The sequence below is a fragment of the uncultured Azohydromonas sp. genome (assembly GCF_937926365.1).
Taxonomy (GTDB): Bacteria; Pseudomonadota; Gammaproteobacteria; order Burkholderiales; family Burkholderiaceae_C; genus Azohydromonas.
In genome coordinates this window covers 112205-169875 of record NZ_CALAOH010000255.1, presented here as the reverse complement: position 1 = coordinate 169875, position 57671 = coordinate 112205, and the positions used below count along the sequence as shown (strand labels likewise).

The following is a 57671-nucleotide window of genomic DNA, read 5'->3' as shown; positions in this document are numbered from 1 at the left end:
GTACGCGAGGTCCATGCCCATCTGCACCTGGGCTTTGCCGTCCCGTCCCGCGAGCAGCCGGGCGCGACAAGCTGGCGCGACGATCGGACCGAGTCCGGTGGTGGAACCTTGCTCGACTCGACTCCGGTTACCACATGGTGGATCTGCTGCACGATCTGGTCGGTCCGTTTGAACTGGTGGCGGCCACGCTGCTGCGCGACAACCGGCTATGCCGCCTTGACGAAGTGGAGGACCGGGTCTGGCTCCGCGGGCGTATCGCCGACACCTGGGTCATGCTCGATTCATGGCTGCACGGCGAACCAAACCCCGACAGTGCCAGCGGCTGCAGCAAGTCCGAAGGGCTGGTGGTGTGTACCCGAACACGCCGCTGGCGAGCGGATCGAAGCGAAGTCTCGCGTTCGGACCAAGCCGAGCCGCTCTATCGCACTCAGAAGGACTGGAAGCGTGCGAAGGCCAGGCAGTTGGACGACTTCGCGCAGCGAATCCGCAGCGGCGGCTGGCACGATGCATCGCTGTGGGACCAATTGCCGGCGATGCGCATCATCGACCACGCCTACCAGCAGGCACTGCGTATCTGATGCCGAAGCCCAAACCAGGGGGCTGCAGTCCTTTCACGACCCATGCAGTCCCTGCGTGCATGCAGCCCCAGGTCAACTTGGCAAGCTTCGAGGAAACTGCGACGCAACGTCCTCAATACCCACGCCCATGATTTCGGGGAGACATCTTGATGACAATTGGAAAAACGGTCCAAGTTGTGCAGATTGCACAGGACCTTCTCGTGGCTGGCAAGTGGTATGTCGGCCGCGGAAGGAACGGAAACGTCGGGCTATGGGACGGCGAGTGCTTTCTGGTGATCGGCGAGAAACTTGGCGAGCACGTGATCAAGCGTGAGCCTTACTACATGGAAAACCAAGGGTGCTTTCAGCCATTCCTTCAGATTGATGAAGGCTGCATGAGCGAGCCCTTCGGAAAGGCGGGTTGGGATGCCCACTACGGCCGAACAATGGAGTTCCAGGGTGGGTGCAACGCGCGATAAAGCGGATATTTCAACATTCCGGCACTGCCGCAGAGCCAAGTACAAAGCCGCGCAGCATCTAAAGATGCGCGCATTCTGAATTTTCACCTCAGCAGAGCCTTTGCCGGCGTCGCAATTGCAGCATCCACTGCAACGACATGCAATGAAAATTTAACATCCATGGCATCCAAAAAATACGCCATTACCACCAAGCATACATCATCGTTCCGTTGCTCTTGTCCGCAGGCAATTGGATGCATCATGACGATGGTCACTTTTTACGCACCGCTGTTGACCAGCTTCAGTACCGACTGAAGTCATTTCGCTCTTTTCTCAATCGCTTCACCACTCCAACGCAAAGATGTCAGAATCCTGGGCAAATCGCCAAAGAAACACCAATCATCTCGTCCGACTCGTGGCCCCCTTCGTTCTGGATTCCAAGAAAGTAGAGCCGCGCCAGTTATACGGCCTGTGTAAACTGACCTGGGTCACAAGGAACCCCAAGTCCGAGGACGCTTCTTACATAGAAAGCACGAAGATCCCGGCTTTAAGTGACATCTTTAGAGAAGACTTCTCTGGATGCTGCTTGGAGCAGGTCGCCGAAAGAATATCAAAAATATTGGGCGACCCAAACGCCATCGGTGCCATTGAAAGGCATACAGGCTTCACCAACTTCTATTCCGCCTACAGGAACTCGGCAAGGAATTGGGTGGAATTGAACTCGAGTCGACTCAAAAGACTTTTCAAGAGCGCATACGCGCTTTCCAGCGATGACGACGGACTGAGACTGATCGAGACCGTGGAAAGCCTCAAAGGAATAGGCAAGCCCAACGAAACGGACTCCAAGATACCGGCGAGTAATTTGCTGACACCTGTGTTTTTCTCGCTAGACCAACGGCTCCGCTTTCCCCTGATCAACGGCAATGAAGGCGTGCAACACGTGTTGAGAACGATGAAGGAGTCCACCTCTTCGTTGAAGGTTCAGTACACAAGGATGATGGAAATGTATGGGAAAGGCGGAATCCGGGATGCTGCCGACCTCGATCAACTCGGAAAGGCAGGTGCAATCCTTCTCGATGTTGTAGGCATACCGGCCACACCAGGCAGACCGGCCACTACAACAAGCATTCAGCTCCTCACCGCTCAACCCACCGACGGCGAGTGCCTGCCGCTCAAAGACGACCGAGATTTCGTGGCGCTCAGAGCCGCACAGACCATCGTCGGTCGAAGGATTCACAATCGTCTGACGAACCAACTCAGGACGTGCCTTTCCGATTTTCTGTTACTTGAAGGCAGGAGCAAACTGACCATGTTTGATGTGCTGGTCAAGTCGTATGACAAAAAATCCGGAAAGGACTTGATTGTGGAAGTCAAAAGTTCCACGGACATCGGTGACATCCGCATGGCAGTGGGACAGTTGTATTCTTATTCGTATTTCTTGAAGAGCAAAATGGAACCGGACTTGTCAGTCCTTCTGCCAGAAAAACCAACTGCTGACATCGTTGCATGGCTGGGCTCCCGCAACATCGGCTTGCTTTGGCTTGACCAGGAAAACCTGTACACCTCCAGCAAATGGCTGGAAGAAATTGCCACGTATGCGGCTTGAGGTTCACGGCTGCGAACGAGTTCCCGTGATGCTCCTGTCTGGTCGCAAGCCGGAAGCCTGTAGCAGAGCGCAGCTTTAGGCCACAGGTGCAGTGAGCGGCTGAAGTCTGCCGCAAGTGCTCTGCGACCAGTGATGCCGAGGATGTGGTTTGTCGGATCGTTTGTAAAAATCGGGCTCCGGCTGTTGGATTTTCACTGGCTAAAAGCATTTGTACAATTTGTACGGCGACCATCAAGGCGACCAAACAGGCTACCAAATCGAGTGATTCGCGGAAATTACGACGAACCCATGTTGGCTGCTTCAGTATATCTGCCAGAACCAGGAATACGTCGATTATTTCCGCGATTCTCTGGCTGCCTCCGCCTTGCCATCACACAGCGGCGGCCGTACAAAATTAATTTATCATCGGGGATACTAGGGTGGACGCGTATCCCTTCGATATCAGATCACACTCTAGACTTGGCACTTGAAACGACCGTCCGAAGCGCATATCTCAGCCCCTTCAATATCAGGGCACAGTTCGGCTTCGGTAGATCTGGATTCGGATCACGGACAAGTTCCAGCCCATTGAGATAGCAGGGGGCGGCATTGGACGACAATGCCGCTGACCACTTGAACGCTATTTGTGTTAATCCCTTCGATATCAGCGCACGGTCCGGACATGGACGACAGCGTGAACCGCATGTACCCGGAGTCTCAATCCCTTCGATATCAGGGCACGGTCCGGACCACTAACGTGCCGATAGTGGCCAACGATACCTGTCTCAATCCCTTCGATATCAGGGCACGGTCCGGACAAAGAAATGAGCACCAACGACAATTCCAAGCTGTCTCAATCCCTTCGATATCAGGGCACGGTCCGGACTCTTTCCCCGGCTGTAGTCATCACGTTTACACGTCTCAATCCCTTCGATATCAGGGCACGGTCCGGACCTCTTACTCTGCGCGCCACGACGTTGCACTGGAGTCTCAATCCCTTCGATATCAGGGCACGGTCCGGACGAGTTTTACTGCTTGCACAACGGGAGGTACTTGTCTCAATCCCTTCGATATCAGGGCACGGTCCGGACATCAAGCGCATCGACCAAGGCGACATCTACAAGTCTCAATCCCTTCGATATCAGGGCACGGTCCGGACCTGCCGGTGGACTTCAGCCTCTCGTTCTTCATGTCTCAATCCCTTCGATATCAGGGCACGGTCCGGACCTTTGCGGAGGTGTATCGGGCTGACTACGACTGTCTCAATCCCTTCGATATCAGGGCACGGTCCGGACGACACGTCCAGCAAGCACATCCGCATCGCCAAGTCTCAATCCCTTCGATATCAGGGCACGGTCCGGACCATGCAAGTCGCTTCCACCGTGTTGCAACAACTGTCTCAATCCCTTCGATATCAGGGCACGGTCCGGACTAGCCTGTACTACAAGCTGGTGGCGATTTCCAGTCTCAATCCCTTCGATATCAGGGCACGGTCCGGACGTGGTCGCCGCTGAAGAGTACGTTGCCGCTTGTGTCTCAATCCCTTCGATATCAGGGCACGGTCCGGACCAGGAGCGCGTGCGCAAGCTCTCCACGGTCGGGTCTCAATCCCTTCGATATCAGGGCACGGTCCGGACAACGAAGATGTGAGCTACGCCGTCATCCCCCGGTCTCAATCCCTTCGATATCAGGGCACGGTCCGGACTACCTCGCGAGCGCGTTTTCCCTCAACATGCTGTCTCAATCCCTTCGATATCAGGGCACGGTCCGGACCCAGACGCGGTGAACATCTCCGGCGCCCCGGTCGTCTCAATCCCTTCGATATCAGGGCACGGTCCGGACTTGGCCTGGTCGTAAGCAGACAAACCGTCGACGTCTCAATCCCTTCGATATCAGGGCACGGTCCGGACTGTAGTGTTGGGCATAAAGAGCCTTCCTTCCGGTCTCAATCCCTTCGATATCAGGGCACGGTCCGGACATTAACCACGGGGCGAATCGTGCGATAAAGCCGTCTCAATCCCTTCGATATCAGGGCACGGTCCGGACGGCTCGCGCCGAAAATGATAGCAGCGGCAAGGGCTTGGCGGGCCCCTTCACAACTTTCCGGTCGGTCGCGGGAGCTGTCTCCCGCAAGGACTCGTCGCTGCGGCGGCATGGCGGACTTTCACGGCACGAAGAGGCCATTGTCCCATCAAGGACCGAGGGCTGCTCAGGTCGGCAGGTGAGGGTGGGAGAGCCATGAAATCATGGCTGCCTGCGTCCGCTGGAGTCTCGGCACAGAAAACCAGACCATGACCGAGCCCGGCGCTTGCACGAAATTCCGGCCTGTCCTGCGTCTGCTGCTCCTGTGACTGCCTACGATCCGACCCGCTGTTCGGGACTTCTTGTCCGGGCCGAGCCGCCGCTGGCCATGTCCAGGTGCTTGCGGCGCAGCGGCTGCTTGAAGCAGGCGGTGCTGCACGCGGAGATGCTGGTCAAGCAGGGGGCATGCCGCTTTCGGGAGTGTTCATAGGAAAGACAGGCAGGGCCCGGCATCAAGCATCCTTGGCACCGTCGAAGCTTTCTCCATGTCCTCAAGGGTCAAAGCCAGACAGGCCCTGCTGCGACTGGCTCCAGGCCCGTCCAGTAGCCAGGAGCGCACCTCGGCGATGGTGAGCCAGCGGTGCACAACCTCGGAGCCGATCTTGCCCGGGTCTCTTTTCTTCCCGGGTAATCCGTTACCCCAAAGCTCCGGCAGGGGCAGGGAGCACGACCGCGCGGCGGCTGCTTGCAGCGTACCGAGACCTGGCGGTCGGCCCCCCGTGGCAAGGGCTTCAGGCGGTCATACCGAACGCTTGGCGCAGCAGGGGCTCCAGGCGATGCATGCCTGCCAGATCCAGGAGTTCCGGGTCGGTACTGAGGCGGTAGGGACCGGTCTTGTCGGCAGCTGTGCCCGGACTCGATTTCGGGCCGGCGAGTTCGATGCGGTAGTGCCGTGCTGCGGGTCCCAAGACGGAATTGAAGGCCCCATGGATGTTGGCATGCAGCGGTTTCAATGCCGCGAGGCTCGGAGGCTGCGCGCTATCCTTGGCGCTCTCCAGCACGGCATGCATCCGCTGCCAGATCTCGATCGGGATGTCCGTGAGGTTGACTGCGCCGGACTCGGGCAGGTCGTCCGCATGGAGCCGTGCCCACGCGTAGACCACCAGCGCCAGGAACTGCTGAGGTTTGAGCTTGACGTTGCGCCCGCACACCTGCACATGCTGGCGGCCCGCAGCCGCTTCCAGCGTAATCTTCACCGGCGCTGGCACGAGCACCGACTGCGCCAGCCGTACGGCGTCATCCAGGCTGTCGCAGCTGTCGATGGGGAAGCCGTTCAGGATCGGCCCGAGGTTGAGCACGCTCAGCTCGGCGAGCTGGATGCGGGCCTCGCTGGTGCAGTTGCTGTGAGGATTGCCCGCCTTGTCCGTCCACTTCACTGTCACCGCATCCTTCGCTTCCTTGGGCGGGAAGTAGAACTTCAGGGCGGGCAGTTCAAAGGGCGGGTTCACCAGCACGTGCGACAGCTTGTCGCCGGGCTCGCTCAACAGCGAGAAGGCATGGCCCATGTAGAAGCTCATGCTCTTGCGCCCGCCGGCCACGGAGGCGTGCAGGCGTGTCGGGCGCTCGCTCTTGAGCCGGCGCATGACTTGAAAGATCGTGTCTGCCGCGGCGCGGTTGTCCTCGTCGGTGACGATATCCGGCAGCTCGACACGGCCAGGCCGCGCAGCGGGCGCGCCACCGAGACCGTCCCAGATGCCGGCCTTCACCGGCGCCTCGGCCTTGCTTTCGTGGCCAATGACGTGGATCTGCTCCTCGCCGAACAGGATCCGCCGCTGCGGCAGCCACTGTTTCATGAAGGCATGGAACTGGCCCGTGCCAGGCTCGAGCAACTGCTCCATCAGCGCCTGCTTGCCGTCGCCCGTGGTCACGACGTGGATCTCGTCGGGCACGAAATCGTGCTCGGGCTGGATCAGCGCGTAGAGCGTCTCGGTCACCACGGCTGGTGACATGCCGGAGACGCAGATCAGCACACGGCGCGGCTCGGACGGGGTGGACGGGTTGTTCATTGCTGGGCTCCTCCTTGATCAGCGGTTGGGTATGTGATGTCTCGACGCCATGATGCGTCGTCCTATGGCGCAGCCCGGTGCGGCGGCAACGTTGCGGCGACTTCACCGCGGCGGCAGGCAGTGGCAGCATCCGCGCCTCTCCAGCGCCGGGCAGCATCGAAGGCTGCGCCACGGCCGCGTTCCTCAAGGCCATGGCACGCTGCTTCTCCGAGGCGTTCGGCGGTACCGGACGCAACCGTTGTCCACTGCGCGATCCCGTGACCGTGCTGGCGGCCAGGCGAGGCCGCCGGGACACAGCTTGCCCGCTCGGCACCGGGCCTGTGCTTCTACCTTGCGGCAGCAGTACCCGTCTTGCGCAGGCTCAGCGGCGGCTCGATCCAGTCAGCGGCTGGAGGCCGGGGCCAGTCAAGCGCTTGGGCCAGCCGCTGCGGCAGGTTGCGCAGCTTCGGACCGTCGACCACCTCCAGCTGCGCTGTGCGCGCGCGCTCCAGGATGTGGGCGTGGTATTGCTCGTCGACCTTGGCCGTGGTCAGGACCCACGCATGTCCGTAGTTGCCGCCGACCTGGCTCTTGAGCAGTCCGAGCTTGTTAAGGATGTCCTGCGACTTGCCCGGATCCAGCAACTGGCGCCCGGCCTTGCATTCCAGGATCAGCAGCCGGTTGCGCCAGGTGATGGCGATGTCGAGCTCGTTGAAGTCGCGCCCGTCCCGCTCCCTGTGCCGCTCCAGCAGGTCCATGTGCACGCCACGCGCCGCCGCGCCGGGCGGCAGGCCCAGCGCGTGCACGGCCAGATGCACGTACTCTTCGAGATACCCCCCGGCGAGGTAGGCGGCGGCATTGTGGTCCGAGAAGGTCAACACGATGTCGTTGCCCTCACGTGTCCAGGTCTGAAGCACCCCGCAGGAAGTGGCTTCGTCGAGAAGCACGGCCCACCAGTCCGATTCGCCGGGCAGGGCCAGCGGCTGCCGGGCAGGGAAGGGCATCGCGCGAGTCTGGTGCGTCGCCTCGCATGCGGCTACCGCCGCGCCGTGCAGCGCACCCAGTACCGAACGCGGCGAACCCTTGGGAAACGTTGATGGCACATCGGGGAATTGCCTGCGCAGCTCACCCACCTTGTGCACCAGCGTGGACGTCAGGCGTGCACGCCGGCGCACATCCTCCAGAGCCCGCGCATCGTCCAGCGGGACGCAGCCCTTGATCACGTAGCCTTGCACGCTCAAGTAGGCATACAGGTCCAGCAGGGCGGCGGGCAGGGCTTGGTCCGGCCCCAGCGGCTCGATCTGCTCGATGCAGTCGCGCTCGGTCTGGCAATAGAAGATGTCCGCGCGGCCCCGCAGCGCCTGCGCGAATGCCAGCGTCATCGTCTTCTGCCCACCCGTGGCGTTGAAGGACAGGCGGTGCCGCGGGTACACGCCGCTCAGCCGCTCGACCTCCTGCGCGGCGAAGGTGGCAAGGGACCGGTAGGAGCGGTCCTCGGGAAGCGCCACGATCTCGCAGCAATCGCTGGCCGGATGCCCCCGCATCCTTCGCATGACCCCGGCCACCAGTTCCAGCCGCTGGGCCGCTGCGCGCATGTCGCGGCTGGCGTAGATCACGAGCCGGTCCCACGCACGCACCTGCAGCGGCAGCACGTTGGGCAGGCTCTGGCCGCTGGCGATGCACAGCATCACGCCAGGGGCCACCGCGGCGGACGCGGTGTCGGCAGGAACAGCATTCTCGGGAACGGGGGAATCGGTGGTGAGCATGAGGTGGTGACTCGCGGGAACAGGGACGTTGCGCCTTGCTGGATCGCACCGATGCCAGCCGTGCAGGAAAGCCGTGGCGGGAAGCGCCGGGGACGGCATGCCGGCAACTCGGCACGGTGACATCCTCCTGGGCACTTCCTCGCACGCTCGCCTTGCGCGGGTCGGCGGCGATTCGATCCGCAGACGAAGTGTGCCCGGCCGCGGCCGCCCGGACCGCTCACGGCAACGTTGCCAAGACCTGGTTGCGCGGCAGGTGCGCTCGATGATGCCGGCCATCGAAACGACACCGCGCCGCCAGGCGCCGCAGCCGATGGACATCCCCACCCTTCGTGACCAGCGCACCGCCGTCGCCGCGCCGATCACTGTGGACGAGCTGGTGGTGAACTGGCACGTCACCGAGGCCTGCAACTACCGCTGCGGCTACTGCTACGCGGCCTGGCAGCGCGAGGATGGCCGGCGGGACGTGGTGCGCGACGAGCAGGCCACTCGCGAGTTGGTCTCGGCGCTGTGGGCAGGCTTTCACCCAGGCAACACCGCCAATGCGCTGAGCCGCACGCTGCGCTGGTCCCATGTGCGACTGAGCATCGCCGGCGGCGAGCCCATGCTCTATCCGCAGCAGGTGCTCGACATTGCGCGGCAGGCGCGGGAGCTGGGCATGCGAGTCTCCCTCATCACCAACGGCTCGCGACTGCCCGAAGGAGAGGCACTTGAAGCGCTTGCCCGGCAGCTCGATGTCCTGGGGCTGAGCCTGGACTCGTTCTCGACCGCGCACAACCTGCGCATCGGCCGCGCCGACAGCCGGGACCGCACGCTGTCGCTGGCGGACATGGCCACGCGGCTGCGGCGGGCGCGGGCCGCGAACCCGCGGTTGCAGGTGAAGATCAACACGGTCGTCAGCGCCGTCAATGCCGGCGAGGACCTGGTCCGCGCACTGGATCTGCTGCGCCCCGACCGCTGGAAGGTGCTGCGCATGCTGCCCGTGGTCAACAGCAACCTTGCCGTGGACGACGAGGCCTTTGCCAGCTTCGTGGCACGCCATGCGGGCCGCGTGGCCGGGATGTCGGTGGAGGACAACACCGACATGCTGGGCTCGTACGTGATGGTCGACCCGCAGGGACGCTTCTTCCAGAACGGCACCGGCACCCAGGGCAGCTACTTCTACAGCCAGCCCATCACCCGCGACACCGTGCACCGCGCCTTTGCCAGCGTGCCCTTCCTGGCCGAGCGCTTTGCCGCGCGCTATCGGCCCATGGCCACCGCGCACGGCAACGTTGCCGGAACGGCCTGAAACGGGCGCCGCCCGGAAAAATTCCATCCATCCCACACGGCACACACCAGGAGGTTGCCCATGTCGATCGATCATCACGCCGACCAGATCCGCCGTCGCCTCGAAGAGGAGAAGGCCCGGACCGTCTCGGTGGCGCTTTTTGGCCAGCCCGGTGCCGGCAAGTCCTCGCTCATCAACAAGATGGTAGGCCGCAAGGTGGCAGAAGTGGGCGTCGAGACCGACAAGACGGTCGAGCTGGCGCGCTACGAGGTCAACGGCTTGCAGTTCGTGGACCTGCCCGGCTACGGCACGCAGCGGTTTCCGAAGCAGGGCTACGCCGAGCGCTTCGGCATCCGGCAGATGGACCTGTTCCTGTGCGTGACCAGCGGCAAGCTGCACCAGGCCGACACCGAGCTCTTCCGCGAGCTCGACGCCATGGGCAAGGTGTGCCTCTACGTCGTCAACCGGCACGACGAGCTCTGGGAGGACGGCGTGGAAGTCGCCGAGCTCGAACGCCGCAAGCGCGAAGACATCTCGCGGCACGTGGGCCGCTGCGTGCCGGTGCTGTTCACCAGCTGCCGAACGGGCACCGGGCTGGACGCGCTGCAGCAGCTCATCGCCGAGAACCTGGAAGGCGCCAAGCGCGAGCGCTGGCTGCGCAACGCGAAGGCGTACTCCGGCGCCTTCCTGGACGCCAAGCGCGCGGCTTGCGAGAAGTACGTCACCACGGCAGCACTGGCTTGCGCGGCCAACGGCCTCAACCCGATCCCCGGCGCAGACGTGGCCGTGGACCTGAGCATCCTGCTCAAGCTCTTCGCGGAGATCCGCGAGTGCTACGGGCTCGACGACCGGCGGCTGGACCTCCTGGCCCGCTCGGGCATCCCACTGGTGGCGCAGTTGGCCAACAACGTGGTGAAGTACGCCGCCCGCGAAGGTGCGGTGTTGCTGCTCAAGCGCTATGTCGGTCGTCAAACCGCCAAGTCGCTGCTGCGCTACGTCCCCGGCTTCGGCCAGGCCGTGGCCGCGGGCCTGGGCTACGCCATCACGTCCAATGCCGGGACGGCCTTCCTCGACGACTGCCACGCGCTCGCCGGGCAGGCCCTCCAGCACCACCTGGGCGTCTGAAGATGTGGTGGCTTGCACTCCTCGGTGCGCCCGTACTGGGCAAGCTAAGTAGGTAGCCATATGTCTTGTACCAGGCAAGTCCGGTCGGCACATTGCCGGGCATGGACCAGGACGCAGATGGTGGAGCGGCGGCTCGGCGTTTTACGCGAGCGGACCGGCGTCGGCTTGGGCTGGCGCTGGCTGCCGCACGGCTGGCGCGTGATTACCGACGGCTTGATGCGGTGCTGCTGGTGGCCGAAGGACATGCGATCAGCGAAGCGGCCCGGCGTGTGCGGGTGGCGCGACTCAGCGTTCGGCGTTGGGTGGAGCGCTACCTTCAAGAGCGCGATGTCAGTGCGCTGGTTGACCAGCCCCGCAGCGGCAGGCCTCGGCGCGCAGCCAGGCTCACAGCGAAGCGGCTGGCCGCAGCAATGGCGCGCGACCCCCGGCGCTGTGGCTACTTGGCTACGACGTGGACCGTGCCGCTGCTGGCGCACTATCTGGCTGCACACGATGGCATCGACATCAGCCAGCGCACGTTGCGCCGGCGGCTGCACGAGGCGGGCTGGCGCTGGAAACGCCCGCGCTACGTCTTCAGCGAGCGTGAGGTTCATCTGGCACAGAAAAAAGGGGCCTGATTCGCAGGCTCAAGGCGAACTGGCAGCCCGGCGACGTGCTGCTGTGTACGGACTGGACGCTGCTGAGACTGTTCCCGCCGTTGCGTGCGGCGTGGGCGCCCATGGGAAAGCAGGCCACCGTACCCATCACCGGCGCCAATGCCAAGCGGGTGCTGTTCGGGGCCATCGACCTGCACACCGCGCGCCGTGTCGTGCTGGTGCGCCGGCAAGCCCGCCAAGGCGATGCCCAGGCCTTCCTTGCCGAACTGCGGCGGCGCTATCGGCGCCATGGGTGCATCTGGCTGCTGGCCGACAGTGCCAGCGCGCATACCGCGCGTGCCACGCAGGCCCTGTCCCAGCAACTTGGCATCCGTTGGCTGTGGCTGCCCAAGCAGGCGCCCGAACTCAGTCCAATGGATCAACTCTGGCGCGACCTCAAGCGGCTCGTGGCTGCAAACCGGCAGGCCAAGTCCATCGACGACCTGGCCGCCCAGGCGGTTCGCTGGGTGATGAAGTTGACTCCGCGGCAAGCTCGCCGCAAGGCCGGCATGAGCTCGCCACGCTTCTGGCTCCGCCACCTGGTACATAACTTATGGCGTCCTACTTAGTGTACGACGCCATCACGGAGGACGACACGCCGCCCATGCAGGCTCCGCGTCCGAAGACCGTGCTGGAGTCGAACGTGGAGCGCTTGCGGCGCGAGCTGGCGCGCACCGCGGGCCGGCGTGTGGCAATCCTCGGGCAGCCGGACGCGGGAAAGTCGTCGCTGCTGAGCAAGCTCTCGCGCAACGAGGTCGAGCCGCCGCCGCTGGTGGGGACGCACACCGATGCGACCAACTGGGCCGCGGACCCCGAGGCGAGCCTGCTGTGCCGCTGGCAGGACTTCGTGTTCGCGGACGTGCCCGGCTACGACACGGTCAACCACCCGACACAGGTGATGCTCGACACGTTCCCGTTCGGCTCGTTCGACGCTTTCGCGCTCGTGGTGCGGGGCAAGGTGCGCCAGGCCGATCAGCAACTGCACGCGCGGCTGCAGCGCCAGAGCCGGCCGGTGGTTGTCGTCCGGACCTTCTCGGAGAGCCTGGAGTGCCCGGAGAGGGCAGCCGTGCGCAAGGACCTGCTGCAGCAGCTCGGCAGCGGCAGCCCGGGCGATGTGGTGTTCGCCAGCAACCGCACCGGCGAAGGCATGCAGGAAGTGCTGCGGCGCATCAGCGCCAGCGCCGGGCGGCTGGATGCCGCAATGGGGCAACGGGAGACGACACCATGAGCGAAGCATTTTCGGCAGTGTGTCGACCGGCCGCGGCGCAGCTTCTACGGTCGTTGCGCTGGCACCATTCGGTTTCACCGCAACTTCGGCCCGCCGGCATGTTCCCTGTGCGCTTGGCGGGCGGCTCGACAAGCCGTTTGCCTGAGCGCCACCAACGAACGGAGCCGGCCACGGCAGCGCGGCTGCGCCAAGGCCGACCGGCGCGCTTGGGCGCGGCCTTGGTGCCACGGCCACCGAGGCTGCGGCAACGTTGCCAAGAACGCCCGAAAGCCACGTGCGGCCCGACCATTTCATACATCGACACATCAACGGTTCAACACGGAGGGAGAGCACCATGGAACGACAGCGCAACACCCAGCACGCCAGCCATGCGGTCAGCGCACGAACCACCTACGAGGCGAGCGTCATCGGCCGCGCACTTGATCGCGCCGGACACAATCCGCACCTCAAGGGCCACATCCACGAGATCCTGGTGAAGGATGCGCGCAACGCGGCACAGTTGCTCACGGGCCGGAGCACGTCGCTCACGCGCAGCACCACCGCCGAGGTGGTGGACCTGGTGACGACCAGGGGTGGCAAGGTCGTGGAGCGGTTGCAGCTCAAGGACACCCTGTCGAAGTCCGCGGTGGACAAGGTCGTGCGCCAGGTGGCCCAGGGCAAGTACCGCAGCGTGCAACTCGTGGGCACTGAGGAGACGACCGAGGTCGTCAACGCGGCGCTGAAGAGGGCGGGCCTGTCCAAGCGCATGGTGAGCTCTGGCGTGTCGTCGGAAACGACGACCAGCCTGGCCCAGCGTGCCGGCGCCTGTGGCTCGGGCTCGGTCGGCAGCGCAGTGAGCCGAGCGGCGCAGTCCGGTGGTGCGATGGGTGCCGCCGTCGGCGCGGGCGTCGAGGTGGTCAAGGGCATCGGCGACCTCATCGACGGACGCCGTGACGCGGGCGAGGTCACGGCATCGGTGGCCAAGGCCGGGGCCAAGGGCTATGCCACGGGTGCGGCGGCCAGCGCTGCGGCCACGGCCACCGGCGCCGCAGTGGCATCCGGCGTGACGGCTCTCGGGATCGGCGCTTCCACGGCGGCGGCGGCCACGGTGGCCGCCCCGGTGGTGGCTGCCGTGGCGGTCGGCTACGTCGTTTCCTCGCTGTTCGACGCCTTGTTCGACTGAGGTGGAGACCGGGCGTTGGTCCGGTCTCTTGGAACGCACTTGCGGGGCCCGACTGCAGGCCAGGCCAATGTCAGCCGCGCGCCGGCTCGATGTTGCAGCCAACCGGCACGGATGCTCCACCAGGACATTCCGCGCACGACCGGAACCAGCAACCTCTGGGATCCACGACCGGCAGGCGCGGCAGGTTTTGGGGAGCTCAAGGTGCTGGTCGACGAGAGGGCGGACGATCTGCGCCTCTACAGGCTGCCCGCGCGGCCCGGCATCGTCGGCCTCCGGCAAGGCACGCTGGCGGACAATGGCACCTTCGTACCGAAGGTTCGCCATGCCGCCGCAGCGACCAGCCCTTGCGGGAGACAGCTCCCGCGGCCGACCAAAAAGTTGTGAAGGGGGCCGCCAACCCCTTGTCGCTGCTATCATTTTCAACGCGAGCAGTCCGGACCGTGCCCTGATATCGAAGGGATTGAGACCGGAACATCGGATCGACTTCCACGTTCGCCTGTCCGGACCGTGCCCTGATATCGAAGGGATTGAGACGAGAGCAGATAAGCTTGCTGCTGCGTGGCGGGTCCGGACCGTGCCCTGATATCGAAGGGATTGAGACGAGGTAATTCAGCGCTGGATTCAGCACGATATGTCCGGACCGTGCCCTGATATCGAAGGGATTGAGACAAGAAGCCACAAGCGTCGTCCTTCGGATCGAAGTCCGGACCGTGCCCTGATATCGAAGGGATTGAGACACCAGGTGGAGGGCTTCATCCTCCACACCCTCGTCCGGACCGTGCCCTGATATCGAAGGGATTGAGACGCGGCATTGCTCGCGCACTTCTGCCATCACTTGTCCGGACCGTGCCCTGATATCGAAGGGATTGAGACTAGCCGCGCGCATTGGTGGTGATGCGCTGAAGGTCCGGACCGTGCCCTGATATCGAAGGGATTGAGACGATCATGCGCGACTGCAAGGCCGTGCTCATGGGTCCGGACCGTGCCCTGATATCGAAGGGATTGAGACATCTTGGTGGCTTGCTTGATGTTGAGGATACGTCCGGACCGTGCCCTGATATCGAAGGGATTGAGACCAGTAGCGGTGGGTCATCTCCGCCTTCTGGATGTCCGGACCGTGCCCTGATATCGAAGGGATTGAGACAGGTTGTCCCGGATCAGCTCGTACAGCTCGTGTCCGGACCGTGCCCTGATACCGAAGGGATTGAGACAGGTAGTACCAGACCGTGGTGCACTTGAAGTCCTATCCGGACCGTACCCTGATATCGAAGGGATTGAGACCCCCGGCGCATGATCGTGAATTCCTCCGCGATGGTCCGAACCGTGCCCTGATATCGAAGGAATTGAGACGGGTCGGTCTTCAGGGTTAATCTAACGGGGTCGTCCGGACCGTGTCCTGATATTGAAGGGATTGAGACAGCTCTTGGGTCACGATGTACTCAGCCTCCTTGTCTAGGGCCCGTCATCAATTGAGCCAGATGACAGCGGCCGCCAAGTGGATGGCGCCGAGGAAATTGCGAGCTGTCTTGTCGTAGCGGGTGGCGATGGCGCGGTACTGCTTGAGCCGGGCGAAGAAGTTCTCGATCAGGTGGCGCGCCTTGTAGAGATCGCGGTCCCAAGACCGCTGTTCGATGCGGCTGCGAATCGGCGGGATCACCGCGACTTGGCCAGCTCGGGTGAGCACGTCGATCACGCGCGCCTGGGCGTCGTAGGCCTTGTCGGCGATGACGGCATCGGCCGTGACCGCGGGCAACAGTGCGTCGCACCGTTGTTAAGGCGGCAGGCAGACAGCTGAGGCAACGACAGCGCTGTGCTCCGATTCCAGCGCGAGCTGATCAGGTACGCCGTCAACACCACTACCAGCAACGATACCTGGATGGTTTGGTGACGTGCCGACGCAGGCCTTGCAACGTTGCCCATGCATCGGCATGGCAGGCGGCGTCCGGAAAATCCGCCCCGACGCATCGACACCGCCCTGCCATGAACTTCCTCAAGCAACTTGCCCGGCGTGCGCTGGGCAGCCGGGCCTTCGCCGCCACGGCCCCTGCCGCTCCCGAGGCGGCGCAGGATGATGGCACCCTGCGCGAAGACGCCGCGGCCGTGCGGCAGCTCTCTCCCGGCGGCTCGCTGCCTCACGCGCAGTGGGCCCAGCCCTTCACGCCCGGCGCGCGCTTCGCCACCGCGGATCTGCACGCACGGGAAGCCTCCAACCAGCCGGCGTTCCCGCCGCAGCGTGCGGATGGCGCAGCGGCCATCGGCCCGGCGCGGCGCGAGCTGCCCCAGGGCCTGATGGACCTGCCACCGCTGCGCAGCTTCCTCGCAGCCAACCACTTCGGCCTCGGGCGCCACAACGGCAGCCATTTCCGCACGGCGCAGGCCCGCGACCACGGTGTGCGCGCGCTCGTCGCCGAGTTCCAGTCCATCGTTGCCACGCTGTGCACCCGCGTGCAGGCGCACATCGAACGCCACAACGACGCACTGCTGCAGGCCGAGGGCGTGTGCGAGACCACCACGCGGCGGCTGCGCGCGGCAGTGCAAAGGCATGAGCGCGAGCTGGCGACGCTGCGCGAGCAACTGGAACTGGCCGACCGGGGCGAGGGCTGGGTGCGCCAAGCGCTCGCCAGCTACCAGCTGGGCTTCGCCCAGGGCCTCCAGGCGGCGATGGACGCCGAGCACCTGGGCCTCTGAAGCCACGGCACAAGAGGAGCACATGCATGTCGATGCTCAGGTACTTCTGCCTCGTCGTCGGGGAAAACCACGACAAGGCGCAGCGCTATCACGAATCGACGCTGCGGCGGCTGCGCGCGTTCGCCATCGCCATCCACCTGCCAGTGCTGCTGTGGGCGCTGTCTTCGTGGGTCATCGCGTCGCGGGTCTTCGGCATGTCGGCAGCCAGCGCCGCTGGCGTCGCGGCGCTGTGCACGGTATTCATCTACCTGGTGGAGCGGCTGGTACTCGCCACGCCGTCGAGCCTGCTCATGAACCTGCTGCGTTGCGTGCTCGGCGTGGTCGTCGCGTGCATCGGCGCGGCGCTGTTTGACCTGGTGCTGTTCGAGAAGGAAATCGCTCAGCGGCTGCAGCAGCGCAGCGAGCAGGCACTGCGCGAGCGCCACGCCGCGCAGACGGCACACCTGGAGCAGACGCTCGCCGGCAGGCGAGCCGACTGGCTGGCGGCGCGAAACAAGGCGCAATGCGAGGCCGATGGCAGCTGCAGCGGGCAGCGCGGCACGGGGCGCGTCTTTCAGCAGGCCCAGCGCCATGCCGACACGCTGCAGCGGGACTACGCGCAAGTGCAGGCCGAGCTTGCCGCACTGACTGTGCGGCACGGCCAGGAACTCGACCAGTTGCGTGCGTCACGGTCAGCGGTGACGGAGGCCGGACTGCTCATGCGCATCGAGGCGCTGCACGATTTCGTGCTCGGCAACACGCTCACCCTGGCCGGCTATGCCCTGCTGTTCCTGCTGGTGCTGCTCATCGAGCTGATGGTGGTGCTGGTGAAGATGGGGTACCGGGAGGAGACCATCGACGACCGGCTGGAGAGGATGCGGGAGCACCTGGCCGGGCACCGTGCGGCGGCCTACCTGCAGGCAGTCACCTCGCCGGTGTCGAATGCTCGGCGCCTGCTGGAGTCATGCGAGTGATGCCAGGCGTCCAAAGCGGTGGTTGCGCGCTCGACGCGGCACCAGCAACGTTGCCATCCGTCAGACAAGTACGGACCCGCGAAGACACTGCAGGGGCAGCGTGCGGCGTCCTGCCGTCGCGGCATCAGACATCACAACCATCAAGGGAGATCGGCATGGCCTCGGTGAACAAGGTGATCCTGCTCGGCAACTGCGGGCGCGATCCCGAGATCCGGCACCTGCCCTCCGGGCAGGTCGTGGCTAGCGTCAGCGTGGCCACCTCTTCCCGCCGCAAGGACCGCCACACGGGAGAGACGCTCGAGGATACGCAGTGGCACCGTATCACGTTCTACGACCGCCTCGCGGAGATCGCCGCCGAGTACCTCAGGAAGGGGAGACCGGTCTACGTCGAGGGGCGCCTGAAGTACGGGAAATACGTCGACAAGGCTGGCGTCGAACGCCTGACGGTGGACATCATCGCCGGCGAGCTGCAACTGCTCGGTGCCAGGGAAGAAGGGATAGCGGACACGACCGCAGGTGCACCCCCAACCCACAGGGCTTTGCAAGCTGCCGACAGTGCGGCCCGTCCCGCCGCTGCGCCGCTGCCTGCCACCCCGGCCTTCGAGCCGGATGACGACATTCCCTTCTAGGGTTAAGCGTCGCGCTTCGCCTAACCGACACGCCGACCGAGAGAGCAAGGAACCGATGTCCGACATGACGCTCATGGGCTCGCAGACACTGGCGCTCGACGCCTTCAGAACATTCCTGCAGGGCGACGCGCAGTGCTTCCTGCTCAAGGGCAGCGCAGGCACCGGCAAGACCACGCTGATCAGGGCCATGGTTGAGCATCTTCAACAGATGTGCCGCGTCTACCGCGCCCTGGCACCAACCGGGCGGGCCGCGCGGATCCTGGGCACGCGGCTGCGCGACGGAGCCAGCACCGTGCATGGCGAGATCTACACGCTGGAGCACGTTCACGTGTTCGAGGAGGCCTGCGCGCGCAACGACCCTGGCGTGCGATTCGTCTTTCCCCTCAAGGACTGCGACCCTGGGGATGCGGTGTTCATCGTGGACGAGTCGTCGATGGTGGGTGACAAGGAACACCAGCAGGATGTCCACCAGTTCGGGTCCGGCCGCCTGTTGGCGGACTTGATCGAGTACGCGCGCCTGGGCCGCCCTGGTCGCGAGGCGGAACGCCGGGCCCGCATCGTCCTGGTAGGCGATCCGGCGCAGTTGCCACCGGTGGGCGACAACCAGTCGCCAGCACTGTCGGCGGCGTACATCGAGCGCACCTTCGGCCTGCGCTGTGAGGAATTCGAGCTGACCGAGGTCATGCGCCAGGCCAGCGGCAGCGCGGTGCTTGCCCGCGCTACCGCGCTGCGCGATGCGATCGCGCGGCGCGACTACAACACCTTTTCCCTGCGGGAAGCGCCCGGCGAAATTGCGCATGTCTCACCGGACGCGGCGCTGGAGCGGGTCGTCGAGGATCAACGCACCCGCGTCAGCTCCGTGCTGGTCACTCGCTCCAACGCCAAGGCCCTGGAGCTCAACCGGGCCGCACGCGCGCGGCTGTGGGGCAGCGAGGACCCGCAGCCCCGGACAGGCGACCTGCTGCTGGTCAACAAGAACTCGCCATTCTCTGGCTTGATGAACGGCGACCTCGTCCGGCTCCTGCGGGTGAATCCGAACCCGGTGGTGCGGCACGTCCCGATCCGCGGCATCGCCCAGCCGGTGCGCCTGGTCTTCCGGGAGACGACGCTCGTTTACGAGCGCGCGGACGGCCGCCCGATCCAGGCCGACGTGCTCTTGCTGGAAAACCTGCTCGACTCGCCCGAGCGAGAGCTGGAGCCCTTGGAGCAGCGTGCACTGCTGGTCGATTTCCGCCAGCGCCACCCCGAGCTGCGGCCGGGCACGGCGGAGTTCCGCGTGGCGATCCGCCACGACCCCTGGTTCAACGCGCTGCAGGTGAAGTACGGCTACGCCTTGACCTGCCACAAGGCGCAAGGCGGAGAGTGGGACACGGTGGTGGTCAACTTCTCCGACGCCGGCGGGGACCATCGCAACGAGCAGTTCTTCCGCTGGGCCTACACCGCCATCACGCGCGCGCGCAGCAAGCTGCTGCTGATCGATCCGCCGGCCTTCACGGCGACCTCGCGCCTGCGCTTCGATGCCGTGGCGGCGCCGCGCACCCCAGCAGCGGCATCAGCGGCAACCGGGACCACGCACACAACGGCGGCGGACGAGCCGATTGCGGATCCGGACTGGGACCGGTTCTCCTTCAACCCCGGCCAGGAGCCGCTCTTCCAACATCACCGCCGCATCCGCGAAACCCTGGCAGCTTGTGGGGTGCGCATCGTGCGCCTGCAGCATGGTCAGTACTTCGAGCGGTACTGGCTCGACCGGGCCGGTGCGCAGGCGGTGGTGCAGTACCACTACAAGCGCGACCTGCGGGTATCGAGCATCGTGGCAGCGTCGGGCTCGAAGTCGGACCCCGCGCTGCTGCAGGCGAGCCTGGCGCAACTGCACGAGGTGTTGCAGCAGCCCTCGGCCCTGGCAGCGGGCACCGCGGAGGACGCTTTCCTGGCGGACTTCCAGGCACAGGTGCGGCAGGCCCTTGAAGGCACGGGACTGCGCATCACGGGTGTGGAGCCGGGCAGCTACAAGCTGCGCTTCACCTTCGAGGGTGCAGGGCGGCGGGGCCGCGTCGACTTCCACTACGACGGCAAGAAGCGCTGGACCCGTGCCACCGAGGTCGGCGGCCCGGGCAGCAGCCAGGGCATCTACCAGCAAGTCAGCCAGACCCTTGGAATGGCGCAATGAGCAGCACGACGGACATCACCGAACTGCGCAAGGCCGGCCGGCTGGCCGAAGCCCTGGATCGGGCACGCGCTTGCTACGACGCCGCTCCGCGCGACCTCTACATCCAGCGTGCATATGGCTGGGTGCTGTACTTCATCGCCAAGGCGGAGGTCGAGGAACTGGAGCAGCAACGAATGTCCCAGGCCGATTTCGCCGATCGCTTCCCCTTGTGGCTGACCGAGTTCCAGTCGTTCGGCGCCAACGAGCGCCCCGGCATGCTGTACTCGTGCCTGCTGAACCGGGCCGTCAAGAGCCACCGGTCCTGGTCCGGGTTTCTCGAATTCGCGAGATGGTGGGATCCCTGCCACCTGCGCCCCGAAGACAGAGAGCCGTTTGTCCTCCCGAATGGCAAGCAGGCACCCAGCCTGGAGATGCGCTTCTTCTATGCCATCGGGCGTGAACTGGTGGATCAGGCCGGAGAGGGTGATCCGGAGCTGCTGTGCTGGGCCGAGCAGCAATTGCACACGGCGCTCGAACGGCACCCGGATGACCCCTGGCTCAACCTGTACATGAGCAGGTGGTTGCTCGCTCGAGGAGACACTGAACAGGCTAGGAGGCGCCTGGCTCCCGTCCTGCGCCGTCAGCGGGCAGCGGCCTGGGCGTGGGACGCGCTGGGCCAGACCTACGAGCTCGGAGAGCCCGACAAGGCCATCGCCTGCTGGTTCCATGCCGTGCGCTTGGCTCGCAGACCGCAGGACGTGGCCGGCACGCGCGTACGGCTGGCCGATCTGCTGGCGCAGCAGCAAAGGTTTGACGAGGCGGCCGTGCAGGTGCACCACTCCTTGGCATTCAGGCGCGACAACGGCTTCAAGGTGCCTCAGGAACTGCTGCAGTTGGCCGGGTCTGGTTGGTTCAGGCAACGGCCGGACCTGGCAAGGCTTCCTCTGGAGCCGGACATGGCCCGTGAAGCCAGGCAGATCCTGGACAACCTGGATGAGCGCCTCGTGGTGTTCCGACCGGGCGTGGTGGACCACCAGAACCCGCAGAAGTCACTGGCCCACGTGGCCTTCGGTCCGGACGAAGGGGTTGTTCTCTACTACAACGAGCACGCCGGAGCGGATCAGCTGGCTGCAGGCCAGATCGTCGAAGTCGGCCAGGTGCAAGGCCGCGGACGTCCGGTGTGTTTTCGCCCGTCGGCAGTTGACTCGATCGACGACTTTTGCCGCCGGCTGTCGGGCGAGGTCAGTCAACGCGATGGGCAAAGTTTTGGCTTCATGACGACGCCCCTGGGCGAGCGGGTTTTCGTCCCCCCGACGCTCATGGATCAACTGTCGGAAAAGCACTTGCATGGGCCTGTGCAGTGCGTTGCCTATATGTCCAAGGACAGGCAGGGAAAACCGGGGTGGCGAGCCTTGAGCTGGATCCAGGCGGATGCGTTGCCTTGACGCTGCAGTCCTGCGCTTCCTGCCCCGCTCGGGCAAGTAGCAAACGCTGCAGTTGCACGAGCAACTGGCTGCTTTGCCTGTGCGGCACCGCAGCGTCAGCATCGGGCAAGGCAAGCTGCAGGACAATGGCCTCTTCGTGCCGTGAGGGTCCGCCATGCCGCCGCAGCGACCAGCCCCGGCGCGGGAGACAGCTCCCGCGGTCGACCGAAAAGTTGTGAAGGGCCCCGCCAAGCCCTTGTCGCTGCTATCATTTTCGACGCGAGCAGTCTGGACCGTGCCCTGATATCGAAGGGATTAAGACCTGGCGCATCAGCTCGGTGGCTTGCTCCACTTGTCTGGACCGTGCCCTGATATCGAAGGGATTAAGACTAGTCGTCATCGGCGTATATGCGTGCGTCGTATGTCTGGACCGTGCCCTGATATCGAAGGGATTAAGACGGCCCAGCCCGAGCCCCTGAAGGCCGTGGCCGGTCTGGACCGTGCCCTGAAATCGAAGGGATTAAGACTTGATCGTGCCCTCGGGATCCTTCGCCAGCTGTCTGGACCGTGCCCTGATATCGAAGGGATTAAGACGAGACTGCGCTTTGGTGCGGCACTGCCCACGCGTCTGGACCGTGCCCTGATATCGAAGGGATTAAGACTGGAAATACTCTGCGGTGCGGGGACTGCGACAAGTCTGGACCGTGCCCTGATATCGAAGGGATTAAGACAACTGAAAGCGCTCACCGTAGTTTTGCTTCAGAGTCTGGACCGTGCCCTGATATCGAAGGGATTAAGACTGGTAGCGGTGACGAGGAATTCATCGGTGGTGTCTGGACCGTGCCCTGATATCGAAGGGATTAAGACCGGCATCCTCGGGCGCCCCCGGACGCACGCGATGTCTGGACCGTGCCCTGATATCGAAGGGATTAAGACTGGTTATTCCTTTTGGTTGTGAAAATGTGGCTGTCTGGACCGTGCCCTGATATCGAAGGGATTAAGACTGGTAGCGGTGACGAGGAATTCATCGGTGGTGTCTGGACCGTGCCCTGATATCGAAGGGATTAAGACCGGCATCCTCGGGCGCCCCCGGACGCACGCGATGTCTGGACCGTGCCCTGATATCGAAGGGATTAAGACTGGTTATTCCTTTTGGTTGTGAAAATGTGGCTGTCTGGACCGTGCCCTGATATCGAAGGGATTAAGACAGGACGGTGTAGCGGTTGAGCTTGGGCAGCAGGTCTGGACCGTGCCCTGATATCGAAGGGATTAAGACTCGCCCCGTCGGGCGTAGACCAGGGCCCGCCCGTCTGGACCGTGCCCTGATATCGAAGGGATTAAGACTCCAGACGATGACGGTTCGGAGACACCTTCGGGTCTGGACCGTGCCCTGATATCGAAGGGATTAAGACACGTTAGGATCCTTGAGGCCGCCTCGATTTATGTCTGGACCGTGCCCTGATATCGAAGGGATTAAGACGTTCGGTATCTCGATTACGCTCGTTGCCTTCCGTCTGGACCGTGCCCTGATATCGAAGGGATTAAGACAACTGGCAACCGCAGCAGTCCCAGTCGTGGGTGTCTGGACCGTGCCCTGCTATCGAAGGGATTAAGACGCCAACGATGAAGCCATGTCGCATATCCAGATGGTCTGGACCGTGCCCTGATATCGAAGGGATTGAGACCGGCTCACGTCGCGGTAGAAACCAGCCTGGCGTCCGGACCGTGCGAACGGCGCCCTGATATTGAATCGATCGCGACGTAGAAGCCAGCACCTCCGCGTCGTTGTACTTGTCCGGAACGCGCCTTTGCCCATAGCTCAAATCGGCGAGATTTCCTCTCATGAGTTTTTCTGATCCAGCCCCCGTGCGGTCGGTGCACCAGTATTGAATCAAGCGGCCATGCCCAGACTTGACATAAAGTCCGTTGAATATTGGCGACGCTGGCTGGCGCTGTCATACGAGCATCGGACGCAAGGTGCCAGCTTTCCGTAGGACCACTGCGTGTTCGACGAGGTGGTATCCCCACTGAGGGTTGCTTGGAAACCGCAGCGACCCACGCGGCGACGCTGAGTGCCGAAGTCAGACTGGTGCGCGAAGTCCTTCGGCAGCGTCCCGTCCGGGCCCTCACGCTCCAGCAGCGTCACGTTGCCGCACGAGATATTCTCGCACTGCATTGATTCGGCCCGTACGGATCACGCCGACGCCACGATCAACTTGGTTGAGATTCTCCCTGAATATCTTGGAGGAGGTCTTGGAACAAGCGCCGCTCCTGTACCGTCAACGCGTCTTTGATCTTCCAATAGCGGCGCGGATTCCTGTACATATGGCAGTAGCGCAGCGCAGCGCAGCAGTTGAGATCACGATACCAAGACGGCGATCATCCGGAGCGTTTTCCGCCCCAGTTCCCATACCCCAATATAAGCGCCTAGCTTTTTTAAGGCGGCAAGAGTGGTGGCGACGCAATGCACGACTGCGATCGCTTGCTTGTTTCATGATCAGTCCCATGACCGCAGGCCACTGAGGACCCTCCCCAGCTGCTCTGGAGCCTGCGGCCGGTTATATGATCAGCGTGTATTTTCCTTGCCTCATATCAATTAACCTCAGGATGCATTGATGAATTAAGTGTGTACCCGTCTATTGGTAAGTGATGGAGCACTTGAGCGTCCACACTTGCACTCCGCCATTGCGCAGTTCAACACGAAGGCAGCTTGAGCTTCCATTGCCGGTCATGCGACATTTCAACTTTGTCTTGACATACGCAAATAGCTTGAGCAAGCAGGATGAAAATGCATTACGGCTGGCATGCCACGCGCGTTTTCAATGAACCATAAATGCTATCCCAGACGTTCCAGGTCTTGGAGATCTTCACGGCGCTGCTTTTCCCGTCTCTCGTAGCTGGCTTGGTTCTTGGTGCATACAAGGCTGTAGGGACTGCCGCGTCGTTGTGTGACGAGGTCCAGATCGCAGCGGCAGTGTTGCACGGTCGAAGTGACGTGGGCTCGGACGGCTTCGGCGGCCTTGAGTGTCCATGATTGCTCGTATGGGTTCCGCAGAAACCTGGCGAGCTCGGTGCAATGGGCGCACCGGCAGTTGAGTGTGGCGGCTCGGGTCCAGTTGGTCGGCGGCTCCAGCGGCTCGGCCGTGCGCGCGCGAAGGTGTTGCACGCACGCGGCGCGCAGCCGTTGCACGCCAGGGGTGTCGCGTGTCGTGGCTTGGCTGGTCAGGTGCCTGAGCGCAGGCAGGATGACGGCATCCAGATCGTAGGTCTTGGGCCAGGCCAGGAGGTGGTCGACGGCCAACCGGGCCAACGTCGCGTTGATGCGCTCGAGCGCCGCCACCACGCGTTGGCCGGTGGCTGCGGTGCTCGCGCCGGGTCGCCGGGCAGCGCATCCACCAGCGCCCTGGCCGCAGCGATGAGGTCTGGCGCAGGGCGTCCGAGCGGCGGTGCAGCAGCGCCACGGGCAAGCAGGTCCGCACAGGCACCGGGGTCCTTCGCAGCGTTCGCCCTGACGATGTGCTCGATCAGCACGGCCGCGCGCCGCGGCGCGAGCAGCGCTGCGGCCGCGAGCAGGGCCTCGTTGTCGCTCTTGCCGTAGTCGCCAGCGGCGCTGATATCGGCCAGGAAGGCGTCGATGCGCGCTGCGTCCTGGAGCTGTGCCAGCGTGGCCAGCATCCTGGCCGCCGTGCTGGGCGCCTCGCCGTGTCGGGGCCACTCACCTCTGTCGGGCCAAGCATCGAGCATGTGCCCAGCGAGCTCATGGGCCTCCTTCCACAGCGGCGAATCGGTGGGGGCGCCGCTGTCCTGCCAGCGCCGGGCCAGTGAGGCGAGCCAGGGCAGGCTCACCTGCAGGCCTGCCTGGCTGATGACCTCCAGCCGCCTCGCCCTCGGCCACAGCACCAGGGCGGCGCGTCGGTAGCTGCGCTCGAAGGAAGCGCCTTCGTTGCCAGTGGCTTCCTGGAACTCCTGCTCGTCAGGCTCCATGTCATCGAACATGTCCGGCGGACACAGCTCGCAGTCTTCGACGGGAAAGATACCGAGCTCTGCCGCCGTGCCGTCGGGGCTTCGCCAGTCCGACAGCACCGCGCTGCTGCTGCAGACCTCGACGATCTCGAACTCGTCGTCGCGCCAGGAGCGGCCGGAGTAGCCGCTGTACTCGGCGCTGCCGCTTTCCTCGATGGTCAGCAGCGCCACGTGCAGCTCGCAGCCCGAGCGCTGCGCCGCAGCGGCCAGCACGGCGGCGGCGGCTGCGTCCGCTCCCTTGAGGGCCTGGAAGGACAGCTCCGCCGGGGTGTAGGCATGCTCCAGGGGATAGACCAGCTTCGCCGGGGCTTCGTCATCCGAGCCCCATTCGCCGGCGCCCCAGGCTGCCAGCAGCGCCGCGATGCGCTGCGTCTCGGCCTCGTAGTCGGGAGGCTGGGGCAGCCGGCCCCGCCCCTCGCGCACCAAGTTGTAGACCAGCACCAGGCGACACCCCGAGGTGACGGGCCGCACTTCGTGCACGCAGTCGGCGTAGAAGGCTGCGAACGCCGCCATCGAGGGGTCCGGACCCTGCAGGTCCAGGCGGACCTCCCGGCCCTTGTGACGCACGACGAGCTCGCCCCCGGTGTGGAGCGACGGCAGCGCGACAACAAGGGTGGCAAACATGCCGGCCGCCTTCTCGGTGTCGCGGTGTTCGATGAAGAAGCTACCCTCGTCGTAGACAAGCAGCTTGTAGAGCTGCGCCGTCACGGCCGTCGTCACGCCCAGCCCCTCGGCCACCTTCTCGACGATGGCTTGCAGCGTCCGTGCCCAGTGGGCGCCCTCGATCTTCACGCACTCGGCGCCGATCTGCCAAGTCCGCCGCACCGCGGTGTCGACGAGCGTCTGCGCGCCGCGGCCATAAGGCGCACGATCGGCGACGGCGATGAGCTCTTTGGCCTGCACCGGCAGCAGCGGCAACGCGACCGCCCCGACGCCTTGCACCGTCAGCCGTGGGAGCGCCAGCTCGATCGTGCCTGCGGTGCAGAAGTCGCCCGGCGTTCGCACCGTGCTCAGCAGGGCGGGCAGCTCGTGTGCAATGGACAAGGTCAGCTCCTCCATCCAAGGCGTCGTCATGGCGGCGCGCCAGGAATGCGTCGGCCAATGTGACAGTGCACCGGGGAACCGGCAAGTCTGCGCCCATCTGGCGCGCGTCGCGACGCCAGTGGGCAGCGCCCGTCATCGTCGCCCCTGGGCTCGGCGGGCCGTGTCGCCCCGGCGCATCCAGCACCCGAGGCCGGTGCAATTGCGTACAGACGCCGCGGCGTCGCCGGCGAGGTGAGGCACGAGCCGCCCGATGCGCGGCCGCCCTGAAGCCATCGGTCAGAATCGAGCCCTCATGGACACCAGGCCCGCTCCCATGCCGTGCAGCTCTGCACCTGCGCGCGGGCCGGGCAGGGGCTCTGCGTGGGCCGACCGGGGTGCGCCATGACCGCGCTGGAGCAGCCCGATCCCACCCTCGCGGCCACGTCCTTGCCGGACTGGCCGGCGTGGCTGCAGGCCTGCTCGATCGACATCGAGTCCAACCCGGCGCAGGACAACCGCATCTTCCGGCTGGCGGCCCTGCGCGGCGACCGCGATGCGAGCGTGGACCTGCACGTCTCGCGCACCCGCCCTGACGAGGTCCGCCAGCGCCTGGGCGAGGTCGCGGCGGGCGCCCGGTTCGTCGTCGGCCACAACCTGCGCCGCCACGACTTGCCGCTGCTGGCGCAGCAGTACCCGGGGCTGCAGTGCCTGGAGCTGCCGTTGATCGACACGCTGGAGCTCTCGGCCCTGGCCTTCCCGCGCAACCCCTACCACCGGCTGGTCAAGGGCTACAAGCTCGTTTGCGAGGCGCGCAGCGAGCCGCTGCTGGACGCCCGCCTGGCGCTGGAGCTGCTCGCCGACGAGATCCAGGCCTTCGAGGCTCTGCACGCGGTGGACCCCGCCTGGTGCGGCACGCTGCACGCGCTGCTGCAGCACGACGGCGCGCTCGACGCGCTCTTCACGCGCATCCGGGGTGCGAGCGCGCCTGACGCAGCCGCTGTTCGCGCCGCCGTGCACGCTGGCTTCGCCGACCTGTGCTGCAGCACCCGGCTGCAGCGGCTGGGGAACGAGGAGCTGGCAGGCGACGTCGGCCTGCGCTGGCCGATCGCCTACGCGCTGAGCTGGCTGCGGGTGGCCGGCGGCAACTCGGTGCTGCCGGCCTGGGTGTACGCGAGCGTGCCGGCCGTGCGCGATCTCGTCCGCGAGCTGCGCGAAACCCGTTGCCAGGACCCCGAGTGCCGCTACTGCGCCCGGCAGCACGATCCCGAAACCCTGCTGCGGCACCATTTCGGCAAGCCGGGCTTTCGTGCGCAGCCGGCCGCCCCTGCCGGCGGCTCGCTGCAGCGCGAGATCGTGGTGGCGGGCCTGGCGCGCCAGAGCCTGCTGGCCGTGCTGCCCACGGGCGGCGGCAAGTCCATCTGCTACCAGCTGCCGGCGCTGGCCCACTACGGGCGCAGCGGCCGGCTCACGGTCATCGTGTCGCCGCTGCAGTCGCTGATGAAGGACCAGCTCGACAACCTGGTGGCCGCCGGCGTGCACTGCGCCGTCACGATCAACGGGCTGCTCACGCCACCGGAGCGGCGCGCGGCGCTGGACAAGATCCGGCTGGGCGACGCCGGCATCGTGCTGGTGTCGCCCGAGCAGTTCCGCAACCGTGCCTTCGCCCAGGCCATCCGGCTGCGCCAGATCGCCACCTGGGTGTTCGACGAGGCGCACTGCCTCTCCAAGTGGGGGCACGACTTCCGCACCGACTACCTCTTCGTGGCGCGCTTCATCCGCGAGCACTTCGCCGAGCAGCAGGCACCCGTGGCCTGCTTCACCGCCACGGCCAAGCCCGAGGTCATCGAGGACCTCGCCGGGCATTTCGTCACCGAGCTCGGCCTCACGCTGCAGCGGTTCCTGGGCGGCCACGAGCGGTGCAACCTGGACTACCGCGTCATCCGGACGCTGCGGGCCGAGAAGGCCCAGCGCATCATGGAGATGGTGGCCGCCGCGGTGCGCGAGGGCGGTTCGGCCGTGGTCTTCTGTGCCACGCGCAAGTCCACCGAGACCTTCGCCGAGCTGCTGCGCCACGGCGGCCTGCGCTGCGAGCACTTCCACGGCGGCCTGGAGCCGCCGCGCAAGAAGGAGATCCAGCAGGACTTCATCCAGGGGCGGCTCGACGTCATCGTGGCCACCAACGCCTTCGGCATGGGCGTGGACAAGCCCGACATCCGCCTGGTCGTGCATGCCGACGTGCCCGGCTCGCTGGAGAACTACCTGCAGGAGGCCGGGCGCGCCGGCCGGGACGGGCTGCCCGCGCGCTGCGTGCTGCTCTTCGACGAGGAGGACATCGAGACCCAGTTCCGCCTGGCCGCCACCTCGCGGCTGACGCAGCGGGACTTCACGGCGCTGCTCAAGGCCATCCGCCAGCGCTGCGAGCGTTTCCGCAGCCCGGAGATCGTGGTCTCGGCCAAGGAGCTGCTGCTTGACGCCGACGGCACGGGCATCGAGATCGACGCGCCCGATGCCGGGACCAGGGTTGCCACCGCCGTGGCGTGGCTCGAGCGCAGTGGATTCCTGCGGCGCAACGAGAACCGCAGCCGCGTCTTCGCAACGAGCCTGCGCCTGTCCACGCTGCAGGAGGCCACCGCGCGCATCCGTGCCGCCGGCCTGAGGGACGTGCTGGCACAGCAGTACCAGGCCGTGGCCAGCGGGCTCTACGCCAGCCAGTCGCCCGAGGGCTTGAGCACCGACGAGCTGATGGTCCAGGCCGGCGTGCCGCCCGAGGAGTGCTTCCGTATCCTGCACGGCCTGGAAAAGCTCGGCGTGCTCGCCAGCGACCTCGGGCTCAAGGCAGCGCTGAGCAAGGGCGTCACGGGCGCTTCGGACCTGGAGCTCGAACGCCTGGAGCGGCTGGAGCAGGCGCTGCTGGAGCTCCTGGCCGAGCTCGCGCCCGACGCCGCCATGGATGCCACACCGCAGGTCCTGAGCCTGCGGCCGCTGTGCTCGGCGCTGCGCGAGCGCCTGGGCCTGCACGAGCGCGAGGCCGCCACCGTGCACCCGGAGCGCGTGCGCAAATGCCTGCGCTCGCTGTGCGAGCCGTTCGGCGCCGGCACCGTGCAGCGCGGCATGTTCAGCGTGCGCAGCGCCGGGGCAGAGAGCCTGCACGTGGTGCTGCACCGGCCCTGGTCCCAGGTGCGCGAGATCTGCGAGCGCCGGCGCATCGTGTGCCGCGTCGTGCTGGGGGCACTCCTGGCCAAACTGCCTCCTGGTACGCGGCAGGCCCACTGCATCGTCGAATGCAAGTCCAGCGAGCTGCTCGACGCCATCGAGGGCGACCTGGAGCTGGCCACGACGCTGCGCGACACGGCGGTCGCGCTGGAGCATGCGCTGCTCTACATGCACGACAACGCCGTGCTGCAGCTCGACAAGGGGCGCTCGGTCTTCCGTGCGGCCATGACCATCGAGCTTCGGGCGGAGGGAGCCCAACGCCGCTTCCTCAAGGAGGACTACGCGCCGCTGCAGGAGCACTACCGCGAACGCACGCTGCAGACCCACGTCATGCACGAGTACGCCCGGCTGGGCACCCAGGCGCAGGCGCTGGCCGACGCCCTGGTGCACGACTACTTCACCCTGCCGCGGCGCGACTTCCTGCGTCAGCGCTTTCGCGGGCGCGCCGAGGTGCTGGACCTGGCCACCACCGACGAGTCGTACCGGCGCATCGTCGATGCACTGCAGCACCCGGTGCAGGAGGCTCTGGTGCGCAAGCCCGAGCGCGGCAACCACCTGGTGCTCGCGGGCCCGGGCTCGGGCAAGACACGCGTCATCGTGCACCGCATCGCCTGGCTGCTGCGCGTGCGCCGCGTGCCGAGCTCCCACATCATCGCGCTGACCTTCAACCGCCACGCCGCGCTGGAGCTGCGCCGGCGGCTGCTGGCGCTCGTGGGCGACGACGCGCGCGGCGTGACCGTGCTGACCTACCACGCCATGGCGCTGCGCCTCACGGGCACCAGCCTCGCGGGCACCGAGCGCCAGGGCCCGGTGGACTTCGAGCAGCTGCTGCAGGACGCGATCGACCTGCTCGGCGGCAGCAGCCAGGCGTTCACCGATGCCGACGAGGCGCGCGACCGGCTGCTGCAGGGCTACGAGTACATCTTCGTCGACGAGTACCAGGACATCGACCGGCGCCAGTACGCGCTGGTCAGCGCCCTGGCCGGGCGGCGGCTCGCAGACGCCGACGGGCGCCTGAACCTCATGGCCGTGGGGGACGACGACCAGAACATCTACGCCTTCAAGGGCGCCAATGTCGAGTTCATCCGCCGCTTCCAGCAGGACTACGACGCCGAAGTGACCTTCCTGGTGGAGAACTTCCGCTCCACGCAGCACATCATCGCCGCGGCCAACCACGTGATCCAGCGCGGGGCCGAGCGCATGAAGGTGGACCATCCCATCCGCATCGACACCCAGCGCGAGGAACACAGCGCGGGCGGCCGCTGGAGCGAGCTCGATGGCGACTCGCGCGGGCGCGTGCGGCTCATCTCGGCGCCGGTGGAGCCCAACTTGCAGGCGCAGCTGGTGCTGCAGGAGGTGGCGCGCATCCGCCGGCTGGATCCCGCGACCCGGCTGGGCGACATCGCCGTGCTCTCGCGCACCAGCGAACCGCTGCAGCCGCTGCGTGCGCTGTGCGAGGTCGAAGACCTGCGCTGCACCCCGCCGCCGCGCGAGGCCGGCTCCGCGCTGTCGCTGGTGCAGTCACGGGAAGGAAGGCGCCTGCTGGAGCTGCTCAAGGCCCGGCGCGGCGGCCTCGTGCGGATGGGCGCCGTGCTGCGCTGGCTGCGGCGCCAGCAGTCGCGGCAGCCGGCCAACCCCTTCTGGGCGGACCTGCACGCGGCGGTGAACGAGATGGCCCAGGCCAGCACCGCCACGCGGGTGCCGCCCGCGGAAGTGGTCGAGTGGATCTTCGAGTGCTCGGCCGAGGCGCGGCGCGACGGCAGCATGAACGCGCTGCGGCTGCTCACCGCGCATGGCGCCAAGGGCCTGGAGTTCGACCACGTCATCGTGATGGACGGCGGCGACTGGCGCTCGGGCCGGGATGACGAGCGGCGGCTGCTCTACGTGGCGATGACGCGGGCCCGGCAGACGCTCACGCTCTTCAAGGCCGAGGACGGACGGCACCCGTTCCTGGCCGACTTCGGTACGCTGGAGGGCGTGCATGCCCTGTTGCCCGAGACCCGGCCCACCTTCCGGAGCGAGCTGCAAAGGCGTTTCCAGACGCTGGGGCCGGCAGAGATGGACCTGGGCTATGCCGGGCGGCTGCCCGCGCACCATCCCGTGCACGGCCACATCGCGGGGCTCTGCGCCGGCGCTGCCGTGCACGTCGCCCACCGCTGCGTGCTCACGCCCGAGGGCCACGTGGTGGGGCGCCTGGCCAAGGCGGCGGCACTGCCCGACACCGCCCACTGCAACGCCGTGGTCACCGGCATCATGGCGCGCAGCCGCGCGCAGACCGCGCCGGCCTACCAGGACGCTCTCAAGGTGGACCGCTGGGAAGTGGTGCTGATCGAGATCACGGGCGAGGTGCGGGGCTGACGGCACGGGGCCCGTGTGGAGCGGCTCGACGACGGGCCAGGTGTTCGCTGCAACCGCCGCGCGGCAACAGGGCGGACAGCCCAGTCGGCTTGGCCGTGCGCTCAAGCCAGCCGTTCGCGCAGCTTGGACCAGCGGCGCCGGGTCTGCCGGCCCTTGACCGCCATGGCCAGCGCGCGCTTCTGGCCCACCAGCACCACCAGCCACTTGCCCCGGGTGATGCCGGTGTAGACGAGGTTGCGCTTGAGCATCATGAAGTGCTGGGTGGACACCGGGATCACGACCACCGGGTACTCGGAGCCCTGCGACTTGTGGATCGTCGTGGCGTAGCACAGCGTCAGCTCGTCGAGCTCGGCCCACGGGTAGATGACTGGTCGGCCGTCGAACTCCACCACCAGCTCCTGCTCCTCGGGATCGATCTGCGCCACCAGGCCGATGTCGCCGTTGTAGACGTCGCGGTCGTAGTTGTTCTCCATCTGCATGACCTTGTCGCCGACGCCGAAGGTGTTGCCGAACTTGGTCACGCTGCTCGCGCCCGGCGGATTGAGCCTGGCCTGCAGCAACGGGTCGATGCCGCGCGCGCCGCTGGCGCCGCGGTTCATCGGGCACAGCACCTGGATGTCGCGCACGGCGTCCAGGTCGAACTTCCGGGGCAGCCGCTCGGCCACGAGGTCCACGACCGTCGGGGCGATCGCCTCGGCATCCTCCACCGGCACGAAGTAGAAGTCCGAGGGCTCGTCCTTGGCCGGCAGCGAGGGAAAGTGGCCCTGGTTGACCTGGTGCGCCGCGCGCACGATGCGCGAGCTCGCCGCCTGGCGGAACACCTCGGTGAGCCGCACCACGGGCACGGCGCCGCTGGCGATGAGATCGGCCAGGAACTGGCCCGGCCCGACCGAGGGCAACTGGTCCACGTCGCCGACGAAGATCACCGCCGAGCGCGTCGCGACGGCCTTGAGCAGATGGTTGGCCAGCGGCACGTCGATCATCGAGCACTCGTCCACCACCAGCAGGTCGCACTGCAGGGGTGAATCCTCGTTGTGCTTGAACTGGCCGTTGCGCGGATCGACCTCCAGCAGCCGGTGGATGGTGCGGGCCTCCAGGGCGGTGGACTCCGACAGCCGCTTGGCCGCTCGCCCGGTGGGCGCGGCGGCCAAGGCGTGAACCTCCTTGGCGCGCAGGATGGTCAGGATCGAGTTGACCAGCGTGGTCTTGCCCACGCCGGGGCCGCCGGTGATGACCAGTAGCTTGGACGACAGCGCCAGCCGCAGCGCCGCCTGCTGGCTCTGGGCCAGCTCGATGGCGAGCTTGCGCTGTACCCACGCCATCGCCCGGTCGGCGTCGATCGCGGGCCATGGCGCGGCTTGCGTCTTCAACCGCGCGACCTGGGCCGCGATGGAGCGCTCGGCCTGGTGCAGCGGCGCGAGGAACACGCACGGCTGGGAATCGATGGTCTCGGGCACGAGCACCCCGTCCGCGATCTCCTGCGCAATGGCGGCCTCGATGACGTCCGGGGCAATCTCAAGCAGCTTCACCGCCAGCGGCACAAGCTCGGCGTGCGGCAGTCCGCAGTGGCCCTCGGCCGCGGCCTCGGCCAGTGCATGGGAGACGCCCGCGCGGGCGCGCAGCGGGGAGTCGCGCGCGATGCCCAGCTTCTGCGCGATGGTGTCGGCCGACAGGAAGCCGATGCCGCGGATGTCGCGCGCCAGGCGGTACGGGTCGGCGCGCACCAGCTCGATGGCCTCGGCGCCGTAGGTCTTGAAAATGCGCACGGCCCGCGACGTGGAGACGCCGTGGGCATGCAGGAACACCATGATCTCGCGGATCGTCTTCTGGTCGGCCCAGCCGCCGATGATCTTGCGCGCGCGCTTGTCGCCGATGCCATGGATCTCGCGCAGCCGTTCGGGCGTGCGCTCGATGATGTCGAACACCTCGGCGCCGAACGCCTGCACCAGCCGGCCGGCATAGATGGGCCCGATGCCCTTGACCATGCCGGAGCCGAGATACCGCTCGATGCCGGCCAGGGTGGTCGGCGGTGCGATCTTGACGAAGACCGCCCGGAACTGCCGGCCGTGCTCGCGGTCGGTGACCCAGTGGCCGGAGGCCGACGCGTACTCGCCGGGTGTCACCGCCGGGGTGTGGCCGATGAGCGTGATGAGGTCGCGCTCGCCCTTGACCTTCAGGCGCAGGACGCAGAAGCCGTTGTCGGCGTTGTGGAAGGTGACGCGCTCGACTAGGCCGGAGAGCTGTTCCAGCGGTGACGCGGATGGGATGGGAGGGTTGCGCACGACGTGAGCGGGACGGCAGGGCTGCACCGCCGGCGCATGCGCGGGCCTTGCGGGCAGCGTCATTGTGCCCGTGGCAGGCCCGGGCCCCGGGCACCAAGGCGCCCGATGGGTGCCGTGACGACGCTCGGTTCGCCCGGCTCGGTCGGCCACCCAGCGCGGCATACTGCCGCCCCATGCAAATCGATGTCCGAGCCGCCACGCAAGCGCATGGCCGCCTGCCGGTCGAGGGCCTTGCGATCGGGACCCTGTCAGTAGCCGGGATGGACGCGCGGATGCGCTCGGCGGTGCAATGCCTGCAGGAGCTGCAGGGCGCGCCGACCATCGAGGCCTGCCACGCGGCCGCTGTCCTCGCCGGCGTGAGCCTTATCGACGCTGACGAGTGCGACGACGGCGCTTGCTGCTGTCCGCGATGCCCGTGGCGCTGCACGGCGGCCAACTGGCGCGTGCGTCCGGGCAGCGCCAGCAGCGCAGACCCGTGGGGGTTGCCGTGATGGCACAGGTTGCCGTCCTCGACTTCGAAACCAAGGGCCTGAGCCCGGACCTGGGCGACCGGCCCACCGAGATCGCCATCGCGCTGGTGGAGGACGGCCGCACAAGTCGATCGCTATCAGAGTCTCATGAACCCGGGTCGGCGCATCCCGGCCTTCATCACCGACCTCACCGGCATCACCAACGCGATGGTGGCCGCGGCACCAGCTGTCGCCGAGGTCATGCGCGAGGCCGCACGCTTCGTCAGCACGTTGCCGGTGGTAGCGCACAACACGTCGTTCGACAGGAAATTCTGGGTGGCCGAGCTGCGGCGGCTGGCGCTGGACGCCAACACGCCGTTCGCGTGCACGATGCTGCTGGCACGGCGCCTGTACCCCGAGTGCACGAGCCACAAGCTCGGCGTCCTGGTGGAAGCGCTGCAGCTTCCAAAGCCCGGCCGCGCCCACCGCGCGACAAGTGGACGCTGAGATGGCCAGCCACCTGTGGTGCCGTATCCATGCCGACGTGGCCCGGCACTGGGGCGTCACGGCGGTGAACCACGCGCTCCTGTCGCGTGCGCAGGCCACGACGCGCGCCAGGCTCGACCGCGTTTTCTCTCAACAGCCTTGCGCGGCATCTAGGTGGCCGCGACGTCCTTCTTGCCTCGTGGCTCGTCGGCCTGGGCCAGCGGATTGAGCTTGGCAGGAGTCAGTTGAGCGGCCCGGGATTCGCCGTTTGACCTGCAATGTCGCGCCAGGTGCAACGCAAGGTGCGACTGATCGTGTGGCAGACAAGCAGCCACAGATCGTGCGGGTCGATCAGGCGACCGCCGTTTCGTTCCGGAGGAGCGACGCGGACGCTTGCGGCGCACGCACGACGCTGACTTGGTCCGTGGTCCTGTCAAGATTCCAGCTTTCCAGGAATCCGACTTCCACGAGGCGATTCAGTGCCAGGCGCAGCGTGGGCCTGAACTGCGAGAGCTCCCGGATACGCGAGCCGCACAAGTCCCGGATCGTCTCGACCCGCAGCGGATACGGGTCCCGGTGCGTGACGTAGTAGGCGTGCAGCTTCTTGGCCAGAGGCGCCAGGCGCATCCGCTGCTCCCACTCGAGGCGCGTGTACTGCGTACTGCCGAACAGTCGGATGATCTTGGGATCCAGTTCGACGGACCACCGCGCTTGGTCCCACGCGAAGGAGCGCAGCAGCGACCCCGAATAGCCTCGCTCCATGCCATCGGCGGACACCATCACGGCGGTGGCCTGCAGCCGTGTCAGCACGGCGCGCAGCCGCTTGTAGCCTGCGCTGCCCGTGTCCCACCGCAACGCCTTGAGCATGCTGTGCGCGGAGAACTCCACCCGCTCGCCCAGAGGCTGAAGCCGAGCGAGGTGCGTGACCTGCAGGAACACGTCCTCGTCGTCGTCGTTGCGCAACTCCTCGCCCGTGTAGTGGATGGTGATCCCCTTGATGCTGTAGATCTCCTTTTGCTTGAGGTTTTCCCGCGGGATCTTGGGTGTACCCGCACAAAAAAGCGCCGACCGGGCAAGCGCATTGGGCAGCCCCCGGACTTTTTCTGGCCAGAGTGGCAACTGCCTGTTGTCGATGCTCTCCGGCTCCGAAGCAGCCAAGGGTGCCAAGGCTTTCGACTTGGACCGTACGCGCTGCAGGCGCTCCGTCAACCGCGCGGCAGCACGGCCGGCAGGTTTTGCGCTTCTGGGGTCTTCAGGCGGCGGGACAGCGGTGTCGAGCTTCTTCACGACGGGCATGGTCCGCGATGAGTCATACCGTGTAAAGGCTGCATTTCGTGTTCTGACTCAGGGTCGTGGCGACATTCGTGTTCTGACTCAGGGCGGCGGTGCCATGTGCCCAGAGAGGCGTGCGCGCCCAGATTCGTGTTCTGACTCAGGTTTGGTTGCCGTTGCGAAGAGAACACACACAAAGAGCCGCACTAGACGAGCGTCGTGCCGGCATGACTTCGACGTGTGACCGAAGCGGCGTCGTTCACGGCTGCGGCCTGTCGGCGAGGTGGCGTTCGACTCGCACCAGGGACAGGCCTTTGCTCAATGTCGTGCTGTGCGAGGTAGGCAGTGAAGACATGGCGTTACGGACTGGGGTTGTCCCGCGCGAACTTGGGCAGCGTCTCTGGGCGGTGCGTTCTCGGCCGGGGCATGGCGTGCCGTGCCATACAGAGGCGTTCGTGTTCCCACTCACGCCTGCCTCCGTTGAACTTCGTGTGGGCGCGCTGCCGAATGTCCTGCAAACGTGTGCGGCTGAGCGACGGGGAAGCACCGTGCCGTTGGCCGCGAGCCAGTACGTCCGCGAGCCCCATTTTCTGGTTGCCTGGGCCGCTCCATCGTGTGTGCGGTGTCGCGCAGCGTCAGTGCGCCTGCATGCAGCCCGCGATTCAGAAAGGCATTCAAGAAGCATTAAAGAAGGTATTCAGGGCTGTGGATAACAAGCATAACCTGTTGAATTTCAAGAAATATTCCGATTGGCTGCGTGAGTCAGGACACGAACGGACCCGAGTCAGCACCCGAACCACCATGAGTCAGAACCCGAATGATCCTGAGCCAAAACCCGAATGTCCTGAGTCAGAACACGAAGCTGTGGGCAACTAACCTAAGTTGTTGAATCACATCAAGTAATTGGACTAGGTCCCTTCTTTGCGCCTGCCAGATCTTCCCCTGAGTCAGAACACGGACCGTGAGTCACAACACGAGCGCTCCAAGCGCCACCATCCCTGAGTCAGCACACGACTTCCGACTTCACTTCCGTACCATGAGTCAGAACACGAACGTGTTTTCCGACCGCGATTGGTCATCCGGCTGTAGAGCGCTGGTTGGGCGTGGCTCGCACTTGACCCGCTGCTCCATGCCGCAGGCTGATCTGTGCCGCGGCGCAAAAGCTGCAGGCCTAGAGTTGCCGCCTCGCCAGCGTTGAGGACGCTCGAGCCGGCGCCGCCGACGGCCAGACTGTCCGGCTTCCTCTTCGGCCGCACGCGGAGCGTGCCGAGGCAAAGTGACGGTTTCTGTGCGGCAACGATGCTGTAGCCGCTCGTGCCGCGGCGTGGCTGCAGAAGACCAGGCCGCAAACGGCCCCGAGACCCGTTCTCGCACAGGAACCATCACTTTGGGCTCGTGGTGCGTCGCGCCGCCGATCAAGCCACCACGCGTGAGAGGGGACCATGGCAAGCACGCTGCTCGCGGCTTCTAGTCCCATTAATACAACATACCGGAGCCACCCGCGGACCTTGCCGTGCCCCCTGTTCCGGCCGCGCTGTTGAGGGGGGAGAAGGGGAAGACAGGGCGTGGCAGGAGGAGGGGGTGAGAGGATTGGGTTCAGGTATGTTGCTTCAATAATCGGGCGTGCAAGCCGACGTGCGGCCGCCTTGTTCGTGCAGGCCGTCGGCACACTGACCAATACCGCCAGGACGCTTATCGAGCAGGAGCACGAGGCGCACGTGGTCGATGACTAGGCGCAGCAGCAGTCCAGCTACGAGGACCTGCTGGCGCTGGCGGCGGCATGATCCCGGACATGGACATGGACATGGACATGGACATGGACGACGACAAAGAGCTCGGCCCCATCCCGGCGTACCTCCGTGCCCAGGCCAGGCCCGAGTGCGGAGGCACGGCACCGCCATCTGCCGACGACTACTCCGACCACGCGCGCTGGGTCTTCCCCAGCAAACGGCCGATCCACCCCAGGTCCGAGATCGCGTGCATGTTGCGGGCCGGTGACCGGCGGCGCGGCAGCTCCGACTCGCTGATGGCCATCAACTACGGGCCGGTGGAACTCCGCCTGCGCAAGCTGCTGGCGCTGCTCAATTGGCGGCGTTGGTGGCGTTGACCGCAACGGCGCAGGCACCGCTGCTGGACCACCAACGACGGAAGACAACCAGTGCCGCGCCGCCTTGAGTGTGCGTGCACCAAGCCGATGTCAAGCGTTCAAATTATATCCGCGCACCACCCACCTTCTTGGTAATTTCTGCACGCATTGATTACAATTCACATTTCCGTGTCACAAAAAGAGATACCGAATCGATGAAAAAGGCATCCGCAATCGCAGCAAGCGCGCTAATAACCTGCACACCAGCTTTCTCGTCACTGCTTGACTTTGAAGGACTTGTAGAGAGACAAGCCAAATTCATTCCAATAGGATACGGTGGCTTCACTTGGGAAAATATTCTTGCAATTGACACCCGGATTTATGGCGGCGATGACACTTCAGTTACCAGAAGCCTTGTTTCAGGCAACTCAGTAGCTTACGGTGCCGGCCAAGGGTACGTTTACTCGGCCTCTCTCAGCACAATTAATGGCGAGCTTTTTGATTTTGCAGGGGCGCATTTTACTGCCATTGCCAAAGAATATTCAGGAATAATTTTTCGAGGCTATGCTGGTGATGTGCAACTGTATTCAGATCTTGTGTTTATAAATAACGTAGCGCCGACTTACGTAGAACTCAACTACAGCGGAATAAATAGAATTACATTTGATGGCGAGATGTTTGCAATGGACAACTTCTCTTATAGCTGGTTAACCAGCGGCGAAAACCCATCCAGCGTGCCTGAACCATCCACCGCGCTCCTGGTATCACTTGGTATTATGGCCTCGTACTTCATGGCAAACAGATTCCATAGCAATCGATTCCGCACTTCTGAAACAGATATGGACTGCGAAAACCGATTGCGACACAAACAAACTGGGTTTGCCGGGTAACCTACCCCTCGCCCCCGGCCAAGTCCAAGACCGCACGCTCCGTCGCCACGGACATCGATCCGCTGTTGACGGTTGAGGTGGACTAGATGCCCGCCAACGATGGCGCTGTGCTGCGCACCGCCGTGAGCTGCAGGCGTGCAGGTGCTGCCGACTTGGGCAGCCATCGGGCTGCGCGCCAGCGCCAGCCACGCCTTCGAGATCCACGACCTCGTGGTGCCGGACACGCATGCCTTCGACATCGACCCCGCCGCGGCAACGCAGCCCGGCGCGCTCTACCGCTTCCCCTTTGACGCGCTGGCGTACGTGACGCTGGCGGCCAGCCTCGGCGGCATGGCGCGCGGCTTCCTGCGCTTGGCCACGCCGCTGGTGCTGGAGCGCCCGGTCGGGCCCAGCCGGCAGCCCCTGGGCACACGGCTGCAGGTACGCGCCCAGCTGCAGTCGTCCGTGCAGCAACTCGACGGCCCGCGCGGTTGGTGCCTGGAACTGCTCGATGAGGCGTGGAGCCGGTTGGAGCGCGACGGCTGCTCAGTAGACGAGAAGCCGCTGCATGACGCGCGCTGGCCTGGCCTCGTACGGTGCGTGAGGCCGTGGACGGCGTCTATTCCCTGTGCGGCCCGACCCGCGCCGATCCGCGCACCGCCCCCAACTGAGCGTCGGGCGACCTACACACAAACACGCTGAACGCAGAACGCGATGCTGCTGTAACAACACCCCGGCGTGTGACGGCATTGCCGAAGCCAGTGCAGCGATGCCGTTGCCGCCCTGCCCGTCCCAGTCAGGAGAAACGGCCATCGGTTGCATAGATTGGTCGAAGGCGATGGCGTGCGCCGGCTCCTGCCGCTGCGAACACAGCGGCCCGGCCGTCCAGACGAGACAGCAAAACATGTGGCGTCGGTGGCGCAGAACAGGAATACTTCGCCAGCTGCGGTTATGAGCTCACGCATTGAGCCTGCGGCTGGCGAGAGTCTCTTTCCTGCAGCCATCGGTATCAATGCAAGTAGATACCTCCCGCGATGCTGAGCCAAGAACTGCAACGACCATCGGCCAACTTCATGGATGCGCACGTGTCAGCTGTTCCATCAACGTTGTCCTGTGTTGACGACTGGACCGACAATGACTGGGCCGGCTTTCGGTGGTCCGTCTGGGTACCTTTCAGCGGTGGCAACACGAAATTCTGGCCAAAGAGTCCTGGCCTGTACCGGGTACGCGTGCAAGACACGAGGCAACTTGCCTACATTGGGCAGACTGGGGACTTGCGCTCCCGCCTGCAGTCTCTGAGGTCTGGCACCCTGAAGGCGAAGATGCCGTGGAACGATCCCCACACGGCTGCTCCCGGGCTATGGGCGTGGAAAGACGCGATTGGCTCGGCGTTCGAGGCTTCTGCAGCCCCCCTGGACGTGAGCCGGGAGCAGCGCTTGGCCGCTGAATGCATGCTGCTTTGGCATTACAGGCGGGCAGCCGGCCGTTCCACGCTGTGCAATCATGGCCATTTTCACGGTGGCTACAGGCGGCCTGGAAATCGCAAGTCAGGGCGCTGCGGCGCACGCCTGGAGCTCCAGGGCGCAGGCTCAGCTTACCAAGACTCTCTGCCGGGTTTGCAAGCTCAAGGCTCCCCTTGCTCGGATGACTGGATGGGGCTGGAATGGACTCCCTTCGCGCCAATTTCCAACGTCGTACATCAACCTGGCATGTTCCTCTATCGCTTGCGTGCCAAAGACGTGGATACGGTTTGCTATATCGGACAGACCAGTGACCTGTCAGGGCGAATGCGAGACCACGCAAGCACCTTTGCACCCGTGGCCCCGGAGGTGTCGCACCTCGCCAAGCCTCTGGGCGGTGGGATCGTGCATGCGCTTGAGCTGGAGAACGACCTCATTGGTGCGTTCTTTGCCTCGCAAGGGACGGCACCCAGATTCCAGTTCCGCGCCGGGACAATGGACAAGCATCTCGAGCGGACTTGAGTTCAGCAGCAGGTCACGGATTCCTGCCCATGGCCACAGGCAGTAAACCTGATCCACCCTGTCAAACGACATGAGCGGTTGACCTCTCATGTTGCCTCATTGCGCTAAAGGCCGAGGTTCCGGTCAGCATTGGAACGTGCGACCTGCGCTCACATATACCAGCTTTGCTGCTGCCAGGAATCCTGCACTCGCAACATTTCTTCCAGGCATGCTGGCAAGGCATCCTCATGTTCAAGCTGCAGTCCGGCGCTTGCGAGACGTAGCCGCGCCAGACAAGCTGCTGCATGAGTTCCGTGCTCTTCCCCTGCATTCCGCATCAGGGACACGGCTTCCTCCACGACGTCGATGTCTGGATCGAGAAGGTCAGCCATGAAAGCGGCGTTCAAGCACAGTCTTGCCAGAGCTGTGGCCGCCAGCATTACATCTGCTTCGGGTTCCTCGACTTCTGCGGCAGTGTTCAGTGCTGCTTCGTAGCAATTTCCCAAGGCACTGGCAAGAGCATCTATATCGTAGTGGTCGAAGAACTGGCTACCAATCTCTATCACGGGTGAGTCGTCAACATCCGGAGTACCGCCACTCGTTGCCCGCACCTTGGTGCAAGCAACAGCCTGCTCGATTGCCAAGCGATGCCAAGCCGGCTCTGCCTCGTAGCTGGAGGCCAGCCGGGAAAGCGTTTCGGCACAGTGCGCTACAAAGCCCACCTTGGTCCAATGATTCGTTATCTCGAAAGTCATGCTCGGGTCAGTGTGAGGTTCCTGGCTCCTGGATCAGGTAGTGTGGATCAACTTCAGCCATCAACAGTCTCACGGCCCATTCATCACACACACTGGCTGCCTCTCATGCTGCAGACTATAGTAGGACTTACGCAGAACGCCTTCAGCTAGCGCCGAAGTCCCGTTTTTCGGCGCTACTTCAGACGTGCGCCATTCGGACTGACGGATTTTTCAGTTCTTGCTTCATGTAGTTCGATAACATCTCCTTCTTGATTCTGTAGATGTTCTTCTTCAGCTCTCGGGCCAGTTCAGACAAATGCACCCAGACCAGCATTGCACAGCCAATGTGGTTCCTCTGAGCGCGTGCCGATCGGCACTGGCATTTCTCGATGCCTAATGCTTGCTTGACTTCCCGGTGATACTGCTCAATCTTCCAACGCACGGCGCACATTTCTCGGGTACCGTCAGTTGAATCCTGAGAAAAATCGTTCGTCACAATCCATTCCGTGCGGCTGTTTTCAACCGCGACCCGAAACAGTTTTAGCTTGAAGTCTCCCGGGAATCCATGCACCTTGACCAATTTGCCGTGCGCGGCTTGCTCTGAAGTCCATTGCAATTCGCTCACCGCCTTGTAGGACTCTTCACCGCCGCTGTCATCGACCTTGCGGTTGCTCTTGAGCGGGCAGTAGAAGAGCTTGGCCGAGGCATGGATGTGCTTCATCAGCTCCTTGGTGGCATACCACGAGTCCATCAGCACGGTGCGAAAGCGCAGCTTCTTGCTATGGATGGCGTTATCGAACATCTCCTTGGCATGGGCCAGCTTGGTCTTGTGATCTTCGTCGGGTGCGTAAACGCGCCAGTCGATGACCCAATAGCGCCCCGTCCTCAAATTGACGTACAAACAGTTGACCAAGCCGATGCCTTTGATCAGCCGATGAGCGTTGCCGCTGTACTGCAGACGCACCAAATCGATCTTGTGAGCGTGGTTCTTGTCCAGGACGCTGTCATCAAAAATCAAGCAAGCGTCATCGTCATACTCGATGACGTCTTTGACGCTATTCCACAGCTCCTCGGGGGTTACGTTGTCGTCCTGCAAATAGCGGTTGATGGCATCGTGCGAGAAGTGCGGATGATGGTCTGCAAAATACGTTTGCGTGTAATTGATCTGGCTGGCCAGAATGAACTGACAGTAATCACGACGAGTTGGCTTCACAGAGTTCCTCGCGCATGAGTGGGCACCTATTTTACTCAACCAGACAACCAACTCGAAAAATATTATGAAGTTTCTTTTGCGTAAGTCCTATATAGGTTACCGGCGCAACAACAAGGACCAGACTCCGTCACCGGAGGGTAAGGCTTCCAGGTGTAGAAGGAAGACGGGTACACCGAAGCACTGCCAGTACGGGCATCTACTGGACAACCGTTGACACGTCGATTCTGACGCGTCAGAATCGATACAACGCCCAGAAGCCCTCTTCATGCAGATACCCCCGTTCGAAGCCAGGAGCTATTCCGGTCTGGCCAGCACCCCGCTAGGACAGAAGTTGTGGAACTACCTGAACAGGCCTGAATCCGTGCTGAGGATGCAGGCTGCCTCTGACCTGGAGCGTCCCGCTCTCCAGGCTCTCGAAGAAGGGCTGTTGCAGGAGTTCGGTGACAAGGTGATGGACGACCGCGTCAAGCAGATGATTGGCGCCATGACGAGGCAGGTGATGGAGCGGGTTGGCTATGTTTGGGTACGCAACAATGTTCCTCTGGCTGGCGTGCCGTTTTCACGGGCATCCAAATACCGCCGCAGAGACCTCGCCGAGTTCCACGTATGGCGCGCATCTGATGACCCGCGCAGACTGGCGCTTTCACTTGTTAAAGCTGGCGCGCAGTTGCCTGCATGTGAAGCTGGCCGCTGGCTCTACTGGAAATCGCTCGACGGCGAGATTCGTGTTGTTGTAGGGCTCGGTATCGCTGACATCGGGGCTGCCAAGCGGGCGCTTGCAGAGCAGGGCTGTCATCTGCACACGATGCCGTGCATGCTCAGTGCTCCATGATGGAGAACGGAACTCATTGAGCTGTCAAGCAAGACTCCCACATCGAGTGGCCGGGTTCAAGACAAAGCACAGCTGGCGTCCTTGGCAGGTTTGATGCAGCCGCACAGGCAGGCGAGCCGACTTCGGCAAAAGCCTGCAGCGCTGCCAAGGCAAAGGGAACGGAAAAGGCCCGGGTTTTTCGGATGGAAAAAGGAGCGCATCGTCATGGCAACCCTGATGGATCTGCGTAATGCGACCCTTGCTGCGCGCCAGCGTACCAACGACGACACCATCAGCACGCGAGTGGAAGCCGGGCGGGTTCAGGTTGTACGCGTCACCTATCCACCTCGGAAGCATGGCCGGTCGGTGGTGACGCCAATCACGGGCTTCCTTGCCCCGGAGGATGCCGTTCGGGCACTGGAAACCCTGTGAGCATGCGTCCAGTCCCTGGGCTTTCAGGTTATCTGAGGGGAAAGCGCAGGCTGTGCCGTCCCCGGCGCGGGACTGTCCATTACGCCCTGCCGGTACACATGGGTGCATGGAAGCTGGCAGCAATGCGTCTTCCGGTACATGGGACGTTGTTGTGCAGTAAACCACCAAGTCGGACAGGGAGGGAATATGTGAAGGATGCTCGACCAATTTCCTACTATGTCCTGGCAACTGCCGACGCCCGGATGGTGACCTGCGACACCCGGACAGGACCGGCGCTCACGACAAGTGCGGCGCTCTGCTACGTCTGGAGTGATCCAGTCGAGGCCGAAGCCCAGCGGCAAGCCTATGAGGGTGCCCTTGGTGTCAATCTCGCTGTCCAGCCTCGGCGGCAACAGCATCACTAACCATTTGGCGGTGCCCCATGTGGCGCACCCGAAGACAGTCCATAGATGATGGCTGCGGAGGAAACATGCGGCCGCCAGCAGTGACGTCGCGCACCGCCCTCTGTTCTGCCTTCATGGCCAAATTGTTTAACATGCAAAGCGATTATTTTGATGCAGAATGTAATGCGTGAAAAAGAAGCAGTATTCCGGTGCTGGGGATAACGACGGAGACGACACCGGACCTACCGACATGCCTTCGCCTCGGCAGAGGACAGGCGTCAAGTTTCGGGATCGGCCGGAGGAAAACGGGAAGCCATCGCTGCGCCCTGGTTCACCCATCGCCCAGGGCAGCACCTTGCCGGCCGCATCCAGCGATGTTGGCAGCGCCGGGCAGGATGCACGCGGTCCTGCCACCGGAACGGGCTTTACCCCGGATCCCGAGCAGGCGGCCGTCATCGGGGCGGGATGGGATGAGCGGCTTCTTGTGGTCGCAGGTCCGGGTGCTGGAAAGACGCAGGTCGCTGCAATGCGGCTCGTGCATCTTCTCCGCCAGGGGCTCCAGCCAGCGCAGATCCTCGTCCTGAGCTTCTCGCGAAGTGCCGTCGCGACACTGACACGGCGCATCGAGGGACTGCAGCTGGTCGACGCCGCGCTTGTCGAGGACCTGCGGCATCTGGCAATCCGGACATTCGATTCGTGGGCGTTCCGCCTTCTGCGCCAGAACGGCGCCCCCGCTTCCGACCTGCTCCGGAACTCCCACGACGAGAACATCTCCCTTGCGACGGCGGCTCTCGCCGACGAGACGCAGACGGCTGTCCTGGACCGGCTTTCCATCATCAGGCACGTGGTGGTGGACGAGTTCCAGGATCTGCCTGGCGTGCGGGCCGGGATGGTGAACACGCTGCTTTCCCGCCTCTCTGACACGCAACGGAAGATCGGGTTTACCGTACTCGGCGACCCCGCACAGTCCATCTACGGGTTCGCGGCCCGCAGCAGCGGACAGCTGACGAATCTGGACCCATGGCAGGAGCTGCAGACCCGCATGGGTTCCAGCCTGCGTCAGGTTGAGCTTTCCACCAACCATCGCGCCACGAAGAAGCTGGCTGACATGGCAGCCGGTCTGCGGCGGATCCTGGAACGCCGGAATCTGGAGCCAGCCAAGAAGCTTGCCGGAATGAGGCGCTTCCTCGACAACCTGCCGACCTCACCTGCAGACTCAAGGCTTGGCCCCGCTTGGCTGACCCGGCTGCCTGAAGGATCGCTGGCAGTCCTGACCCGCACGAACGGGGAAGCCGCAAGGGTAGCGAAGATGCTGCTGGGTGACGGCATCGAGAGCCCGCCCGTGCAGGTGCACCTGCGGCTGGCAGGCAACGTTCCATATGCTCCGCCCTGGATTGCACTGCTGCTTTCACGGTTCAAGCCCAGGACCATCACCCGTGGGACGTTCAACGCCGTCCATGCACGTGCAGTGCAGGAAGCAGGCGATGGCGTGCAGTCCATCCCCGTGCCACCGGCTGACCTCGCCTGGCGCAGGCTCTCGCTGGCCAGTGGCTCCTCCGATGGCGCTTCTGCGCTCGACATGCACGTGCTGCGTGAACGCCTCGCATGGCCTGACTCCTTTCCCGAAGACCAGGATCACGACGAAGCGAAGGTCGTCGTCACGACGATCCATCAGGCAAAGGGCATGGAGTTCGACAACGTCGCCCTTCTTGAGGGGAAGGACGAGGGCGAGACATGCGACGACCCGCTGGAGGAGGCGCGTGTCGGCTTCGTCGCAGTGACAAGAGCCGCCACCCAGCTCGGACGTCTTCCTTCGACCTGCATCTACAGGGCGCCCTACCAGTGGCAAGCCTCTTCCAGTCGTACGCGGCATGTCTCGTGGGGAGGGATGGTCAACTTCCAGATAGGGCTGCCGGGAGACATCGATCCGGTCAGCCTTGTCGACACGGCGGTCCACGGTGATGCTGCAGCGGTTGAAATGCTGCAGAGGAACCTGGCATCAAACGCGGCTGCATGGCGCGGGCACAAGGTGGTACTCCGGAAAGTCTCCGGCCCTGACGCATCAGCCAAAGCGCGCGATGTCCGGTACGACATCCGCCTGCAGACCGGGGACGGAAGCGAACCGCTTCTTGGCCGTACCAGTGCGCAGGTAACGATGGACCTGCTGCGCCTTCTCTGGGACAAGTACCACTACTTGCCAGGCGTCATCTACAACCTCCGCATCTCGGAAATCATCACGCTCGGCGTGACCGAAGACGTTGTGGATTCGGTCCCGGAACCCTGGCGCTCCAGCGGCCTGTGGCTGGGAATATCGCTCCTTGGAACGGGCGACTTCAAGATGGGAAAGTCTCGTGGCAGCTGATACCCAGGCAATGGATGCGGCGCGGGCGGAGCTCGTGCAGATGGCCAGTTCACTGCTCGTCGGCCCACTGCGGCCAGACGAGTTAATCGACTCGGCGCCAGTCGACACCTATCTGACAGGCATCCTCTGGCCAAGAGGCGCGCCGGTGGACGCCCAGGATGATGAAGCGGGCCTCGATGCAGCGGGCAGCACCAGCGCCGACCCCGAGTCCGCATCGGCGCCAGAGACGGCCATCCCGGGATACAGGACGATCCGGCCTTGCTCCATCGGCATCAGCTTCGCGGTCAAGGCGGGCGCAACCGTGGTGATAAGCCTCGGGAGCACGGCACGGTACGAGCCCCGGGATGCCTCGGCAGACAGGCCATCCGGAGAGAGCGAAACCGGGCCTGCGGCTCCGGCAGATGCATCACCGGCAGAGCCAAGCGAGACAGCGCGGGGCCAGGACGGGGCGGCGCCCAGGCCAGGGCGGACCTGGGAACGAAGGCAGCTTGGCTACCAGCTGCACCTCCCGCCAGAGAGCCTGTCCTCGACGAAGAAGTACAGCGAGTTCACTGACGACTCGGGGCAAACGGTTCTCGATCCACGGCTTTCGGTACACGTCCGGCGGCGTGTCGGACCCGGACAGCATGTGTTCACGGTGACGCTGATCAACGAGGAGCCTGACGACGAGAGGTCGGGGCCGAGGGATGCGAGATGCATGTTCCAGGCCGAGGTCGTGGTCCGGGCCGTGCTCGGAAACGAAGCGGCCATCGAGCCTCGGCCAATGCCGAACATCGACGCGAACGACGCTGACGCGCTGACGAACGCGCTGCTGTACCGGGATGTCCGCGAGTTCGCCGTCGGCCATGGGGTCGCAGCCACGTGGGCAGCCGAGCCGGGCAGCACGGTTGACGAGGTGCGCACCACCTGGCTGCCGGCGTCGTCCGTCAAGGGAACGGACCCTGACGGACACGAGCTACTGGACGTGTTCAGGCGCCAGTACCCCCATGCCTTCGACGCGGCGTATCTGGGAAGCGAGTCCGCGCGCGGGGACGTGGTGAAGGCACTGGCTGCCTTCGCGGACTGCTACGAGCACTGGATCGAGTCAGAGCTGCACCCTCGTGCCGCTGGATTCACCGGCAATCATGCGAAGGCCGCCGGGAAAAATTTCGAGAAATGCGTGCTTGCCGCAGCACGCATCCGCGCGGGCGTGAACATGCTGCGCACGCACGATGCCGTCTGGACCGCGTTTGCCCTGGCCAATGCGGCAATGGACAGGCAGGCCCGCTTTTCCGCTCGTGGAGCGAAGGCCGGTCCCCTGGCATGGCGCCCCTTCCAGCTTGCGTTCATGCTGCTGGTGATCCCGGGGCTGGTCGATCCGAAGCTGGATGACCGGCGCTGCATGGACCTTCTCTGGTTTCCCACGGGCGGTGGCAAGACGGAAGCGTATCTCGGCCTTACAGCCTTCCAGATCTTCCATCAGCGGCTGACAAGCGAGTCCCGGCGTGCCACCGGCGGTGTCGATGTGCTCATGCGCTACACGCTGCGGCTCCTGACGGTGCAGCAGTTCCAGCGGGCGGCGGCCCTCATCACGGCCTGCGACTTTCTGAGGGAGTCGGATCCGCGGCTGGGAACGGCGCGCATCTCGCTCGGCCTGTACGTCGGAAAGAACGCAACGCCCAACAAGATGGCAGAGGCGCGGGAGGCCATCGAACTTGAGCAAGCGGACCAGAAGCCCAAGTCGACACCGCGCCAACTGCTGCGGTGTCCCGTCTGCGGGACTGAGCTCCGGGGATCGGCCTACAGGGCCGACCCGCTCCTGCCGCGCATTGACATCGTCTGCGCCCAGGCCGGATGCGAATCCGGCGGCCGGCCGCTTCCCGTGCTCACGGTCGACGAGCCGATCTACGACACGCCCCCATCACTGCTCATCGGCACGATCGACAAGTTCGCGCAGATTCCACGCAGCACCGCCATCCGCGGAATCTTCGGGCTGGACGGAGGAACACCGCCCGGGCTGATCATCCAGGACGAGCTTCACCTTATCTCGGGTCCGCTGGGCTCCATGGCGGGCCTGTACGAGACCGTGGTGGACACCCTCTGCACGCGGGACGGCATTCCTCCCAAGGTAATCGGCTCTACCGCAACGATCGGCCATGCGGCATCCCAGGTGCGCTCGCTGTTCGACCGGTCCGTGCTGCAGTTTCCACCTCCCGGATTCGAGGCCAGGGACTCGTTCTTCGCTGTCCGTGACGACAGCGGACCGGATCGCCTGTACATCGGGGTCCCGACTGCGGGCCGAAGCCCGAAGTTCGCGCTGCAGGCCCTGGTCGCTGCCCTGCTGCAGTCCGCGGCAGGCCTGCGGCACGGGGGCAGGCATGACGATGGCGCCGTCGATCCGTACTGGAGCTGTGTCGCCTACTTCAACAGTCTGCGCGAGCTCGGCGGTGCCTACGTCCTCATGCAGGATGACGTGCCCCGCCAGATGCAGTTTCTCGCCAGCCGAACCGGCACGCCCATGCGCGAGCTGCAGCAGCTGCCGGTCGAGCTGAGCAGCCGCCGTTCGTCCCGTGAGCTTCCCGAGCTGCTTCACGCACTGTCCGCAACGCTGGCAGATTTCATGAAGGATCCGTGCGAGCATGAGGAGCCCAGGGACACCGTGCTGGCGTCCAACATGATCTCGGTGGGCGTGGACGTGCCCCGGCTGGGCCTGATGGTGGTCAACGGGCAGCCCAAGTCCACGGCCGAGTACATCCAGGCCAGCAGCCGTGTCGGCCGTGGCCTGCCGGGTCTCGTGATCACGCTCTACAACTTCGGCCGCCCCCGCGACCTGTCCCACTTCGAGCACTTCCGTGCCTACCACGGAGCCCTCTACAGGAGCGTCGAGGCCACCAGCGTCACGCCTTGGGCGCCTCGGGCCCGGGACAAGGCACTCCACGCCGTCCTGGCCTCGCTTGTCAGGCATCTCGTCACAGGGCTGTCCGGCGATGAAGATGCCATCAGGTTCGATCCCCGGGATCCTGCCGTCCAGGATCTCCTGGCCACCATACGGGCCCGCGTCGCGGCAGCTGCAGATGCCGGCGAAGCCGCAGAAGCCGCATCGGAACTCGAGGCCATCGTGTCGGAGTGGGCACGCCGCAGCAGCGAGGCAAGGACATCGACCCAGCGCCTTGTCTACTGGGAGAAAAAGACGCCCTTCGGAACGAGTGCGCCACACCTGATGTGCGCTGCAGAGACAGGCGGCACTGGCAGCACGCTCGCATGGCCCACTCCCAACTCGATGCGGGAAGTGGAACCCTCTACCGCATTTGTCCTGAAGACGATCACGCGCAGAACCTGGAGTACATGATGGCAACGGCAAGAAGGGGCTTCCGGCCAGGCGGCGCTGCAGGAAAGGCCGCGACAACGTTTTCCGGAGTCGAGCCTCTGGGCAAGGTGCGCCGCTCGCAGCTCGTATCGACCTACGGCATCGGCGCGATCGTTGACCTGGAAAAGGGTTCCTTCATGCCTATGGGGCTGGAGGACTGGGATAACGCGACGCGGCTTCCGTCGCTGACGATCAACGAGACGCGGCTGCAGGCGCAACTGGGTGTCAGCCACTTCAGGCTGCCACCCGCCACGGAGGACATCTCTGGCAAACCCGGCCGGGTGGATCCCGCACAGGCGCTGCCGGCCGTGCGCTTTCCCTCGTGGCACGAGTGTCCCAAGTGCCACCGGCTGGGAAGGGAGGGGGATCCGTTCCAGCTCTCGGCGGACGGGGCGCAGCTTGAATGTACCGGTCACGCCAGGCCTGTCCAGACGACCCCGGTTCGCTTCGTCATCGCGTGCCGCAAGGGCCACATGGACGAGTTCCCCTGGGAATGGTGGGCTCACAGGCACCGTGCCGGAGGCATCTGCGAACGGCCTGCTCTCGAGCTTGGCTCGCGCGGAAGGTCGGCTGCCCTGGCTGACTTGTATATCCGGTGCAAGACGTGCCGGGCCGTTGAGTCCCTGGGCGACGCATTCCGGCCCGACAGTCTCAAGGGCGTCAAGTGCAGCGGCGTGCGCCCGTGGCTCCATGACCGCCAGCCTGACTGCGATGCACCGCCCCGGGTGATCCAGCGGGGTGCGTCGAATGCACACTTCGCCGTGGTGGCCTCCGCGCTGTCCATTCCTCCTGCATCAGAGGGTGCATTCCAGATCATCGAGGGGCAGTGGCTGTCACTTGGGGGGATGCCCGCAGAAGCCGTGATGCCCGTGCTCACCAGGCTCGCCACGACGTACGGCATGCCCGTGGAACCGCTGCTGATGGCGTTTCGCGAGAAGCAGCGGATCGAGGGCATCCAGGGACAGCGTACCGAGGTGAGCTCGCGGGCCGAGGAGTACGTGGCCCTCTCGCACGACAGGGACGACCCCATCGTCGGAGGCGTGGTACCGCAGTTCTGCAACTCGGTCTACGAGCCCGAGGGGGAGCTGTCCCGGTGGTTCGATCTCGTCGGCGCCGTCTCGCGGCTGCGTGAGGTGCGCGCGCTTGCAGGCTTCAGCAGGATCGAGCCCTACCCGGTCAGCAGTGAACGGATCGCGGGTGCAATCCGGGATGGGCATGTCGCACCGCTGTCGAAAGCTCCCCGCGGCTGGCTGCCTGCAGCCGAGATCCGCGGGGAGGGCATCTTCCTGCGCTTCCGCAACGAAGCCATTGACGCCTGGGTTGCAGCCAATCCCGCGGTTCTTTCCCGCGTCGCGTGCCTCGACAGCCGGTCGGCTGCCATCGCGGCCGAGCGAGGGTATCCGCGCGACTACAGCATCACGGCGCGGCTGCTGCTCATCCACTCCTTCGCTCACGCGCTCATACGGACGATATCCATCGACTGCGGCTACTCGTCATCGTCCCTGCGGGAACGGCTCTATGTCGGTGAAGCCAGCGGGCCGATGTCCGCCATGAGCGGCGTGCTGGTGTACACGGGCTCACCGGATTCCGAGGGCAGCCTTGGCGGCCTCGTTCGGCTGGCGGAGCCAGAGCGGCTGGAGCAGATCATCCTGCGCACGATCGAAGCCGCAAGATGGTGTGGCAGCGATCCTGTGTGCCTGGAAACCGATCCTGCACAGTCTGGCGAACGGGTCAGCGGAGCCGCCTGTCACTGCTGCCTCCTCGTGCCGGAGACAGCCTGTGAAAAGTTCAACCGCGAGCTGGACCGCACCATGCTGGTCGGCCTGCCGGCAGAGGGAGCACAGGCGGGATGGAGGGGTTTCTTCGACATGGATGACGCGGACTGAGACATGGCGACGCTCATTCCGGAGCAGCCCAAGGACTGTCCATACGGGGAACGCATCGTCTATGAGCGGCTTGGGCGTGACCTCGATGCAGACTGCATCGTGCTGCATTCGCTGGGCCTCCATGGCCACGAGACGAAGATCTGGGGAGAGGTCGACATCGTGGTGCTGTCGACCAAGGGATTCTTCGCGCTTGAGGTCAAGGGCGGCAAGGTGTCCTGTGCCGGCGGAGTCTGGACCTTCGGTGACCCCGCGGGTTCCTCATACACGAAGCGTGAGGATCCGTGGACGCAGGCCAAGGGAACGATGTTCGCCGTCTGCAAGGAACTCGAGACAGCCGACAGCAGCTTCGAGGACGTCCTGTTCGGCTTCGGCGTCGTCATGCCAATGGAGACGTTCACGGCAACAGGTGCAGAGATCGAGCAGGCCGTGCTGCTGGACCGTCGTGAATTCCGCCTGCATCTTGGTTACTACATCGGGCGGCTGCAGCGTCACTGGACCAAGGTCTTCCAGGAAAAGCACGGTCGCACCCCCCGGCTGCCGACGCGGCAGGACATCCAGCGCGCCCGGCAGCTGCTTCGTCCGGACGTGGACTCGGCATTCAGCCTGGGAAGCTACCTCACCGGGGTCGAGTCCAGGCTCGTGCAGCTTTCCCGCGACCAGGTCAGGGCCTCACGCCGGATGGCTGCGAATCCCCGCACCATCGTGCGAGGCAAGGCCGGAACGGGCAAGACGGTGATTGCCATCGAGCGCGCGATGCAGCTTTCTGCCGAGGGCCGAAGGGTGCTGTACCTGTGCTTCAACCAGCTCCTGGCGCGTCACTTGGCAGCCGCCATGGCGGCCGAGCCGCGCGGCCGCCGGGTCGAGGTGCGCCATGTCCACTCCCTGTTCCATGAAGTCATCCGCCGTGCAGGCATGCAGGACCGCCTGGACGCTGCCGCGGGAACCAGGGAACTCTATGCCGAAACGTTCCCGCGGACGTTCGTGGATGCTGCTCTCGAAGCAGGACTGCCGGCCTGGGACGCGCTGGTCATCGACGAGGCGCAGGACCTGCTGACGCCAGACAACATCGACGCGTTCGACCTGCTGCTCGGAGCGCCAGGCATCAACCGCGGCTGCTGGCACATCTTCTTCGACCGGTACCAGAACATCTACGGATCTGACGTCCAGGAGCAGGTCGAGAGGCGTCTTGCAGAGGCACAGCCAGCGTTCGACGACCTGTTCGAGAACTGCAGGAACACGCGTCAGGTGGCGGTGCAGGCCTCCATCGTCTCGGGCATCGACCTCGCACTGGAGGAAGCGCCTGATGGCCCGCCATGCGACAACATCTACTACCGTGACCGGAAGACGTTCCGCCAGCAGCTGGAGGCCACCGTGGCAAGGCTGCTGCGACAGGATGTCCGCCCGCAGGACATCGCGGTGCTTTCGACGCGTACGCGTGAAAACTCCCTGGTGGGCGACGTGAGGGAGATTGCGGGGGTTCCGCTGGTTGATGCCATGTCGGCATCGGCGGGCGACATGGTGTTCTCGACCATGCACGCATTCAAGGGGCTGGAGCGGATGGTGGTCCTTGCCATGGACATTGACGACATGGGCGATGCCGGCCGGTCGATGCTCCACTACGCGGGGCTGTCCCGAGCGCGCTGCCTGCTTCACGTTTTCCTGCCGGAGTCGGCGCGCGGCTCGTATGCCGGTCAGGCTGAAAGGTTCGCAGCCCGGATGGCTCGCCAGGCCGTCTGAGGGCCTGCCCGTCCGCAAGAGCTGCCGCTGCCAGAAGAGGTACATGCAACCGCTCACGAGGGAACCCCAATGGAGAACCACCTCTACGACATGACGGTCGACCGGCTGTCGACGTACTTCGGAACGGCGCAGCCACTCGACAGCGGAAACGGTGCCCGCTTCACGTCCGCACGCCGCGGCAAGGCAACCGTGTACCACGCGAACATTGCCCCCGGGAACCGCGCCGAGCTGGCGTTCGAGCCCGCCTCGATGGCCAAGCGGCTGGCACTCACCGAGCGCGAGTTCAGGTCCCTCGTGGCGGACTGGCGTTCAAGGACCGGGAGAGACGTGCAGCCGGATCCGCAGTTCAACTGGCCCCGGGTAGGCATCTCGGAGGCACCGCATGTGGAAGCCATCGTTGCGGACATCGCGCGATGCCTCACCCCAGCAGCGTAGACAGGTGACAGACGTGAAGACCAGCAGAGCCGGCCTGGCACGAATCGGGGCCACGCACCCACACCCGGGATTCCATGGCCCCGTCCTTCCAGCACAACCGATCCTGTGGCCTGGCGCGCCGGGAGAGGCCAACGGCACGGGTGGACGGTGCGTGGACCAGGAGGATCGGGCATGAGTGCCACCTTCCATGCAGGGATGCGGGTCCGGCTGAAGTCCAATCCTGCGCGTACCGGCGTCCTGTCTGGAGAGACCACCGGCAATCCGGCCTCGCCGCGCTGGCAGGTGATCTTTCCCGAGCGCACGGAGTTCGTGCCGGGCCTCGCGCTGGAGCCCGTGCCGGCGGAAGGCGGAAATCCGTACAGCGACATGAGGCAGCTGCGCTTCGGGCGGTCAAGGGATGTGCGGTCTGCGCTCACGCACGCCCGGCTCGGCGGCAGGCTGGCGGACCTGATCTACAGCCTCTACACCACGAACACGGACTTCTATGCCTACCAGTTCAAGCCGGTGCTCTCGTTCCTAGACTCGCCATCGCGCGGACTTCTGATCGCGGACGAGGTGGGTCTGGGCAAGACCATCGAGGCTGGACTGATCTGGACCGAGCTGCGCAGTCGCGAGGATGCCAGGCGGTTGCTCGTGCTCTGCCCGGCGATGCTGCGCGAAAAGTGGCAGCAGGAACTGTCCGAACGGTTCGGCGTCCAGGCGCAGCTGTGCAGCGCCGAGGAAACGGTGAAGGTGCTTGAGCAGGCTGCCGGCAACTCCCGCGCCTCGTTCGCCATCATCGCGAGCATGCAGGGGCTGCGGAGTGTCTGCGATTCGTCCGATGAAGACGACGACGAAGGCACGCTGGCGGCACGGATGAGGCGCATCGCGGAGGATGGCGCAGGAGACACGCTGCCACTCGACCTTGTCGTGATCGACGAGGCGCACTACATGCGCAACCCCGACACGATGACGGCCAGGCTCGGGCGCCTGCTCAGGCGGATGACCGAGAACCTCGTGCTGCTGTCGGCCACTCCTGTCCACCTGCGCAATGCTGATCTCTTCCATCTGCTGAATCTGGTTGACAGTGACACGTTCCCGCATGAATGGTCCTTCGATCAGGCACTGGAGGAGAACGCTCCCCTGGTCGAGCTCAAGGACATGCTTCTCCAGGGACAGCCCGATACGGACGCAATCACGGCGGCGCTGCAGGCACTGCAGCGCACGGAGGTCGCCGCCCGCAGCGAGGCCCTGCGCTTCACCCTGCAGTCACTGCCGGATGAAGCCGAACTCCAGTCGCCCGGTCGCCGGATCGAGCTTGCGGAGCAGCTGGACCGGATCAATCCGGTCACCAAGGTGGTGACCCGCACCCGCAAGCGTGACGTTCACGAGAGGAGGGTGGTCCGCAACCCCGTGGCAGTCCGTGCGGACATGACACCGGTCGAGGTGGAGTTCTACGGTCAGGTGACGGCCGCCGTGCGCAGCTACTGCCGGCAGCTCGACATGGCCGAGGGGTTCATGCTCACGATCCCGCAGCGCCAGATGTGCAGCTCGATGGCCGCCGCATGCCGTGCCTGGGCACGGAGGTCAGCTGATCTTGACGACGAGATCGACCAGATCCTGTGGGACGCGTTCGGCGATGACGCCACGCTGGAAGACAACGGACGCCGTCGCCCGGATGCCAGCAGCCTGATCGCGCAGCTCTCCCGGATTGCCCGTGACGTGGGGGATTTCGAGGCGCTGCGCCGGCACGACTCGAAGTTCGCCACGCTGCGCGACCAGCTGCTCGAGTACTGGCAGCGGAATGCCGGGGCGAAGGTGGTCCTCTTCGCCTACTTCCGGGAGACGCTGAACTACCTTGCCGAGCGCTTTGCCGAGATCGGCGTCGATGCGGTCGTGCTCATGGGCGGCATGGACAAGCAGGCTGCTCTTGCAAGCTTCAGGTCGCCGGAAGGGCCACGGCTGCTGCTGGCGTCGGAAGTTGCCAGCGAAGGTGTTGACCTCCAGTTCTCCTCGCTGCTCGTCAACTACGACCTGCCCTGGAACCCGATGCGCATCGAGCAGCGCATCGGACGCATCGACCGCATCGGACAGAAGGCCGAGCGGATTGTCATCCTGAACCTGTTCCTGGGTGGCTCGCTTGACGAGCGGGTCTACGACAGGCTCCTGGAGCGGCTGCATGTCTTTGAGCGCGCGCTCGGCAGCATGGAAGGCGTGCTGGGCGACGTCATCCGCAAGATGAGCTTCGACCTTCTGCGCCACGACCTGAGCGAGAACGAAGAGCTGGACATGATCGAGCAGACGCGCATGGCCGTGGAACGCAACGCGCGCATTGAGGACAGCCTGGAACAGGAGGCCGGGCGTCTGGTCGCGCACGGGGACTACCTGCAGCACCGGATCGCTGCGGCCAGGAGCCTGAACCGCTACGTGACGTCCGAGGATCTGCGCTCCTACATAGGCGACTTCATCGACGAGTACTGCGAAGGAGCACAACTCGTGAGGGCCAGAGACGGCGACCCGCCGGTCTGGGAGCTGGACCTCGGGCCAGCAATGCGTGCAGCCTTCGCGGAGTTTGTCGAGAAGGAGAGGCTGCAGGGCCGAACCAGACTTGCCACCCCGGCCGCCGGGCGCCAGCCGT

General features: G+C 64.8%; 38 protein-coding genes, 1 pseudogene and 3 CRISPR repeat arrays (1 of these 42 cut by a window edge). Of the genes and pseudogenes, 30 read left to right on the top strand and 9 right to left on the bottom strand.

What is annotated here, in order from left to right:
* Window positions 1–134 precede the first annotated feature (134 nt).
* Together Q0741_RS28830 and Q0741_RS28825 are read left to right on the top strand one after the other, a co-directional pair.
* The gene (locus Q0741_RS28830; protein ID WP_298236631.1) at window positions 135–578 is read left to right on the top strand and encodes a hypothetical protein; all 444 of its coding nucleotides are present in this window, start codon (window positions 135–137) and stop codon (window positions 576–578) included.
* Between the two features lie 149 nt (window positions 579–727).
* Window positions 728–1036 carry a hypothetical protein gene (locus tag Q0741_RS28825; RefSeq protein WP_298236630.1) on the top strand — a complete coding sequence of 103 codons (309 nt, stop codon included), beginning with the start codon at window positions 728–730 and terminating at the stop codon, window positions 1034–1036.
* An 83-nt stretch (window positions 1037–1119) separates the two neighbouring features.
* On the opposite strand, the gene Q0741_RS28820 is transcribed toward Q0741_RS28825, so the two are convergent.
* Window positions 1120–1290: a hypothetical protein gene (locus Q0741_RS28820; protein ID WP_298236629.1), complete on the bottom strand. Its 171-nt coding sequence runs from the start codon at window positions 1288–1290 to the stop codon at window positions 1120–1122.
* Between the two features lie 311 nt (window positions 1291–1601).
* Between Q0741_RS28820 and Q0741_RS28815 the strand changes: the two genes are divergently transcribed.
* Window positions 1602–2621: a hypothetical protein gene (locus Q0741_RS28815; RefSeq protein ID WP_298236628.1), complete on the top strand. Its 1020-nt coding sequence runs from the start codon at window positions 1602–1604 to the stop codon at window positions 2619–2621.
* A 625-nt stretch (window positions 2622–3246) separates the two neighbouring features.
* A CRISPR array of direct repeats spans window positions 3247–4646; the repeat unit is 36 nt; unit sequence GTCTCAATCCCTTCGATATCAGGGCACGGTCCGGAC.
* Between the two features lie 767 nt (window positions 4647–5413).
* Here Q0741_RS28815 and csm6 read toward each other — a convergent pair.
* Together csm6 and Q0741_RS28805 are read right to left on the bottom strand one after the other, a co-directional pair.
* Window positions 5414–6688 carry a CRISPR-associated ring nuclease Csm6 gene (csm6, locus tag Q0741_RS28810; RefSeq protein WP_298236627.1) on the bottom strand — a complete coding sequence of 425 codons (1275 nt, stop codon included), beginning with the start codon at window positions 6686–6688 and terminating at the stop codon, window positions 5414–5416.
* 326 nt (window positions 6689–7014) lie between these two features.
* Complete coding sequence (locus Q0741_RS28805) at window positions 7015–8751, bottom strand: DUF1887 family CARF protein (protein WP_298236626.1); 1737 nt, start codon at window positions 8749–8751, stop codon at window positions 7015–7017.
* Between Q0741_RS28805 and Q0741_RS28800 the strand changes: the two genes are divergently transcribed.
* From Q0741_RS28800 to Q0741_RS28770, 7 genes are all read left to right on the top strand, one after another.
* Window positions 8744–9721, top strand: a complete 978-nt coding sequence (locus Q0741_RS28800; protein WP_298236625.1) for a viperin family antiviral radical SAM protein — start codon at window positions 8744–8746, stop codon at window positions 9719–9721. The genes Q0741_RS28805 and Q0741_RS28800 overlap by 8 nt on opposite strands.
* A 60-nt stretch (window positions 9722–9781) precedes the next feature.
* The gene (locus Q0741_RS28795; protein ID WP_298236624.1) at window positions 9782–10825 is read left to right on the top strand and encodes a GTPase; all 1044 of its coding nucleotides are present in this window, start codon (window positions 9782–9784) and stop codon (window positions 10823–10825) included.
* Window positions 10826–10926: 101 nt separating this feature from the next.
* Window positions 10927–11442: a helix-turn-helix domain-containing protein gene (locus Q0741_RS28790; RefSeq protein WP_298236623.1), complete on the top strand. Its 516-nt coding sequence runs from the start codon at window positions 10927–10929 to the stop codon at window positions 11440–11442.
* Window positions 11443–11477: 35 nt separating this feature from the next.
* Window positions 11478–12029, top strand: coding sequence for a transposase (locus Q0741_RS28785; protein WP_298236622.1), 552 nt, complete (start codon window positions 11478–11480; stop codon window positions 12027–12029).
* Entirely contained in the window at window positions 12014–12688 is a 675-nt protein-coding gene (locus Q0741_RS28780) for a GTPase (RefSeq protein WP_298236621.1), read from the top strand. Before Q0741_RS28785 ends, Q0741_RS28780 begins: the two co-directional genes overlap by 16 nt.
* A gap of 334 nt (window positions 12689–13022) precedes the next feature.
* Entirely contained in the window at window positions 13023–13850 is an 828-nt protein-coding gene (locus Q0741_RS28775; RefSeq protein WP_298236620.1) for a hypothetical protein, read from the top strand.
* A gap of 111 nt (window positions 13851–13961) precedes the next feature.
* Entirely contained in the window at window positions 13962–14234 is a 273-nt protein-coding gene (locus Q0741_RS28770) for a hypothetical protein (protein ID WP_298236619.1), read from the top strand.
* A 47-nt stretch (window positions 14235–14281) separates the two neighbouring features.
* Window positions 14282–15268: a CRISPR direct-repeat array (repeat unit 36 nt; unit sequence GTCCGGACCGTGCCCTGATATCGAAGGGATTGAGAC).
* A 47-nt stretch (window positions 15269–15315) separates the two neighbouring features.
* Here Q0741_RS28770 and Q0741_RS28765 read toward each other — a convergent pair.
* Window positions 15316–15603 (bottom strand): transposase, encoded by a 288-nt coding sequence (locus tag Q0741_RS28765; RefSeq protein ID WP_298236618.1) that lies wholly within the window; start codon window positions 15601–15603, stop codon window positions 15316–15318.
* A gap of 227 nt (window positions 15604–15830) precedes the next feature.
* Between Q0741_RS28765 and Q0741_RS28760 the strand changes: the two genes are divergently transcribed.
* From Q0741_RS28760 to Q0741_RS28740, 5 genes are all read left to right on the top strand, one after another.
* Complete coding sequence (locus tag Q0741_RS28760; protein WP_298236617.1) at window positions 15831–16538, top strand: hypothetical protein; 708 nt, start codon at window positions 15831–15833, stop codon at window positions 16536–16538.
* A 26-nt stretch (window positions 16539–16564) separates the two neighbouring features.
* Complete coding sequence (locus Q0741_RS28755) at window positions 16565–17491, top strand: DUF4407 domain-containing protein (RefSeq protein WP_298236616.1); 927 nt, start codon at window positions 16565–16567, stop codon at window positions 17489–17491.
* A 155-nt stretch (window positions 17492–17646) separates the two neighbouring features.
* A complete protein-coding gene (gene ssb / locus Q0741_RS28750) occupies window positions 17647–18120 on the top strand; it encodes a single-stranded DNA-binding protein (protein ID WP_298236615.1) in 474 nt (157 codons plus the stop codon).
* Between the two features lie 55 nt (window positions 18121–18175).
* Window positions 18176–20290: an AAA family ATPase gene (locus Q0741_RS28745; RefSeq protein ID WP_298236614.1), complete on the top strand. Its 2115-nt coding sequence runs from the start codon at window positions 18176–18178 to the stop codon at window positions 20288–20290.
* A complete protein-coding gene (locus Q0741_RS28740; protein ID WP_298236613.1) occupies window positions 20287–21714 on the top strand; it encodes a tetratricopeptide repeat protein in 1428 nt (475 codons plus the stop codon). The genes Q0741_RS28745 and Q0741_RS28740 overlap by 4 nt, the downstream gene beginning before the upstream one ends.
* A gap of 265 nt (window positions 21715–21979) precedes the next feature.
* A CRISPR array of direct repeats spans window positions 21980–23445; the repeat unit is 36 nt; unit sequence GTCTGGACCGTGCCCTGATATCGAAGGGATTAAGAC.
* A 1470-nt stretch (window positions 23446–24915) separates the two neighbouring features.
* Here Q0741_RS28740 and Q0741_RS28735 read toward each other — a convergent pair.
* Window positions 24916–26775 (bottom strand): 2OG-Fe(II) oxygenase, encoded by a 1860-nt coding sequence (locus Q0741_RS28735; protein WP_298236612.1) that lies wholly within the window; start codon window positions 26773–26775, stop codon window positions 24916–24918.
* Between the two features lie 366 nt (window positions 26776–27141).
* Here Q0741_RS28735 and Q0741_RS28730 point away from each other — a divergent pair, with 366 nt between their 5' ends.
* Window positions 27142–32310, top strand: coding sequence for a RecQ family ATP-dependent DNA helicase (locus tag Q0741_RS28730; protein ID WP_298236611.1), 5169 nt, complete (start codon window positions 27142–27144; stop codon window positions 32308–32310).
* 101 nt (window positions 32311–32411) lie between these two features.
* Here Q0741_RS28730 and Q0741_RS28725 read toward each other — a convergent pair whose 3' ends face one another.
* Complete coding sequence (locus Q0741_RS28725; protein WP_298236610.1) at window positions 32412–34592, bottom strand: ATP-dependent RecD-like DNA helicase; 2181 nt, start codon at window positions 34590–34592, stop codon at window positions 32412–32414.
* Window positions 34593–34852: 260 nt separating this feature from the next.
* Between Q0741_RS28725 and Q0741_RS28720 the strand changes: the two genes are divergently transcribed.
* Both Q0741_RS28720 and Q0741_RS28715 read left to right on the top strand, forming a co-directional pair.
* The gene (locus tag Q0741_RS28720; protein WP_298236635.1) at window positions 34853–35083 is read left to right on the top strand and encodes a hypothetical protein; all 231 of its coding nucleotides are present in this window, start codon (window positions 34853–34855) and stop codon (window positions 35081–35083) included.
* A pseudogene (locus Q0741_RS28715) lies at window positions 35083–35756 on the top strand (PolC-type DNA polymerase III). The gene Q0741_RS28720 and the pseudogene Q0741_RS28715 overlap by 1 nt, the downstream one beginning before the upstream one ends.
* Before the next feature lie 122 nt (window positions 35757–35878).
* Here Q0741_RS28715 and trfA read toward each other — a convergent pair.
* Window positions 35879–36814 (bottom strand): plasmid replication initiator TrfA, encoded by a 936-nt coding sequence (gene trfA / locus Q0741_RS28710; RefSeq protein WP_298236609.1) that lies wholly within the window; start codon window positions 36812–36814, stop codon window positions 35879–35881.
* Between the two features lie 1777 nt (window positions 36815–38591).
* On the opposite strand from trfA, the gene Q0741_RS28705 reads away from it, so the two are divergent.
* The 4 genes from Q0741_RS28705 (at window position 38592) to Q0741_RS28690 (ending at window position 41736) form a co-directional block, all read left to right on the top strand.
* The gene (locus tag Q0741_RS28705) at window positions 38592–38906 is read left to right on the top strand and encodes a hypothetical protein (RefSeq protein ID WP_298236608.1); all 315 of its coding nucleotides are present in this window, start codon (window positions 38592–38594) and stop codon (window positions 38904–38906) included.
* Window positions 38907–38980: 74 nt separating this feature from the next.
* Window positions 38981–39775 (top strand): PEP-CTERM sorting domain-containing protein, encoded by a 795-nt coding sequence (locus Q0741_RS28700; protein ID WP_298236607.1) that lies wholly within the window; start codon window positions 38981–38983, stop codon window positions 39773–39775.
* Between the two features lie 141 nt (window positions 39776–39916).
* The gene (locus Q0741_RS28695) at window positions 39917–40456 is read left to right on the top strand and encodes a hypothetical protein (RefSeq protein WP_298236606.1); all 540 of its coding nucleotides are present in this window, start codon (window positions 39917–39919) and stop codon (window positions 40454–40456) included.
* 1007 nt (window positions 40457–41463) lie between these two features.
* Window positions 41464–41736, top strand: coding sequence for a hypothetical protein (locus Q0741_RS28690; RefSeq protein ID WP_298236605.1), 273 nt, complete (start codon window positions 41464–41466; stop codon window positions 41734–41736).
* 149 nt (window positions 41737–41885) lie between these two features.
* On the opposite strand, the gene Q0741_RS28685 is transcribed toward Q0741_RS28690, so the two are convergent.
* Together Q0741_RS28685 and Q0741_RS28680 are read right to left on the bottom strand one after the other, a co-directional pair.
* Window positions 41886–42470 (bottom strand): hypothetical protein, encoded by a 585-nt coding sequence (locus tag Q0741_RS28685; protein WP_298236604.1) that lies wholly within the window; start codon window positions 42468–42470, stop codon window positions 41886–41888.
* A 178-nt stretch (window positions 42471–42648) separates the two neighbouring features.
* Complete coding sequence (locus Q0741_RS28680; protein WP_298236603.1) at window positions 42649–43662, bottom strand: transposase; 1014 nt, start codon at window positions 43660–43662, stop codon at window positions 42649–42651.
* 265 nt (window positions 43663–43927) lie between these two features.
* Here Q0741_RS28680 and Q0741_RS28675 point away from each other — a divergent pair, with 265 nt between their 5' ends.
* From Q0741_RS28675 to Q0741_RS28640, 8 genes are all read left to right on the top strand, one after another.
* On the top strand, window positions 43928–44494 hold the full coding sequence (locus Q0741_RS28675; protein ID WP_298236602.1) for a hypothetical protein: 567 nt from the start codon (window positions 43928–43930) through the stop codon (window positions 44492–44494).
* Window positions 44495–44698: 204 nt separating this feature from the next.
* Window positions 44699–44905, top strand: a complete 207-nt coding sequence (locus tag Q0741_RS28670; protein WP_298236601.1) for a hypothetical protein — start codon at window positions 44699–44701, stop codon at window positions 44903–44905.
* Between the two features lie 570 nt (window positions 44906–45475).
* Entirely contained in the window at window positions 45476–47650 is a 2175-nt protein-coding gene (locus Q0741_RS28665; RefSeq protein WP_298236600.1) for a UvrD-helicase domain-containing protein, read from the top strand.
* Entirely contained in the window at window positions 47640–50978 is a 3339-nt protein-coding gene (locus tag Q0741_RS28660) for a helicase-related protein (protein WP_298236599.1), read from the top strand. Before Q0741_RS28665 ends, Q0741_RS28660 begins: the two co-directional genes overlap by 11 nt.
* The gene (gene drmB / locus Q0741_RS28655; protein ID WP_298236598.1) at window positions 50891–52882 is read left to right on the top strand and encodes a DUF1998 domain-containing protein; all 1992 of its coding nucleotides are present in this window, start codon (window positions 50891–50893) and stop codon (window positions 52880–52882) included. The genes Q0741_RS28660 and drmB overlap by 88 nt, the downstream gene beginning before the upstream one ends.
* 3 nt (window positions 52883–52885) lie before the next feature.
* Window positions 52886–54619: a nuclease-related domain-containing protein gene (locus Q0741_RS28650; protein WP_298236597.1), complete on the top strand. Its 1734-nt coding sequence runs from the start codon at window positions 52886–52888 to the stop codon at window positions 54617–54619.
* 69 nt (window positions 54620–54688) lie between these two features.
* Window positions 54689–55054 carry a hypothetical protein gene (locus Q0741_RS28645; RefSeq protein ID WP_298236596.1) on the top strand — a complete coding sequence of 122 codons (366 nt, stop codon included), beginning with the start codon at window positions 54689–54691 and terminating at the stop codon, window positions 55052–55054.
* Window positions 55055–55225: 171 nt separating this feature from the next.
* Window positions 55226–57671 carry the 5' portion of an SNF2-related protein gene (locus tag Q0741_RS28640; protein ID WP_298236595.1) on the top strand. 686 nt of this gene lie beyond the right edge of the window, so the window shows 2446 of its 3132 coding nt (coding positions 1–2446); its start codon is at window positions 55226–55228; its stop codon lies off the right edge, out of view.

Coding starts and splice junctions, on each gene's coding strand:
- Q0741_RS28690 (WP_298236605.1), top strand. CDS start 41,464: ATGTTCCTCTATCGCTTGCGTGCCAAAGACGTGGATACGGTTTGCTAT.
- Q0741_RS28795 (WP_298236624.1), top strand. CDS start 9,782: ATGTCGATCGATCATCACGCCGACCAGATCCGCCGTCGCCTCGAAGAG.
- drmB (WP_298236598.1), top strand. CDS start 50,891: ATGGCCCACTCCCAACTCGATGCGGGAAGTGGAACCCTCTACCGCATT.
- Q0741_RS28645 (WP_298236596.1), top strand. CDS start 54,689: ATGGAGAACCACCTCTACGACATGACGGTCGACCGGCTGTCGACGTAC.
- Q0741_RS28720 (WP_298236635.1), top strand. CDS start 34,853: ATGGACGCGCGGATGCGCTCGGCGGTGCAATGCCTGCAGGAGCTGCAG.
- Q0741_RS28685 (WP_298236604.1), bottom strand. CDS start 42,470: ATGACTTTCGAGATAACGAATCATTGGACCAAGGTGGGCTTTGTAGCG.
- Q0741_RS28830 (WP_298236631.1), top strand. CDS start 135: ATGGTGGATCTGCTGCACGATCTGGTCGGTCCGTTTGAACTGGTGGCG.
- ssb (WP_298236615.1), top strand. CDS start 17,647: ATGGCCTCGGTGAACAAGGTGATCCTGCTCGGCAACTGCGGGCGCGAT.
- csm6 (WP_298236627.1), bottom strand. CDS start 6,688: ATGAACAACCCGTCCACCCCGTCCGAGCCGCGCCGTGTGCTGATCTGC.
- Q0741_RS28740 (WP_298236613.1), top strand. CDS start 20,287: ATGAGCAGCACGACGGACATCACCGAACTGCGCAAGGCCGGCCGGCTG.
- Q0741_RS28730 (WP_298236611.1), top strand. CDS start 27,142: ATGACCGCGCTGGAGCAGCCCGATCCCACCCTCGCGGCCACGTCCTTG.
- Q0741_RS28775 (WP_298236620.1), top strand. CDS start 13,023: ATGGAACGACAGCGCAACACCCAGCACGCCAGCCATGCGGTCAGCGCA.
- Q0741_RS28760 (WP_298236617.1), top strand. CDS start 15,831: ATGAACTTCCTCAAGCAACTTGCCCGGCGTGCGCTGGGCAGCCGGGCC.
- Q0741_RS28670 (WP_298236601.1), top strand. CDS start 44,699: ATGGCAACCCTGATGGATCTGCGTAATGCGACCCTTGCTGCGCGCCAG.
- Q0741_RS28825 (WP_298236630.1), top strand. CDS start 728: ATGACAATTGGAAAAACGGTCCAAGTTGTGCAGATTGCACAGGACCTT.
- Q0741_RS28780 (WP_298236621.1), top strand. CDS start 12,014: ATGGCGTCCTACTTAGTGTACGACGCCATCACGGAGGACGACACGCCG.
- Q0741_RS28800 (WP_298236625.1), top strand. CDS start 8,744: ATGGACATCCCCACCCTTCGTGACCAGCGCACCGCCGTCGCCGCGCCG.
- Q0741_RS28770 (WP_298236619.1), top strand. CDS start 13,962: ATGCTCCACCAGGACATTCCGCGCACGACCGGAACCAGCAACCTCTGG.
- Q0741_RS28755 (WP_298236616.1), top strand. CDS start 16,565: ATGTCGATGCTCAGGTACTTCTGCCTCGTCGTCGGGGAAAACCACGAC.
- Q0741_RS28805 (WP_298236626.1), bottom strand. CDS start 8,751: ATGTCCATCGGCTGCGGCGCCTGGCGGCGCGGTGTCGTTTCGATGGCC.
- Q0741_RS28675 (WP_298236602.1), top strand. CDS start 43,928: ATGCAGATACCCCCGTTCGAAGCCAGGAGCTATTCCGGTCTGGCCAGC.
- Q0741_RS28790 (WP_298236623.1), top strand. CDS start 10,927: ATGGACCAGGACGCAGATGGTGGAGCGGCGGCTCGGCGTTTTACGCGA.
- Q0741_RS28745 (WP_298236614.1), top strand. CDS start 18,176: ATGTCCGACATGACGCTCATGGGCTCGCAGACACTGGCGCTCGACGCC.
- Q0741_RS28650 (WP_298236597.1), top strand. CDS start 52,886: ATGGCGACGCTCATTCCGGAGCAGCCCAAGGACTGTCCATACGGGGAA.
- Q0741_RS28735 (WP_298236612.1), bottom strand. CDS start 26,775: ATGGAGGAGCTGACCTTGTCCATTGCACACGAGCTGCCCGCCCTGCTG.
- Q0741_RS28705 (WP_298236608.1), top strand. CDS start 38,592: ATGGACATGGACATGGACATGGACATGGACGACGACAAAGAGCTCGGC.